We start from the raw sequence: 57671 nt of genomic DNA, 5'->3' as shown, positions 1-57671 counted from the left end.
TAGCGGTATAAGACGTGGCTCAGGTAGAAGTGGCGATGGGAGTCTTTGATGTTTCCGCTAAAGTAAGCCTTCGCCATGCCGAACGGAGCCGCAAGCAGACCTGTCGAACAGGAGTTTCGAAAGAAATTCCGATACATAGCCCGCAAGGCTGGGATATCTCGCGTAAGCAAGGCTTGAGTGACAGGCCCTAGACTTTGCCGACACACCTGCTCCCACCAGTCGGTTGCCATATAAGCCTTTGGCGCAGACCGTTGCTGTTCGACGGCTTTGCTGTAGGCGGCACAGATTCTCTCCAACAGCTCTGTATCATCGTCAGCTCTATGAATTTGATCGGCAAATCCGTCGGTGACGTTTTGAAGATCATAGCGAGGGTCGTCTTTGAAACGACGCCTGCCATGATTTGCGAACTTCCACATGCCAAGTCGTATCGAGAATAGAGCTTTGGCCGCTTTCGCTGTTTGAATCGGATGGAGCAGATATTTAGATTTCACTCATCGATCCTTTCTGCAAATGACGAACAAGAAGCCTGGCTCTATGTGCATTGGAAGCTACAACGGATTAGCATTCTATGGATTTAGAAAACGCAGAATGGCCTGCTCGTCTTCCTTGCTTAGATTGGCGCGGACGCGCATGTGCCGCGCAACCGTTCCTGCAATGCGCGGAGAGAATCCCTGAGGCGTATTGTGGCAGCGTGAACAATTCTGATCGAATACTTGCTGCCCATCTCTCTCATGAGCGGTGACAATATTGTTTTTCACCTGAGCGGTGGCTGAATTAGATTGCGTAGGGACAGTGGTTGCAGTCTGGGAGAGCATCGGCGCCGCTGCCAACAACAGAGCTGAATAAATTATCTTAAGTGGCTTCATCATTTGCCCTTCCAGGCTGGAAAGAGAAAGCGATATACGACGCTGGTCTCCCATATGTTGAAATTGCCGGTTGAGGAGAACTGCCTCGCATAGGTGGCGTTAACTCTCACCTCGTGCGGCAGGTGGTAGGCGAGCTGGAAATCAGTTCGCTGCGTGTTGGCAGAAGGCAGAAAGTCTGTTCGATCTGGCGCACTTTCACGGAAGGTCTGCTGGATCCGGAAGATCGGCTCAAGCCTTCCGAAGAAGCTCTCGGCACCGTGGATCTGTGACAGTCGGTAGTCGGTTTCGACCCAGTAGCCCTGTGAGTGTGCGCCATGTGCATATTCCGAGCGGACCTTCAAAGGAACCTTTGCCGGCTCCCACCAGACGTGCCCTCCAACGGAGTTAGTCTGTTTGCCGTCGAGCAGGCGACCGTAGGATGCACCGACTTCCAAGCGCTTCTCCGGAAAGTATGCATACATCTGGCCACCCGCCGAGCGGGTCGAGGTGAATTCCTTATTGGTGCTGCCTGCCGAGAAGTATGCTGCGTAGCTGAGGGAGATCTTATCTGACGAAAATGCGTTTCCCCTAAGCATGCCGCCTGTCCCGGCACCGCTGACCATAGTACCAATGCTGAAGATCAGTGGAGCATCCAGATTGCCGATCCAGATCGGCGTGAGACGCTCGTTGTAGGTTCCAAAGGGTGTGAGAAAGTAACCACCCACCACAGTTAGATGCGGCGTGGCAATGTAGTCGGCTTGTAGATAGGCAAGACTCAGAAAAAGAGAGTGGTTATATCCCCCTTGGCCGCCGCCGCTAGGAGAAACTGTCTCTACAAGGTTGCCGCGCGACTCGATAAGGAGGTGCTGGCCAATCGGGGCTTCAAGTACAGGAACAGCGATGGGCTGATAGGTCGTGGCGCCCGCAGTTGTAGAAGTTAAAAAACCTGCTCCTCCTGAGATTAGAGGAGTAGTTTGCGCAATTAAAGGACCTACAAAGAACGAAATCCAAAAGACCGACAGGGCGGTGCCGATTCGCCGCAGCGGCTTAACATATTTTGAGTTCGAGAAACATTGCATAATGTGCTAAATCTATCGCTACGCTCTGGCACATATGTCACTGGACAGTCTGCAGTGTGTCATTAGAATGTCATGATCAATTTTCGATAAAGTGTTTCATGGAAGACGTGAAGCGTGAAAAGGAATGCGACTTATCTATAGGAAAAATATAACGATAGTAATCGCAAGCTTCCAAAGAGCCTCTTCCTGTCTACATGATTTTGTCGCCTTCGCCGGGAGCAAGAAAAAGATTGGCTTCCACGCCATGCTGTCGCGTGTAGAAATCGTAGTAACGTCCCTCTTCTCGATAGAGAGACTCGTGAGTGCCCCGCTCGACGATTCGGCCTTTCTCTAAGACGAGAATTTGATCAGCCCTGCGAATGGTCGAGAGGCGATGCGCAATTACGAAAGTTGTCCGACCCTGCATGAGATGTTTGAGGCCGCTTTGGATCAGCGCTTCGGACTCGGAATCGAGTGAGCTGGTAGCCTCGTCGAGAATCAGGATGCGCGGATCGGCAAGGATGGCGCGGGCTATCGAGATACGTTGGCGTTGTCCGCCAGATAGTTTGACCCCTCTCTCCCCGACAATGGTTTCATACTGGTCGGGAAAGCTTTCGGCGAACTCATCGACGCGTGCAATCCTACAAGCTTCGAGAAGTTGCGCCGTAGTGGCCCCTGGCCGGCTGAAGAGAACGTTCTCCCGAATGGTGCCATCAAAAAGGAAGGTTTCCTGTAACACAACGCCCAGCTGCTCGCGGAACCGGCCGAGGCGAATCGTGCTAAGGTCGACGTTGTCAACGGACACCTGGCCGCCGTTCGCATTGTGGAAACCGCAGATCAGCGAGATGACCGTCGATTTGCCGGATCCCGAAGAACCGACGAGGGCCGTGACGGTACCGGGTGGAGAATCGAATGTGAGTCCGTGAAGTACAGTTTTGCCGGGAAGATATGAGAAGGTGACATCGCGAAAAGCAATGTGGCCGATGACGGATTCCATGAGATGCGTTCGTGTGGGCTCACTGTCCTCTTCGGCTTCTTTAAGAACTTCCAAAGTGCGATCAAGCCCGGCGAAAGCTTCAGTGAGTTGGGTACCAATATTCACCGACATCACTATGGGTGCGACCATAAAGGCTAGTAGCATCGTAAATTCCACATAGCTGCCGACGTCCAGATGATTCGATCCAACCTCCTTTGCGCCGAGATACATAATGAGGGCGGCGACAACACCGAGGACCATAGTCTTGCAAAGCGACATGAACGCCTGCGCGTTGATCGATAGGGTGATGTTCTCAAGCAACCGGTGAGCGCCTTCAGAAAAAATGCGGGCTTCACTCGCTTCAGCATGGTAGCCCTTAACCACACGTATGCCCCCAAGCGACTCGGTAAGACGACCCGTTACCTCTGCATTGATGCGTGAACGCTCACGAAAAAGAGGTCGCGTAATTCCGAAGGCGTGCTTCAAGAACCATCCGAGGGCGAGGATGATACAGACAGTCAGGGCAGTCATGAGAAGGCTGATGCGCAAGAGGATGCCAAGGGCGATGACTGCGGTAAAGATACCTCCGAGAAAATCTAGAAGGCCCGCGCCGATGAGATTGCGCATACTCTCGACGTCGGTCATGATTCGGGCTACTAGTGCGCCAGTGCGGTTTTTATCATAAAAAGAGATAGGTAGTCGGCCAACGTGCTCCTGCACCTGAGTGCGCAGTTCCGTGACAAGGCGCTGGCCGGTCACGGCAAGATATCGATCCAGAACATAGGTAATGAGGGCACCAAGAGAAGTAGCAAGAATGACCGCACCGATGATTATCGGAAGATCTTTTGCTTGGTGCTGATACATAACATCATTGATCAGGTAGCGAGAGGAGATGGGCACAGCGAAGCTGCAGAAGCGCTCCACGATTATTAGCAGAAGACTTACGACCAGCGGAAAGCGATGTGGCCTCACTAGACTGCTGATCAGGCCGGTTACTTTATTCAACCTTGGCTTTGGATGCGAGGAGTTCATGGCGGCTTCCTTCATTTTTTGAAAGCCATATATGTGCGGCCATGTTCAGTCATCCAGGAGCTCGGGGCTATGTGTGCAATTGACTGCATCGAAGCTCTCTTTCAACGAGCAATCATTTTGGGCTTTGAGAGTACGTAAAAAATGCGCTACGCATAAGAAGTCACAATTTGTTGTATGCCTACGTTTTTGGCCTTAGCGCTCTTAGTTTTGAACTTACCGCTCGACTTACACCGACTGCCGAAACCTTCATCTGATCAACGAGCTCCGAACTACCCATAGGTCTTGGTTTCATGCCCATTTTGCGGAGATAATAATTTGCCTGATAAACGTCTTTGCGTCGCTTATCCTTATATTGGTAGTTGATGCTTAGAGAAACGGAGATATCGTTTCCGTTCTTCAACCAGTGCGGATTATTAAGTGGAATGTGAACACCGGTGCCCGGACGCAGGGTGAATACCTCGGCGCGATGTTCCAGTTCCGGTGGATAAGTAGCTGCATAATCCTTCAACGTCCAATAGCGCTCGAGATCCTCTTCAGGCAGCACCTCGCGGTCGTTACGATCGAAGATGTGAATCTGTTTTTCACCGCTGACCTGCATGAGAAAGTTACAGATAGGGTCGATGTGATACATTGTGACGCGGCCCGGCGAGGTAATGTAGATGTCCGCCTCCTGCGTCTTTTTGTCATCGTCGATCTCGCGTCCGCTTAATTTCTTTATCTCCGCTAGTGAGTCTTCAAGCAGTACGTTGTACTCAGGATCTTGATCGACTCGGAGTAGTGCAATCCATGCTCCAGAATTTTCTAATGAGTCAAAAACCTCTTCCACCGGTTTGGTTCGTTCGGGGACGGCATCCCAGCGTTGATCAACACGAATATCTCCGGCATTGTAGTAAACATTATTTTTTGTAGTTGAGTTATTAAGAAGACGACGCATTCGTTCGCGCGAAAATAAAGGATGATCGGAAGTGAAGCTGTGCTTGAACTCGAACGGCCTCTCATCAAAGTCTTCGCGAAAGCGTGGATTGCTGAACTCGAAGATTGATGTTTTCGACGTTGGGCCCGCAATAGCATTTTGTGTCGACATGACCATCTCCTGAATTATTCGAGCTATGTGGCTGCAACCCTCGCCTGCGCATGCCAGATAGCGAAACTAGCAATGAGTTGATAATAATATCCGGACCATTGATGCGCTTATTTGATAAGTAAGCAACTTGTCTTTTATTTGTCACGAAATTGTCAAATCGTACGATCCCGATGCTTAATTAATGACAAGCAGCTTAGCTGAGGTAGATCATTAGGATTGAAGATAACGGTCGCCCGTCAGATCTGTGGCAGCAATTAGGGATTACCTTAAAAAGGACTTTCATATGCCAACTGCATCAAAACCTGCCCTTCAATGTGACCCGGAAATATTTTCGCGTAACTTCAATCGTCTACCGCATGAAGTTCAGCATGCGTTATCAGACAACCCTCTCTTTCAACTACCTGCTCTGGCCAAACTGGCACAGCAGGTCGCGGCACGCGAAAATCCGCACCATTCCAAAGGTGATATCCATGTAGATCAGGGGAAGGCGATAAGCGGAAAGACTGATCTTCGTGAGTGGGCAAAGGGCGACATTGCCAACCTAATCAACCAGATCGAGTCTGGCCAGACCTGGATCATCCTTAAACATATTGAACGCGAACCTGGATATCGCGAAGTCTTCGAGAATTGCATTTGCGACATTCTCAATCTTACTGGGAAGAAGATCCTCGAAGACATCAAATGGTTCGAAGCCATTCTCTTCATCACCTCACCGAATCGCGTTACGGACTACCACATTGATCGCGAGTGTTCGTGGCTGCTACAGATTCAGGGCGATAAGGACATGCACCTTTTTGACCGCTCCGACAAAGACATACTCCCTGATGAAGAGCTCGAAAACTATTGGATGGTCAATAATCTTTCAGCCGTTTATAAGCCGCAATACGAGTCGCGCGCGTTGGTTTATCATCTGCGTCCTGGGATCGGTGTACATAGTCCGGTCAACACGCCTCATTGGCTGCAAAACGGGAACAACGTCTCTGTGAGTCTGAATATTAACTTTCAGTTCCACGAACACGCTTGGGAAAATCTCTTCAAGGTGAACTACTATCTTCGTCGCACGGGACTAAAGCCCTCGCCTCCTGGTAAATACCCATTCATTGACCATATCAAGAGCAAATTCTACACGGTGTTTCAAGACGTTCGACGCTCCATCAACAGGAGTCCGAGCGTCTCTGAGCAGAACGAGGCACGACAGCATTATCACCGTATCGTAGAGACGTTGGCATCGCGCTGAATCTTGTCACGGCGCATACTATTCCGTTCATCGTGGGCTTTCATCTCCATATAAGTAATGGTATAGCCGTTTATACGACTGGCAGGATGTAGTTCAGAGCAGCATGGGGGCCTCCGCTGACATCGGTCGCTGATGTGTTTTCCAACAACTTTCCGCGACGAGGAGGCCGCACATGGCCTGACTGGATTCGACATAGTCTCATCATGCGCGAACACACCGCTCAGCGCGATACGTTGATCAAACGACTTCTCCGGCGGCGCATGCTGAATCCTGGCCCTTCAGCCAGCCGGAGACTAACTCTATGCTTGGCATAGATACAGGTCCAATCAGGCCGTTCAATCGCTGCGCACACTAATAGGACTTCCGATACAGAAAATCGGGCGGATCACCATGAAGAGTCTCAAGATCGATTCACAGCCAAGAAGCCTCAGTATAATCTGGATTCTATTATTTTCTTTTGCTTCGATAGTGTTCCTTTATTTGAGAACATTTCTTCTACCGGCTACGCCTTTTATCACCCTGGGCGACGAAGCTCATTATTTCCTCCATGCTCTTCGTATGTTGCATGGACAACTACCTTATCGCGACTTCTTCACCTTCATTTTCCCAGGAACCGATCTGCTGTATGTCGGAATTTTCCGGCTCCTCGGGGTTCACCAGTGGTTGGTGCAAGGTCTACTGTTAGTGCTGGGACTTCTTCTTAGTTGGATCGTACTCTGGATCTCCAGCAGAGTTATCCGCGGGTCTTCAGCAATATTGGCGGCACTCCTCTTTCTTGTATTCGATTTTAATAGCGCGCTTGACGCCACCCACCATTGGTGGAGCACCCTCTTTGTCATGATTGCTGTAGGTCTGTTGTTGGGCGGCAGGAGTCAGATCAGGATACTCGCTGTGGGAGTTTTGTGCGGCATCGCCACGCTGTTTACCCAGACTCACGGGGGACTCAGCTTTCTTGCGTTCGCCTTTTATCTCATGTGGACAAACCGTGAAGATAAGCGAAGCTCGTATCTGTTCCATGAGCTACTTCTGCTGTGCGTGCCTTTTGCCACAGTAGTAACCCCTGTTGTCGGGTATTATGTTCATCTGGTCGGTTTACGCACAATGACATACTGGACAATCTATTTTCCAGTTGCGTTTTTTCACCACGTTGAAGGAAACACTCTTATAACTTTTTTTCAGGTGCCACCGACGCATAGTGTTGCCGATCTCTTTTCCCTCATCCCCTATTTATTTATTCATGCAATTGTCCCACTTATTTATTTGTTATGCGTATTTCGGCTAAGCCGAGATAAAGAAAGCATAGGGCAACAACAGTGGAGAAGGATACTTCTTCTTACTTTTGTGGGCATGGCGCTATTCATTTCGATTATGAGTGCACCTACGTTTCTTCGGCTAAGTGCCGTCAGCATGCCCGCTATGGTTCTGTGCATCTGGTTTTTGGATCGATCTACTGACCTATACCGGCACATGCGAATCATTCTATGGGCTGCGGCGATAATCTCTCTCGTGTATCTCCCAATAAGTCGACAACTGCATCAGCACGACATAATAAACCTGCCAACAGGACGGGCAGCATTTATCACCAACAAGCAATGTGAAAAAATATGGTGGCTCGCTCAACATACCAACCCCGGCGAGACTTTTTTTAACGACCCAACTGCAGCTTTCGCCCTATCTTTAGAGAGCCCAGGACCTCTAGACTTTGTAACGACAAGCGAATTTACCCGCCCACAACAAGTTGATGCATTGCTTTTGTCTATGACAGCTCACCGTACGCGCTATGTATTTCTCTATCCCGCGCTAACTAAGCCCGCTCTCGCAAAAGACAACCTAGGACCGTTTCGGGAATATCTAGCAATAAACTATCATCTGGCCAAGACTGTTTCTGACGGCCAGATTTGGCAGCGAAATGGAACCGTTACAAAGAGCATGAGCAGTGACTATGCCCCAGACCGGTGTTCATGGATCTAGAAGACGATGAGGTACTCACTGAGCGCTATCCGCTCACCGACATATTGAGAACCTACACCAAGTCTAGAATCACAAACTATAGTGAAGTGGTTGAAGTCTTGAGATCGCAGAAATCTCAGCTGTTATACGGCTAGCTTCCGGAGAGAAAAATTGTCGGCGGTTCGAAGCCAGAGGCAGCTTTATTCAGTAATGAACGCCTCTTGGTCGATTAGCGAAGGAATGGTCGTGGATCTCGCGAGGTTGAGACTCTCACCCTAACTCCGGCTATAAATACCATGGGATATTGATAACGATAATACGGTGGTTCCCCATAACGAGGAGAATCAGTTTGAGCAGTTGAGCACGTTGATTATGCAAGAGATTCTGCCACCAATGTTTGACGACCAGCTCCGGGACCAGAACTGCTATCTGCCGTTCGGGGTGCTCACGCTCGACTTTCAGAATATAGTCGACGAGCGGACCGAGCACATAGCGAAACGGTGACGGAAGTAAAACAAGCTCAGGTACGGCTTTGCCTGATTTAAAGACCGGTTCGGCAACATTACGTTGCCATAACTCTTTTACTTCGTCGCAACACTCTTCCGCATCAACATGGACAGCCTGAACCTGGTCACTGAGCTTCATTGCAAAGCGAAGCCCTTTCTCCGTAATGCGCGTCCAGCGATGAAGGGGAACGATCACCAGAGGCTGAATGAGATTATCCATTCTCATTGGGCAATCCACAGCTACGTCTCGATTGACTCGATCATAATGACGCTTCGCAGCGGCCATCGAGATCATTAGAGCAGGAACGAGAATCGCGGTAATCCAGGCGCCTTCCGTAAATTTGGCGACGAGCACGACGATGAGAGTAATGCCGGTGGCAAACGCCCCCACACCGTTGACAACCATCCGCTGGCGGGCGCCCTTTCCTCCTTGACGCTTCCAATGCACAACCATGCCAACCTGCGAGAGTGTGAAGGCAAGAAACGCTCCAATGGCAAACAGTGGAATGAGCCGATCGGTGACGCCTCCAAATATGATCAGCAAGAACGCGGTGAAGCCGACAAGAGCATAAATACCGTGGGAGTAAAGCAGACGCCTACCGCGAATCTGAAAGACGTGTGGTAGATAATCTCGCTGGGCGATGGCACGGGTGAGGCGGGGGAAGTCTGCGTAAGAAGTGTTCGCGGATAGTGCTAATACCGACAGGATCGACGCGATGGTGAGATAGTAGAACCATCCGCGGCCCATGATGGCAGAGACGAGTTGCGACAGTACGCTTTGATAACCGACACCCGTCGGATCAGTAGCACCGATGCCGTAGGCCCTGCACAGAAGAGCTATCCCGGCGAGGAAGACGATCAAAAGCAGGATGATGATGGTGAGCGTCCGCTTTGCATTCTTTTGTGTCGGTTCGCGAAAAGCCATTACACCGTTCGATACCGCCTCGACACCCGTCATCGCAGTACATCCACTGGCAAAGACCTTAAGCAGCAGCCATATGCTTAGGAAAGAGACTGTGGCTGGCAATTTTGGCGGCGCTACAATCGCTATCGGATGTCCTCCCGACATTAAAGTTCGAAATGCGCCTACTAGAATCACGATAAGCAGCGTTCCTAGGAAAAGGTAAGTAGGAATCAGGAAAGCTGAGCCTGTGTCCTTTACTCCCCTCATATTGACGAGCGTTAGTAACGCGAGAATCGTTAGGCAAAGCGCCAGTGTGTGTGGCTGGAGTCTAGGGAAGGCTGAGATGACCGCTCCAACGCTCGCGGAAATTCCTACAGCGGCATTGAGGATGTAGTCGATCATCAGCGCGGCCGCTGCAAACAGACCTGCCGTCTCTCCCAGATTCTCTGACGCGACGGTATAGCTTCCACCGCCATGAGGATAGGCATCGATTGTCTGTCGATAGGAGAAGAACACTATCACCAAAAGCCCAATGATTGCAAAGCTGATCGGCACAATGTGCTGAATGCCTGCGAGACCCAGAGGGATAAGCAGAGTAAGCGCAGCCTCAGGACCATATGCCGCAGAACTCAAGGCATCGAGGCCGAATACCGGGATGCCGGCAATTGGGCCGATCTGCTCAGCGCGTTCCTCTGTCGTGGCCAGGGGCTTGCCTATGAGGACATCGAACAACGACATGGGTCTCTCCGCCGGTCGGCTTCTATATCCTCTACCGACGCGCACATCAGACTAGCGTCTTTGGCATAAGTAGGGTGTAAAGGACTCGGCCGCCGAACTTTTGGGGTTAAGTTGCGGTTTTTTTGGCGGGCAAGTTTGTGGTGATTTGTTGGGTTTTTTGGAGAAGATGGCTGTTTTTACGTGGTAATTTGCTGGTACGTTCGTGGTGTTTTGCGTGGTGGGCGTGGTGATTTGGCGGTCGTCGTTTGGGGTGAGGAACGATGTGACACGTTTTCTGGATTTATCTTTTGGCTTCCTGTTTTGGGAATGGCCTTGGAGTCGGGAGCGCGGCCGTCGCCGGTTGAGATCCTACATCCCACCCTTCGCAGCAGCGCGAAGGGTGGGGCACCCGGCAGATCAATCAACGGTCGGATACGCAGGAGGTACGAACTGTTCTCCGACGCCGGTGGTTGTTTCTACTGCTTCAGGGCGGACTCTATGGCTGCGACGACCTCGGGTGAGTCGGGGGTGGTGGCGGGTTCGAAGCGGGCGACGGGCTTGCCATTGCGGTCGAAGATGAATTTGGTGAAGTTCCACTTGATGTCGCCGCCGATGGCAGGGTTGGCGGTTTTGTCGGTGAGGTAGCGGTAGAGCGGGGTCTGGTCGGCGCCCTTGACGGAGACCTTCGACATCATGGGGAAGGTGACGTTGTATTTCTTGGAGCAGAAGGTCTTGATCTCAGCGTCGGTGCCGGACTCCTGATTGGCGAAGTTGTTGGCGGGGATGCCGACGATGACCAGGCCGCGGTCCTTATATTTTTCGTAGATCGCTTCGAGGGCCTTGTACTGCGGGGTGTAGCCGCAGCTACTGGCGACGTTGACCAGGAAGAGGACCTTGCCATGGAACTGAGAGAGGCTGGTGGGTTGGCCGTCGATTGATTTAAGGGTGTAGCTGTAGACCTTTGCGTTGGGGGCGGCGAAGGCAGAGGTTGCGAGGCTTAGGCAGAGGACGAGGGTAAAGGCTAGTTTGCGCACGTTCTTTCTCCGGGTGTTGTCTGGATGATAGCGGATGGCGAGAGGGGAAGAGGAGGGTGTGGGGAGCCAGCACGGAGGAAGACGGTTCGTGCTCTCGCGCGAGTTCTCAGTTATGCGTTGGATGTGGGTCTTCCAGCGCAATGGCCCGCTTGAGGCTTGCAGCGATACCGCGATAGGTGCGCTGGATCTCTCGCAGGCGGAGCAGTTCGCCAGTGGTGTCGGGAGGGTCGCTTGCGATCTGATACTCAATCGCGTCAATATCTTGCACGACGGCCTCCAACTCGTTTTCCAGTAACTCACGCGGTGATAGAGGCATGGTCTCCTGCGCTTTGCTCTCTATTCAGGGTACTGCGTTTTTCGTTGGTCGTGCTGGAGAACCGCGCTTCGCTCGAATGCCCACATCACAGAGTTGAGATATGAAGTATCCGCCTATCGGCGATCCTGGGTCCAGTGAGATTCGATCTCGATGGTTCCTGGTTGGCCGGTGGCGTAGTGGCTGAAGCTGCTCCAGCGGTAGTCTTCCGGCTTCGAGACCAGACCGCGGGTGACTGGATTGCGATGGATGTAGCGGACCTTTTCTACGAACTTCTCGGTGGTGAAGACGTTGAAGTCGTAGTACCGAGGTTGCCAGAGATGTTCGCGATTCCCTTTCAGGAGTTTGGAGGACTCTCCCTTGATGACGCGGAGGGTGGAAGAGAGTGGGTAGGAGTGTGGCTCGCTGAGGAGAAGATGGACGTGCTCGGGCATAAGGACGTACGCGAAGACAGAGAGTTGGTGGGAGAGGCGAGTTCGTTCGAGAACCTGCTCCAGGATGTCTTTGGGTTCGGGGTGTGCGAGGTAGGGGGATCGGTGGTGACAACTGAAGGTGATGAAGTGGAGTTGGCCGGTGTTCTGGCGGCGTTCGAGACCGGAGGGCATGATCGGATTTTATCGTTGGGGGAGGAAGGCGGTTCGCGCTCTCGCACGAATGCCCACTCATGCGATGAGACTGCATGAACGGGGCACCCGACTGTGGTTGATGTGGCCAGCCGCCAGTTAGTCGGGTCTAGACGCCCGGGCCGGTAACGACATACGACATTGAAAGTAGAAAGAGCAACGTGAGAAGGACAAAAGTCCCAGTCATAGAAAAAAAATCGCTCCAGTCCTCCGCCATCCCAAACGATGGCTTTGCCGGTACGCCAGTATTCCGAATGCTATCGTCGAGGAGACTGTCACGATCTCTGATCTGCTGCACCCTTGTTTCACGATATTCATTTTGAGTTCTAACGGAGGGCGCTTTAATAAAGTCATCAAGGCTCTTTTTCAACATGGCGTCATAGCTAGAATCAAATTCTTCTTTAGCCTTTCTGTACTGTTGTCCCCACTTATGCTGCCAAATTTGGTACCGCAAAAAATTTCAAGATTTGAAAAACCCCAATTATCAAGAAAAACATTCCCGCTATTCCATCGAAAGTTACTAGGGACCAATAAACAGCGTGCCGAAGAGTAGCGTTCTGAATAAAGGGAAGCACCGTACGGGAATCAATCTTTGATGTTGATGCGTCCACATTTGTTATCTGTTTTACGTCTACAATCCTTCCCATCAGCACTGGGGCTTGCTTGCCTAGATAAAGACTGTCTACTGATACACGAAGTTCATCACCTGGGTTCAGCAGGGGAAATGCCAGATCGAGCACATGGTCATTCGATTCGTTCTTATCTAAGTGAGCAGCGAATTGTGGTCTTGTCTCTTCAATCGATGGGGCTCCGAGAAGCGAAAACTCTTTTGGAAATACAATTTCAAGCGGCTCTTTTATGTCCTCGGCCTTTATTGCTGTTGATCCACTATTTCGAATAGTGAAGGTGAGTTTATAAAGTTCGCTTATCGGAACGTTTCCGTATTGAATGCTGAGAGCATCGGCCAGGCCTTTTCTCTCTATATGGATCAGATTATCCGCACCCAAGTACGTGAAAGTTAATTCCTTTCGACGCAAATTTACATTTAGGAAGAAGGTCGCTAGGGCAATAAAAACACCCAGGATAGAGAACCATGGAAGAATTCGCCTAATTATTGGCTCATTAACTCTGCTATTGGAATTTGAGCTTCCAGATAGAGAAGGAGCTAGTAGTTGAATATCGGTTTTGTTCGAATCTGACACTTGCAGCTCTCCGTGCATGGAAATCGAACTACCAAAGAATCATTCACGTATGTTGCTTACTCTGATAAAACGTGATGAGCCTTACTGTCGCCAGTAGCAAGCAAGGCCCCTTTCTCGAATATCTTCCTCAGCTGCAGCCGCTTGTGCTGCCGCAGGACATGCAGCGGTAGCAGGAGCCGCTTCTTGTCATGATGGCTCCGCAGGTGGCGCAGGAGGGTGAGTCGCCCATGTCGTACATGGACTTCATGGCGTCGGAGGCGTGGTAGATGCCTCGGTCTTCCATGGCGTGGGCGGATGACTCGAGGCCGCTGCGGGCTGCGAGGTCGGGTGCGATTCCCTGCTGGGGCGGGGTGGTGTAGAACTCATACTCTGCGCCTGCATTTGCAGCCGAAGGGTTCTGGGCGGTTGTGGCGGGGCTAAGAGCTTCGGGGTCCTTCGACTCACTCCGTTCGCTCAGGATGACGGCGCTTGAGGATGATGAGGCGTTGAGGTTGACGGCGTTTTGGGGGCTGGTGACGGTGCCTTCGACGGGGATGCTGGTCTGGCCGAGATTTTGCGGGCTGAGGCCGGCGAAGAGGTCGAACTGGTGTCCGGAGAGGAAGCGGATCTGGATCCAGCGGAAGATATAGTCCATGATCGACTTGGCGTAGCCGATCTGCTCGTTGCCGGTCCAGCCGGAGGGCTCGAAGCGGGTGTGGGCGAACTTTTCGCAGAGGACACGGAGGGGAACGCCGTGCTGGAGGGCGAGGGAGACGGCGGTGGCGAAGGAGTCCATGAGTCCGGAGACGGTGGAGCCTTCCTTGGCCATGCGGATGAAGATTTCGCCGGGCTGGCCGTTGGGGTAGAGCCCGACGGTGATGTAGCCTTCGTGTCCGGCGAGGCCGAACTTGTGGGTGACGGAGGCGCGCTCGGCAGGGAGACGGTGACGGACGGCGCGGGGTGGAGACTGGGCGTCGACGGAGTCGGAGTTCTGGAGGGCGGCTTCGGCGATCTGCTTGAGCTGGAGCTCGAGAGCGGAGATCTTCTGCTGGGCGACCTGGACCGACTGCGCGGCGGCGGCCTTGGCGGCGATGACGGCTTCTTCGATCTCGATGGAGCCGGCGGCTACGTTGCCGAGCGGCTTCTCCTTCTGGGCTTTGCCGTCGGAGGCGGAGACGTTGAGGGGCTGGGTGCCCTTGGAGTTGTCGCGGTAGATGGCTACGGCCTTGAGGCCCTGGCGCCAGCTCTCCATGTAGGCCTCGGCGATGTCGTCGACGGAGCAGTCCTGGGGGAGGTTGACGGTTTTGGAGATGGCACCGGAGAGGAAGGGCTGGGTGGCGCCCATCATCTTGATGTGGCCCATGTAGGAGATGCTGCGGGTTCCCTTGGAGGGCTTGAAGCTGCAGTCGAATACGGCGAGGTGCTCGGGCTTGATGGCGGGCGCGCCTTCGATGGTGCCGGTGGCGTCGATGTAGCTGACGATGGCGTTGACCTCGGACTCGGAGTAGCCGAGCTTGATGAGGGCGGAGGGGACGGTGTTGTTGACGATCTTGATCATGCCGCCGCCGACGAGCTTCTTGTACTTGACGAGGGCGAGGTCAGGCTCGATGCCGGTGGTGTCGCAGTCCATCATGAAGCCGATGGTGCCGGTGGGGGCGAGGACGGTGACCTGGGAGTTGCGGTAGCCGTGCTTTTCGCCGTGGGCGAGTGCGCCGTCCCAGGCGTGGCGGGAGGCTTCGATGAGCTGGTCGAGCTGGGGAACGAAGAAGGGCTCGGTGCTGGTCTTCGACTTTCCAATTTTGTTCACTTCCGCTCTGTGCATGCGGACGACGTCGAGGAAGGGCTCGCGGTTGACGTAGAAGCCGGGGCAAGCTCCGCCGGCGATGTGCGCCTGCTGGGTGAGCGCCGTGGCTGCGCCGAGGGCGGGGCAGGTTTCGGCGATGCGGGAGGACTGCCAGTAGGCGTCGCCGCAGAGGATGGAGGTGAGGGTGGCGGCGAAGTCGCGGCCGGCGTCGGAGTCGTAGGGGAGACCGAAGGCCATGAGGAGCGCGCCGAGGTTCGCATAGCCGAGACCGAGGGGGCGGTAGTCGTGCGAGTTCTTCGAGATCATCTCGGTGGGGTAACCGGCTGCGTCGACGATGATCTCCATCGCGGTGGTGACGACCTCGATGGCGTGACGGTAGCTGGGAATGTCGAACTGGCCGCCGGGGGTGAGGAACTTCAGGAGATTGAAGGACGCGAGGTTGCAGGCGGAGTCATCCAGGAACATGTACTCCGAGCAGGGGTTGGAGGCGTTGATGCGGCCGGAGTTCTTGCTGGTGTGCCAACGGTTGATGGTGGTGTCGAACTGCATGCCGGGATCGCCGCACTGCCAGGTGGCTTCGGCGATGTTGTGCATGATGTCGCGGGCCTTGTACTCCTTGACCGGGTTACGCTCCTTGACGGTGCGGGTGGAGAAGCTGCCGTCAGTCTCGACTGCGCGCATGAACTCGTCGTTGACGCGGACGGAGTTGTTGGCGTTCTGGAAGAAGATGGAGCTGTAGGCCTCGGAGTCGGGACCGCTGCCGTCGTAGCCGGCCTGGACGAGGTGCCACGCCTTCTTCTCTTCGTTCACCTTGCACTGGATGAACTCGTTAATGTCGGGATGGTCGACGTTTAAAATGACCATCTTGGCGGCACGACGGGTCTTGCCGCCGGACTTGATGACGCCGGCGAAGGCGTCGAAGCCACGCATGAAGGAGAGCGGGCCGGATGCGGTACCGCCGCCGGAGAGGGTCTCCATAGAGCCGCGGATGTTCGAGAGGTTCGAGCCTGCGCCTGATCCCCACTTAAAGAGCATGCCCTCGGTCTTGGCGAGGGTCAGGATGGAGTCGAGCGAGTCCTGCACGGAGTTGATGAAGCAGGCTGAGCACTGGGGCTTGGTGTAGCCGGTGACGGAGAACTCGACCTTGCCGGAGGTGGCGTTCCAGTGCCAGTTCTGGGCGTCGGAGTTGGGCTCGAGGCGGTCGCAGCCGACGTTGAACCAGACGGGCGAGTTGAAGGCGACCTTCTGGTTGAGGAGAAGGTGGGCGAGCTCGGCGTAGAAGGTGTCGGCGTCCTGCTGGGTGGCGAAGTAGCCGCCGGTCATGCCCCAGTCGCGTATGGACTCGGCGACGCGGGTGATCAGCGCACGCACTCCGGACTCACGCTCGCCGGTGCCGATGAGGCCGTGGAGGTACTTGCTGGCGACGATATTAGTCGCGGTCATGGACCAGTCGGCGGGGACCTCGACGTTCTTCTGCTCGAAGATGGTCTTGCCCTTGAAGTCCTGAATGATGGCGTCGCGAAGCTCCCAGACGATCTCGTCGTAAGGGGAGATGCCGGGTTTGGTGAAGTGGCGATCGAAGGTCAGGCCGGGCGCACGCGAGGTGAAGGGTGGGGCGGTCTGGTAGGAAGTTGCGCCTGTGGTGGTCTGAGTGCCCGTCTTGGTCTGGTTGGGAATGGTCGCCATGGAAAAACTCCTTCTAATTTGATGAAAAACTCAAGCTTTTGGCTCATTACGTGCTCATGAGCGGGTCTTGTCTGGTGGCATCCTCTTTGCTTCAAAGCGCTGGTAGATGGAACCGGGCTGGGGAGGCGTCGGCGTCAGAGGAGCGGTCTAAAAGACAAAACGAACGGAAATATTGGGTTGTTGCAGTCGTGAAAGTAACGCCCCCTATGGGGTGTGTCAAGTATAAAGCACAACATGTTGTGTTAGCTGTGCGAATACCCCTATTCAAGCGGTTCGAATGCTACAGAATGAAGAATAACGGGGCTTTTGCTGTGGATTTCGAAAAATTGCCGCATGCAGCGCGGGTTACTGTCTGGTTAATCTGCACTGTTTGAGAGTAGGCGCGATGGGGGCGAACAACAAGGGGCAGAAGTGGTGCAAATGCATGTGGACGAGGGTGGAAATGTGGATTTTCGGTCCCCATCTCCCTCTCCCCATCTCCTTATGGATGTGCATACGGCCTTCATGCTGTCTGGAGGCTATGGACGAGCTTCGGCGTCTGGAGTTTCCCTGGTCCGCGATTCTTCCTGGATAACGAAGTAGGTCGTGTAAGCGAGAAGCACCGCAAGAAGACCAACGTTGATGGCGAGGCCGACCAGATTGACGTTGAACCCGTGTATGGCGCGGTTTAGGAATGTGGCGAGGAACCAGAAGACGAATATGCCAAGAAAGACCGGCCGGCTTCTTCGAGATGAGTACCGACTGAGGGCGTAGGAGAGAGGAATCGCGAGAAAGACGTAGTCGTAGATAAGGTGCTTGAACAGGAATAGGCTTGCGAGCGAGACGAGGGTAAGCTCGGCGCCCTTGGAGAGACGAAAGCGACTTAGGAAGATGGTGTAGAGAAGGCTGCAGGCAAAGGCTACTGCATAGGAGAGATTGACCGCGCGGGCGTTCGCGCCCAGGTATGTGAAGAAGTACTCCGTGAAGGTCATTAGGTCGGCTATGCCGGGGTTCACGGCGACTCGTGAGACGAGAAACGGTTCGGCTGCCAGTCGAAGCAAAGGCGTAGGCAGCAATAGGTGTACGCCAATCAACCCCACGACAAGCACACCGGCCGCGATCAGAAGCAAACGTATCCGGCCGCGGAGGAGAAACAGAAGTCCGACTACAGGCGAAAAGCTGTACTTCACAAGACTGAATCCCAGGCAGATGCCGGAGAGCCATGTAGAGAGGGCAACATAGGCTGCACAGAAAAAAAACAACTCGAAGAGGCTTACCTGGCCAACTTCGAGAGTGACTCGAAAGGGCGCGCTCATCCACAGAAGACAGAGGACAAGAGTGGTCTGGAAGCGATCGAGTGAAAAGAGCCTTTGCAGCAGTAGCACGACGAGAATGGAGAGGCAGATGTTACCCACGCACCAGACGATCTGCGCTGTGTGAAAGCTGAGGAGACCGCAGGGTAGCAAAAGAAGATAGAAGAGATGGAGGTAGTTCGGCGGGCTGAAGTGTGAAGGATGGTGTGGAAGACGGGAAAGTTGCTCCTGCCATGGATCGATATGCTGGCTCAGCAGACGCGCGTCGGACCACTGAAGGTCGTGGCTTCCATACTCAAAGGCGTGGCGAATACCCAGGACGAGCGAAATGACAGCCGCTCCGCCGAGGACGACGAGCATGACGATCCAAAGTCGATTATGAGTCTGTTCTTCTCGCATCAAGCTCCAGTTATCAGAAGCAGGCCCGTTGTGCGCAAACAGATGACGAAGAAAATAATGGTAGCAGCCGAATGAAGAGATGAGACCAATCTTCGGAAGAACGGCCTTCAGGAGATTGATTCGATCTTCGACCTTCCTTTACCGGCGGCAACGAGTTCGCCGCTGATGGAGGGACGTTTTGCTGAGAGCCGAATGCGGAGCTGGGCGGTCGCTTCGCGGTGGCAGAGCAGGCAGAGGGTGCGGAGGTTGTCGAGGTCGCACTGGCCGCCGCCCTCGGCTACGGGGAGGATGTGGTCGGCGTCCCACAGGCTGCGGCGGGTGGTGATGGACTTCATGCCGTAGAGACGGAGGCCGGCGGCGCGGGCGGGACCTCGGGCGCGCTTGAGGGCAGCATAAGCGGCGAGGGTGTCGATGCTACAGACGGCGCAGATGCCGTGGTCGCGAGCGAAGACCTGGTCGCGGAGGTAGCCGGGATCGGTGCGGAGACGCCACTGGTGAACGCAGTAGTCGCTGCAGAAGGTGCGACGGCGTCTGGCGAGGATCTCGAGGTCGCACCAGCGGCAGAGCGGCAGGCTGTTCGGCCCGAGAGGGAGAGCTTCGCGCGTGGTGCGGCCACCGGGCAGGGTGCGGGAGACAAGCATGCTGCCTTCAAGGATAGGGCGGGCGAGGCCGCTTGGGGATGATAATGCGGGTTCCTCTCCTTCTATGACGACGTTTGACATGCAAAAAAGATGATCGGGGAGACAACTGGAACGAACAAAACGCACTGTATTCGGTGCTATGTGCAAGACTCTGCACATTAATTGCAAATGCATTTGCAATTGCGACAGAGGTACACGTTAGACTGGATGCGGTTTATCAATAGCTGCAACGAAAAAGGCGGAACGACTGATGGATGTTCGAAGGAACGTGGCTGGAGCAGGTCTAGCTCTGGCTTTGAGTGCTGGTGTGGCGATGGCGCAGACGGCGCCGATTACGCTGAGTGTGGACCTGACGGACGCTCCGCGGAAGATTCTGCATGCGACCGAGGTGATGCCGGTGACCGCGGGACCCTTGACGGTGGTGTATCCGAAGTGGATTCCAGGCGAGCATGGGCCGACCGGGCCGCTCGGCAATATGGCTGGTTTTATGATTACGGCCAATGGGCAGCCGGTGAAGTGGGAGCGGGATCAGGTAGATATGTATGCGTATCACGTGACGGTGCCGCAGGGCGTGACGCAGCTTGAGATGAAGATCGACTTTCTTGCGGTGGTTGGAGGCGAGTTTACTGCTGGAGGCTCGACCAGCGAGAACCTGGCGCTGCTGAGCTGGAATACGCTGCTGGTCTATCCTGAAGGCAAGAGCGCGAGCAAGGTGATGTTTACGCCTTCGGTGAAGGTGCCTAGCGGGTGGAAGTTTGCGACGGCGCTGGACAAGGATGGCGGCTCGGGTGAGTCGGCACAGTTCAAGACGGTGAGCCTGGAGCAATTGGTGGATTCGCCCGTGCTGGCTGGGCGGTACTTCAGGGAAGTAGCTTTGGCTCCGGAGATTTCACCGAAGCATTACCTGGATATGGCTGCGGACGGGCCGGAAGAGATTGAGCTCTCGCAGAAGCATATCGACGAGTTCAATAAACTGGTGCGGGAGACCGGTGCGCTGTACAAGAGCAGGCACTATGGCTCGTATCACTTCCTGGTGACGTTGAGCGACGAGGTGGCGCACTTCGGCCTTGAGCATCATCAGTCGAGCGACGACCGTGTGATGGCGACGACATTTTCCGACGACCGCGAGTTCGTACTCGATGGCCTGCTGCTGCCGCACGAGTTTACTCATAGCTGGAACGGCAAGTACCGCAGGCCTGCTGGTCTGGCTACCAGCGACTATCAGAAGCCGATGATCGGCGATCTGCTTTGGGTCTACGAAGGCTTGACGGAGTACCTGGGCGATGTGCTGGCGGCGCGGTCAGGCATCTGGACTGCGGAACAGTACAAGCAAAGGCTTTCGACGATTGCTGCGGAGTATGACAATCGTCCGGGCCGCACTTGGAGAGACGTGCAGGACACGGCGCGGTCGGCACAGGTTCTGAATGATGCAGGCGGTGGCTGGGATAGCTGGCGGCTCTCGCTCGATTATTACGATGAGGGCGAGCTGATCTGGCTGGATGTGGATACGACGATTCGCAAGATGACCGACGGCAAGAAGAGCCTGAACGACTTTGTGGCGAAGTTCCATGGGCTGGGCGGCGACACACCTCCCAAGGTCGTGCCATACACGTTTGAAGATGTGGTTGCGGGCCTGAACAGCGTGGTGCCGAACGACTGGGCTACCTTCCTGCGGTCGCGGCTGGACTCGAACTCCTACCATGCGCCGCTGGGTGGGTTGGAGAACGGCGGCTACAAGCTGGAGTACACCGACAAACCGAATTCCTGGAGTGAGCTGGCCGATGCCGAGAGTGGAACATTCAACTTCTGGTACTCGATCGGCATGCGCGTCGGCAAGTCGGGCGGCATCTACGACGTGCTGAAGGAAAGCGCTGCAGACAAGGGCGGCATCGGACCGGGGATGAAGATCCTCGCCGTGAACGGACGCGCCTTCACGCCCGATGTACTGAAGGCAGCTGTGCATAACAGCAAGGACTCGGGCCCGGCGGTGGAACTGATCGTCGAGAACACCGGGTACTACAAGGTGGTGAAGCTGGACTATCACGGTGGCGAACGTTATCCACGGCTGGATCGGGTGGCGGGCGTGCCGGACAGGCTGGACGACATCCTGAAGCCGGAGACGAAGTAGCTCAAGCTGCTGGCTGAGTGCTGGAAGGCTCAGTCGAAGTTGTAGAGTCCGCCGTTGTGGTGAGGTTGATCTGCTCCGTGGCGAGCAGATGCCTGGCTGCAGCGGCGGCTTCTATTTCACTGTTAATCTCAGCGCCAAGAAGAAGCATTAATCCGCTGAGATAGAACCACGTCAACAGAATAATCACCGCGCCCAATGAGCCGTACGCAACCGAGTAGCCCCCGAAGAGGTGGACGTAAGCGCGCAGGCCGAGAGAGGCCAGAATCCAACCGACGATCCCGATCGCAGCGCCCGGAGTGAGCCAGTGCCAGTGGCTCTTTTTTACGTCGGGCGCGAAGTAGTAGATGACTGCGAAGAAGAGTGACAGGAGAACAAACGCGAGGAGCCAACCCAGACTACGCGCGGTCAAGGCGAGGATGGCTGCGAGAAAACCGTGATCGACGCGCAGATAAGCCATGCGGGCGAAGAAGTCTGCGCCGAGCAGCGAGGCCAGCATCAGGGTGACCAGCACGGAGAGCAGCATGGTTGCGCCAATCGCGGACATGCGAGCGCCCATATATGAGCGAGTCTCCTTGACCTTGTAGGCGACGTTGAGCGAGTCCTGAATAGCGGAGAAGCCGACCGAGGCCGACCAGATCGCGAAGACGAAGTCGAAGGTGAGTTTGCCGCTGGTCGCCGAAGAGGTGATCTGGCTGAAGGTGCCAAGCACCATGTGCATCGCGTCGGGCGGGATGACGATGGAGAGATAACCCAGCAGCGAGTAGTAGATCTTTGAGGCTGATTTGGCAGCGAGGCCGAGCAGGGAGGTTGCGGTGAGAAGGCTGGGGAAGAGGGCAAAGATGAAGTAAAAGCCCAACTCGGCGGCACGTCCTACAAGATTGTCGTCAAGCAACGATCGCCAGGTGTGTTTTGCGATGACGCGAATGGGAATGCCCTGCAGGTTCCAGAGCGAATGGAGCGGTGAGCGCGAGACGAGATCCCAGATGCGCCGCTGAAGCTGCGGAGGGATGGGACGGTCGAGGATGGGATCGGCGGCGGAAATGGCATCTTCTCCTGTTGTTCTGGGTTTTCCCTGGGCGTTGCTGGCTCTGATTGCCGCCTGTCTATCGATTGCGTTTGATTGCCGTCTTTTACCGGTGAAGGGCTCGCCGTGCGCTCTGCCGGGAGTACTCTGGCTAGGTAGATGCTGGGTGCTTGAAGATTGGTGGCTGGAGAGACTCTGATTTACCACCCGGCATAGTTCGTATGGCTATCTATCGGCATCTACTTTATTGGTGAGATGAATGCGAAGAACGTGGAGAAGCAGGCCCTTTTCGATTCGGAAGATGGAGCAGTTGTGGAGGCTGGTCAGGGAGAGCCACGAATTGCCGATGACCGGAATCTCCCGTCCGGTAAAGCTGGTGGACGTGGATGAGCTTGGCGTGACGTTCATCGGCCACTCTTCGTTTCTGCTGCAGGTTCACGGGCGAAGGCTGCTGGTGGATCCCGTATTCTCGAAGCGGCTCATCGTGCTCCGCCGCCAACGCAAGCCGGGCGTCCTGATCGAGGAGCTTCCGGCCATCGACGTGGTGCTGCTGACCCATGCGCACATGGACCACCTGAATATGCCCTCGCTGCGGCGTGTGATCCGGGCGACGCGCAGGCTGACGGGACGCGCCCCTGAGGTGGTGGTTCCAAAGGGTGTGGAGGATCTCGTTGTCGGGCTTGGGTTTTCGCAGGTTCACGGCTTGGCTTGGTGGGACCAGATTGAGATTCAGGGGCTAAAGGTCACGATGACTCCGTGCAAACACTGGGGCGCACGGATGTTTCGCGACACCCACCGGGGCTACGGCGGCTATGTCGTCGAAGGTGGCGGCCAGTCCGTCTATCACTCCGGCGACACGGCGTACTTCGAGGGCTTTCGCGATATCGGCGAGCGCCTGCATCCGGAGGTCGCACTTCTGCCGATCGGGGCCTACTTCCCGGATAGCTATCGCTCGGTGCATACCAGCCCAGAGGAGGCGGTACGCGGCTTCCTCGAACTGGGAGCGCAGCGGATGGTTCCGATGCACTATGGCACCTTCCGGCTGGGACGCGAGCCGATGGACGAGCCGTTGCAACGGCTTGCAGCAGAGGCTGCGCGTCTGGGGATTACAGAACAGATAAAAGTTCTGGAAGAAGGCGAGACGATGCACCTTTCCGCAAAAACCCGCATCCGATAGGACATGGCTACTACGACACAACATGCGAATGCACAGGCCAGCGGCACGTTTGCGCTGGGTGGAGATTTAACCGTCAACCGACTTGGTTTCGGTGCAATGCGGATTACCGGCGACGGTATCTGGGGCGAGCCCAAGGACCCTGCAGGCGCGAAAAAAGTGCTGCAGCGCGCCGTGGAACTGGGCGTAAACTTCATCGACACAGCGGACGCGTATGGCCCGGACGTGAGTGAGCGATTGATCGGCGAAGCACTCTCCCCGTATGCCAAGGGCGTAGTAATCGCGACCAAGGGCGGACTGACGCGGCAAGGCCCCAACAAGTGGCTGCCGGTAGGTCGTCCAGAGTACCTGGAGCAGCAGGTGGAGATGAGCCTGCGCTGGCTAAAGACCGATCGCATCGACCTGTGGCAGTTGCACCGCATCGATCCGAAGGTGCCGGTCGAAGAGTCGCTTGGCATCATCAAGAAGCTGCAGGAACAGGGAAAGATCCGGCACGTAGGCCTCAGCGAAGTGAAGCCGCACGAGATCGATCAGGCGCGCAAGGTCATCGAGATCGTCAGCGTGCAGAACCAGTACAACATCGGCGACCGGCAGCATGAGGACGTCGTTGAATACTGCGACAAGCACAAGATTGCGTTTATCCCCTGGTTCCCGGTAGCTGCGGGCAAACTCGCGCAGCCCGGCGGAAAGCTGGACGCTGCGGCCAAGAAGCATGGCGCGACGGTGTCGCAGCTCTCCCTGGCATGGCTGTTGCACCGGTCGCCCGTGATGCTGCCGATTCCGGGAACGTCATCGGTCGCCCACCTGGAAGAGAACATCGCCTCTGCTGACGTGAAGCTGTCGGCCGCGGAGTGGAAAGAGATCGAAGACTCGGCAAAGTAACTGGTTCAACAAATTGCAGACGCAAGAAAGAGAGCCGCAGTCGTGGGCTCTCTTTCTTGCGTCTGCACAGAGTGAGTACGGCAATACTTTAAGGCTTCAAAATCATCGCTTCGAGCGGAGACTTGCTCGAAGCCTCCTCGGCCACCTTACTCTGACTGTCCCAGCCCGGCAGATCCTGCGAACCGGTGATGAGGCGGACGCCGTCATTGAAGGTGAGATAGGTAATAGCCCACTGACGAAAGACCGAAAAGCGGTTGCGGAAGCCGATGAGGAAGAAGATATGGACGGTCAGCCATGTCATCCATGCGGGAAAGCCGCTCCAGTGCGCCTTGAAGGGCCATTTAATGTCGGCAACCGCAGCCTTGCGGCCAATCGTTGCCATGTCGCCTTTGTCGAAGTAGCGGAAGTTTTCGTCCTTGCTTCCAGACGTGGCGCCGATCAGCCGTCCGATCCGTTTGGCGGCGTAGCGTCCCATCTGCATGGCGGGCTGTGCGACGCCGGGAACCTGTTTCCCATCCTGCTCTACGTGGGCGAGGTCACCGCAGATGAAGATCTCAGGATGGCCAGCCGGGTTGAGATGGCCATCGACCGTCACGCAGCCCCTCCTGTCCGTCTCGACACCGAGGAGCTTGCCCAGCGGCGAAGCCTGCACCCCAGCGGCCCAGAGTGTGACGACGGCGTCCACGCGCTCGTCACCGATCATGACGTAGCCCGGCTGCACATCGGTGACGTGTGCATTAGTGCGAAACGTGATCCCGAGTTCTGTCAGCTGCTCGCCAGCCTTAACCTGCAGGTCCGCAGGATAAGAGCCGAGTATCTTGGGTGAACCTTCGAGGATTAAAATCTTCGCCATGGACGGGTCGATGTGGCGGAAGTCCCTGGTCATGTAGAGACGCGCAATATCGCTGATAGCCCCCGCCAGCTCCACCCCGGTGGGTCCGCCGCCGATGATGACGAAGTTCAGAGGAGGATGGGTGCCGGTCTCCATCATCTGGCGCTCGGCGAGCTCGAACGCAAGCAGAACGCGTCGGCGAATTTCGATGCCATCTTCAACGGTCTTGAGACCTGGTGCGAGCTTCGCCCATTCGTCATGGCCAAAGTACGAGTGAGTGGACCCTGTAGCGACGATGAGGTAGTCGTACTCGAGCTGCACCCCCGTCTTCAGATGGATACGGCGTTGAGCGAGATCGAAGCTCAGAGCCTCGTCCATCAGAACCTCGATATTGCGATGATCGCGCACGATGGATCGAATCGGCTGCGCGATATCGGCCGGGGAGAGCACAGCAAGCGCGATCTGATAGAGCAGGGGCTGGAAGAGATGGTAGTTTCTGCGATCGACTATGGTGACGTCCACCGGCAGCTTCGCCAGCTCAGTCGCCGCGTTGATGCCTGCGAAGCCTCCGCCGAGTATGACTACTCGCTTGCGCATCGCCTCGCCCGGTTTTACGTCCGCTGCTGCCGTCATGCAGGCTCCTGGGTCGTGTGTCTGTTGTCTTTCAGCTGATAGCTGTCTCTAGTGTGATGCTAGGACCATGGCTCCTGCCACATGTTTGTTGAAGATTCATAGTCTTGCGAATAAAGCCGCAGTGGATCGCCGTGCCTGATTCGATGCCGCTTTCCCGATAAAGTTACATGGCCGCAGCGTTATGGCTGGGATTGCAGCGACAGCGAAAGGAATCCCTGAGTGCCTGTGGCCGCGGCCAGGTTGGTAGTGCCGGCGACACCGGCTAAATGCTCGGGGAGAATCGTCATCAGGCCGTTGATATCGCTTGTAAGCGGATACTGCGATGACGCGAGAACCGGAGGAATAGGGCAGCGGCCTCGGTCGGGACAGGCGGGCTGCCACGCATCAACCGTCTGGTAGATCTGAACCAGCGCCCCCGCCACAGGGTGTGAGGCACCGTCGATCACTTGAAGGATGACCGGCGTGAAGGAGCCGGAGGCGGGAATAGTCTGACCCGATCCGCTGAGTGCGATCAGACTCAGTGCGCCAGGATCGACCGCCTGCGCGGTAAAGGTGGCGCATACGGTCGTCCACGCGCAGGCAAAGAGCGTAGCCTGCGCCCCGGAAGCAAGCGGCCCCACCGTTGCGACCGACTGGGCGATGCCCTGCCCGCTAACCAGTGACTGCGCCGGTGCAGCCACAATCGATCCCGAGACCGTCTGCCAGCTTACAGAAATACCCGCAGTTGAAGCGGCGTTATCGGCGACATTGACCTGAAGCGGCCACGAGACCACAGCTCCGGCAGCGACATACAAGACCGGCTGCACCGGCGTGACGGTCTGGGTACGCGCGATCGCCGCGAAAGAGGCATTAGCAGTGCCGCCGACGCCGCTGGCCTGTAGCATTACGACGCCCTGCGCCAGCGCGGTGACCTGGGTGGAGGCGATGCCATGCGTATCGGTGTTCACCGTGCATGGGCTCACGCTCCCGCAGGCCGCAAACTGCACAGTTCCGCTGGTCGCTGCGAAGGTGACCGCCTCGCCCACAACAGGCGTAACGCCGTCGCCGCTAATAACCTCTACGGCGAACGGAACAGCCGAGGGCTGTCCAACGATGACCGTGCCCGAAGGTGCAGTCAGCAGATTTAGCGTGGTCACCGGCGCGCTATAGTTCAACGCACGCGTCATGGTGGTGGTGCCGCCGGTCGAAAGATCAGTGACGACAACACTCGCAGCCGTAGCCGCGTTGCGTCCAAGCACGCTGAGCGAAGGCGCTACCGCAACGATGGTGTTGGCCGTCCAGTTGGTCACGGTTGCGGCAACACCGTTGATGGTGACGGTATTGCCTGTGCGAAATCCCATTCCAGTGATCGTGATCGTCCCTCCCGCCGGGCTGATCGTCGCAGGAGAGACGCTATCGGCATAGAGAACGCGCGCCTGGTAGTTGAAGTCCGGACGACCGTCTCCCCGCTGATCGCCGACAACGAATCGCAGCTGGTCAGCCTTCCGGAACGATGCCGAGAGCGTCGTCATGCCGGTAGCTTCGCCGTTGAAGGGCTCGCCCGCAGCCGCAATTCCAGGCAGAGAGCCGATCGCATCCGTTGCGTTCCAGATACCAATGACGGGCATGGCCTTGGCAGTAGTAGCGAAGCCTTGTTCGTCCTCAGCAGTCACCTCGACGGTGAGCGAACGGCCAGCCTTTACGTCGAGCGAGTTCCACGCCGTATGCCCGTATCCGCAGATCTGATCGGTCCACCAGCCCGTGGCCGGCGCGGCGGCAGGAGAGGACTCGGTGCCATCCGCTGCGGTGTCACATCCACTGGCCGCGCCTCCAGTCATAAAGTCATAGTCGAACTGAAGGTAGCTGAAGAGGATGAAGAGAGTCTGCGGAACATCGGAGCCGGAGGGTTCTACCGTTCCGCTGGTATACGGGCCAACCGCGTACTGGCCGGTATAAAGCGGATTGATAGGCTCGGTCTCGAGAATCACGTTCTGCCAACCGCCCGGCAGCATCGGAGTCCGCTGAATATAGTAGTAGCCCTCATAAAAGGAGTTCGAAGTGCCAAGCCCGCCGTTGAACGTAGTATCCGGCCCCGTGACGGGATTTCCGTTCGAGCGCCGGAACCGGTTCCCCGTGACCGACGACGCCGTGTACCACTGCTCGATCTCAGAGGCGTCCGTATCCTGCGCCCAGCGGCGCGCGACCACATTCACCCCCTGCATACCCTGTCCGCTGGGAAACGACACCAGACCGTCGATCAGCATCGCATTCAGCAGCGAGTCCATCTTGCCCGCAGGAGCCGTCCCCTGGGCGAGGAAATAAAGCTCGGCCAGTGCGGAGAGATCGTCGGGCCGCAGCGTAAAAGGCTCAGGCATGCACTGAAAGGTGTACGGACCGCAGATGATGTCGATCGGATGCATCACCGGCCAGTTCATCGCCTGATTGATGGTGGGCTGCGGAGCGCCGGTGAATACGTTGTCGTTCGTCTGCGACCAGCCCAGGCCAAGAACACGTCCGAAGGCGCGCATCAACTGATACTGCATCTGCGTCTGTTCGTTGGGGTCCGTGCCGGTGCAGCGGCCGTTAAGAATCAGCACAGCGTGCTGGATGAAGCCTGATGGAACGATGGAGTCGACGGACTCCGTAACGCCATTCTGCAGGCATCCGCTGGGATCGCTTGCGCCATCGCCAAGCAGCAGATCCGTAACTGAGCCGTCGCTGTCGTAGATAACGGCAATCTGCACGCTCTGATAGTTGCTGCTCTGCACATCGCTGGGAAAGATCACGCCGGAAGAGCCGAGAAACGAGTTCGCCCCACTGACGTGCTCGTTCAGATTTCCACCCTGCGCGAGCACGAGGCTGGAGGTGGGTACATTCCACACACTCGCCGCAGCCGCCACCAGCGCGTCTGCCGCGGCATGATTCACGGTGGCGCTCAGATCTCCGGGATCGGTGAAGTAGAGCGGCTGATTCGTGTACCAGACGACGTCCACACCCGATGTAGTGAAGTACGGCGCGCCCGTCACCCAGCGCGGACCGCCCGCCCACAGCGTCGTCGCTGCACCAAGCCAGATCAGCAGCGAAGCAGACAGCATGAGCCTTCGCAATAGGCCTTTACGGTGCGACATGCTGTGCTCTCTGCCATGAGGTCAACATCCCGATCACCGTACCGACCGAAGCCTGCTGGGCCGGTACCGACGACCCGCCAGAGGCATCACCGCCGATAGCCGGAACCAGCACCGGCGCAGTCGAAGTCGCGCCGACCGACGCCCCCGAGACCATCACACTCGAACGACCCGCCGCTCTGGCTGCATGCGGAGAGACCGCACGATACGACACCGCACGCGGAAGTTTCGCTCCCAGCCAGCGCAGGTCGACGAAGGGTGGCGGTGGCGGACTGTTCGCATCGAGCGACACCGTGCCTCCCTGCCGAATCGGCAGCGCCCCATCAAGCCCACCCACCGGAGAGCTCATTCCGGCGGCGCTCGGCGCATGCAGCAGCATCAACAGCCGCTGCCCTACACGGTAGCGCTGACCATCCCGCGCCCACAGGCCTGCCCACTCGCGCAGAACATAAGGCACGCCCACAGTGCATCCAAGAACGGCCTCATCGACGCGGAACTGAATCTCCACCACCGTCGCGCCTCCCGAAGCCGGAAGCCGCACCGACAGCACCTGTCCGGCAAAGATGACGTCCGCCTGCGCAGACATCTGCTGCAGGACGTCCAGAACAGTCTGTGGAGGTGATGCCGTGGAGGCAGACGAAGACGGGGATGCAACCGGCACAGTCGTCTCGCCATGGGCAGACGAGGCCAGCAAAACCGCGGCTACGGAGATAACTCCAAGCCGAAGAGAGGATTGCAAACTAAGGGCCATCTCGCTCCTCCGTCCCTTACTTCTTCGTCAGAAGTAACGTGGGACAGAGGGCGTGACCCGTTTCGCGACAACCCTTTAGATCTCGGGATAAAAGTCGAAGAAGGCGTCCAGGCTCATCCGAAGCTGCGCCTCGATCTGCTCCCGGCTGCCTTCGAGCACATGCATGGTGACGCGAGCCTGATTCCCGTTTTTAAGCATCACCGGCGCCTCGCCGACCTCTGCTACCTCGTCCGCCGGTAACAGCCTCATTCCATACACTAGTGTCAGATCTGCCATAGCCTCAATTGTTGCACCGATCGCCGGTTTGCATCTTTCTCGCTCGGCGCGCATATACACTATTAGAGTCCATATGCCTGAAAATACGACACGCGAAACTGTAATCCTCGGCTCCGGATGCTCCGGACTTACCGCTGCCATCTACGCTGCACGCTCCAACCTCAAGCCCCTCGTGCTCGAAGGCCACGAGCCCGGCGGACAGCTCTCCATCACCACGCTGGTTGAAAACTTTCCCGGCTGGCCCGAGGGCATCCAGGGGCCTGAGCTCATCGAAAATATGAAGAAGCAGGCAACGCGCTTCGGCGCCGAGCTGAAGATGGCTCACCTGAACTCCATCGATCTCACCCAGCATCCCTTCATGCTCACCGTCGGCAGCGAGATCATCCACACCCGCACGCTCATCATCGCCTCGGGCGCCAGCGCGCGCTGGCTCAATCTCCCCTCCGAACAAGCCCTGATCGGCTACGGCGTCAGCTCCTGCGCCACCTGCGACGGCTTCTTCGCCTCGGGCAAGGAGATTGCCGTCATCGGCGGCGGCGACTCAGCCATGGAAGAGGCGCTCTTTCTTACGCGCTTCGCCTCCAAGGTCACCATCATCAACCGCAGCGAAAAGTTCCGCGCCTCGAAGATCATGCTCGACCGCGCCATGGCCCACCCCAGCATCCGGTTCCTCTCCAGCACCACCGTCGAAGAGGTGCTTGGCGTCGAAGAGAAGGACGTCAAGGGACTGCGCCTGCGCAACCTGGTCTCGGACGAAGTATACGTTCTGCCGGTCAGCTTCATGTTCCTCGGCATCGGTCACATACCCAACGCCATGGCGTTCAAGGGCATCCTCGACCTCGACGATGACGGCTACATCCTCACTCGAAACAACGTCTTCCCCACGCACAACGGTCAGATCATCCCCGGCGTCTTCGCCTGCGGAGACATCCAGGATCGCCGCTACCGCCAGGCCATCACCGCTGCGGGCTCCGGCTGCATGGCTGCCCTCGAAGTCGAAAAGTATCTAGAAGAGCACGGCAGATAATACAAGCGCCTACGCGGGCAGCGATCACTTCGTGACGCGTATACCCCTCCGGTCGCTGCTCCCGATGTTCGCTGGAAAAGATCTCTCCGCCGACCAACGGAAGGCCCATGCGAAGCGGTATGAAAGTCACGAAGTGACCGCCGCCGCGCAGGCGCTTTGTCTAGAACTTGTGAAACATAAAGAACGCACCCGCCACCAGGCACCCGAACGCAACCGCGTGGTTCCAGTGCAGCTTGTCCCCAAAGTAAAACGTAGAGAATACCCCGAAGACCGTCAGCGTAATGATCTCCTGAATCACCTTCAACTGATCCGGCGAGAAGGTCTTCGAGCCGATGCGGTTCGCCGGAACCTGCAGGCAGTACTCGAAGAAAGCGATGCTCCAACTGACCAGGATCACCTTCCACAGCGGCACCTCCTTGTACTTCAGGTGCCCGTACCAGGCGAAGGTCATAAAGATGTTCGAACCGATAAGCAGAAAGATAGTCCACATAAGCTGTGCTGCCTCCTTGTTGCCAGAGCCGAGAAAAAAGTGTGGTCGAAAGATAAGATGCAGAGAGCATGTCCATCGCAGACAACCTCGCCCGCATCAACCACCAGATAGCCGAAGCCTGCCACACAGCCGGCCGCTCCGAGACCGAAGTTCAGCTGATGGCCGTGAGCAAGGTCCATCCCGTCGAGGTCATCTTCGAAGCCTACGCCGCCGGCCACAGGCTCTTCGGCGAAAACCGCGTGCAGGAGTTTCAGGATAAATCCCAGCACCTCTCCAACCTCGCCGACGCCAGCTTCCACCTCATCGGCCCCCTGCAGTCGAACAAGACCGGTAAGGCAGCCGAGCTCTTCAACGCCATCGACGCCGTCGACTCGCTGAAGATCGCGCAACGGCTGGACGCAGCCGCGAAAGCCCTGAACAAGAGGCTACCCATCCTGATCGAGGTCAAACTCAGCCACGAAGAATCCAAGCACGGCGTCGCACCCGAAGATCTGACCGCCCTTCTGACCGCGATGCAGCCGCTCGAATCCATCGAAGCTGTTGGCCTGATGACCGTGCCGCCGTGGTCGGAAGACGCCGAAGTCGCCCGACCCTACTTCCGCGAACTCCGCCGCCTCCGCGACACCTCCGCAACAAGCTTCCCCCAACTCACGCAGCTATCGATGGGCATGTCCAACGACTTCGCCGTCGCAATCCAGGAGGGCAGCACCTGCGTCCGTGTAGGCACCGCTCTGTTCGGAAGCCGTAAGCCTCCGGCCGCAATATGACGGACGAGATTCAGAGCTTCGTCAACGACGTCACCGACGGCTGCACCCTCTCGGTGCGCGTCCATCCCGGAGCGAAGAAAAATAACATCAACGGACTCCACGCAGGCGCAGTAAAGATCTCGCTGACCACGCCGCCCGTGGATGGCCGCGCAAACGAAGCCCTGATCGCCCTCCTCTCCGACGTTCTGCGAACACCAAAAGCACGCATCTCCCTCGTCAGTGGCGCCACCAGCCGCACAAAGCTCCTGCGCATCACCGGAAAGACCGCCGCCGAAGTACAAACCGCACTCTTCCCTGCAGTGCAATGCTGAACACAACCACCCACAAGCATCCAAGCCCATCTCGCACCGGAGATTCGCCGCAAGATTCGTTACACTGCGAGCTGGAACGAATACATGACAACTCGTTGAAGGCGAGATCATGACCGATCGTTCGCCAAGCAGACGAGTTCCAAAGAGGAGATGCCGCTGCCGCAACCGAACGGAGCGAACGAGCTAAGACGCGGCCTGACCACACGCGCCGCGCTCGGCCTGAACATCATCGACATGGTCGGCGTCGGCCCCTTCGTCACCCTGCCGCTCATCGTCGGTGTCATGGGCGGCCCGCAGGCCATGCTCGGCTGGATCATGGGCGCGCTGCTCTCCCTCTGCGACGGCCTCATCTGGAGCGAACTCGGCACCGCCTATCCCGAAGCCGGCGGCTCGTACGCCTACCTCAAACACCTCTACGGCGAACGAACGCTGGGCCGCGCATTCTCGTTCCTCTACGCATGGCAACTGCTCATCAGCGCCCCGCTCTCGATCGCCTCCGGCTGCATCGGCTTCTCGCAATATCTTTCGTTCTTCTTCCCTCACGCGAGCAGACCGTTCGCCTCCACCTCACTCCTTGGCGTTCCCATCGTCTTCAGCGGTCAAACATTAATCGCCCTCTCCGCCTGCGCCATTGCAATGATCGTCCTCCATCGCAGCATCTTCGCCATCGACCGCATCGTGCGCTGGCTCGGACTCGTCGTCGGGCTCACGCTGGTCTTCCTCATCGTCGCCGGGCTCACACACTTCAACGCGCATCGCGCCTTCGACTTTCCCCCCGGAGCCTTCCATCTCAACGGAGCCTTCTTCGCCGGCCTCGGCGCAGGCATGCTCATCTCGGCCTACGACTACTGGGGCTACTACAACGTCTGCTTTCTCGGCGCCGAAGTTCGCGATCCGCAAAGAGCAATCCCACGCGCAGTGCTTGGCGCAATCGGTGTCGTAGGCGTTCTGTATCTGCTGATGAACATCAGCGTACTCGGCGTACTGCCGTGGCGAGAGATGGCTCAGAACACCGACAGCCACGAGCGCATGTTCACCATGGCCGTCTTCATCGAGCGCCTCTACGGCCACACCGCAGGAGGCGTCATGGTGATCCTGATATCCCTCGCCGCCCTGGCTTCGGTCTTGGCGCTCCTCCTCGGATACTCGCGCATCCCCTTCGCCGCCGCACGAGACGGAAACTTCCCGGCGTGGTTCGGCGTCCTGCACCCAAAGCACCGCATCCCGATGAACTCTCTCCTCACCCTGGGAGGCATCACGCTCGTTTGCTGCGTCTTCCGTCTGCAGGAGGTCATCACGACGCTCGTGGTCGTCCGCATCCTCTTCCAGTTCCTGCTCCAGGGAGTCGCCGCACTCCTTCCAAAACATCGCCGGCAGCGCAGGCTCAGCGGATTTCGAATGCCGCTCTATCCCCTCCCCGTATTGGCCGCTCTCGCCGGTTTCGTCTTCATTCTCTTCTCCCGTCCCCACTTCCTGCGCGAGATGCGAACCGCCGGTGTGATCCTCGTCGCCGGGTCCGCGGTATACGCCGTCCGTCTGTTCAGAACGCTGCACGCCAGGACAAAGTAGCTTTGTTTATTGGCCGCGGCATTTATGACTGGACTTACAACTAAAGCCGCCTGTACGATTCGCTGCATGAATTTCTTCTCGACTCGTCGCAACGTCTTAGCCGGAGGAGCGATGCTGGGCGCATCCGCTCTCATGCCAAAGTTCGCAGGCGCCCTCGCCGCAGGCCTCGACACCCTTCCACCCTCGCCCGTGCGGCTGGGAATCGCAAGCTACACCTTTCGCAAGTTCGATCAGGCTCATCTGATCGACTTCATGAAGCAGTTGAAGACCCCTTATCTCAATCTGAAGGACGCACACCTGCCGATGACACCAGCCGACCAGGTCGCACCCAAAGCAGCCGAGTACAGGGCGGCGGGCTTCACGCTCACAGCAGCCGGCACCATCTACTTCACGAAGGATGATGATGACGACATTCGTTCCAAGTTCGAGTACTGCAAGGCCGCCGGAATCCCCCTCATCGTCGGTGCCCCGACGCACCAGACCCTCCCCCGCGTAGAGAAGTTTGCGAAGGAGTACAACATCCGCGTCGGCATCCACAACCACGGCCCCGAAGACAAGGAGTGGCCGTCGCCGCTGGACGTGCTGAACGCGGTGAAGAACATGGACTCTCGGATGGGCTGCTGTATCGACGTCGGCCACACCATGCGCGCAGGCACTGATGTCGTCGGAGCAATCCGCAAGGCAGGCCCGCGGCTCTTCGACATCCACATGAAAGACCTCGCAGACGGCACAAAGAAAGAGAGCCAGGTCGCCGTAGGCCAGGGCGTAATGCCCGTCCCCGAGATCTTCAAGACGCTGATCGAGATGAAGTATCCCGGTTATGTCGATCTCGAGTACGAGATCTTCCCCGACGATCCAATGCCCGGAGTCATGCAGAGCTTCGCCTACATGCGCGGCGTCCTCGCTGGCATGGGATACAAAGGATAGCCACAAGCCAGTCATCACCACCTAAGTAGCAGGAAAAAAAGGCGAGATCCGCACCAAAGCATCCGGTGCAGGTCTCGCCAATTATTTTTGCGCCGGAGCCTAACCGGAGGCCAAACCCGTTGTCTAATCGGCGAATGGATAGAGCAGAGACAGAGGCGATCCGAGAGGTGCTCGGCGGCAATCGGGACGCCTACCGTGTGCTGATGGACCGTCACTTCTCCTCCGTCGCTCGCGTCGCCTTCCGCATCACCGGCAATAAAGAGGATGCGGAAGAGGCCGCGCAGGAGGCGTTTTTGCGAGCCTACAACAAGCTGCCGACCTTCCGACAGGACTCTGCTTTCTCCACCTGGATCACGCGAATCGCTATGAACACATCCATCAATCTCGTAGAACGGCGTAAGCGCGACCTCTCCTACCACGCACCGCGCATCGCCGATGAACCCTCCGCCGCGGACGGAACCGTGCGTGTCGCTGACGGCCACGCAAGCCCCGAAGGCGCACTGCTGAGCCTCGAGGCTGCCACCCTGCGCCACGAAGCCATGGCCGGACTCACCCCGATGGAGCGTGCCGCATTCACGTTGCGGCACATGGAAGAGATCCCAATGACAGAGATCGCAACTGCGTTGAACATCACGGTGAACTCCGCCAAACAAGCGGTCTTTCGAGCCGTCGGCAAACTTCGCCGATCCCTCGCGCCGGTTGCAGGAGGTCTGCGATGAAGCACTTTTCAGAAGACGATCTGATCGCCTATCAACTCCATGAAAGCTCCGACGAATCCGCCATCCACCGGCACCTCGAGGAGTGCAAAGACTGCGCCGCCCTCTCGGAGTCCATCGCGGAGACGCTGCGTGTCTTCTCCGCAGAGCCCTTCCCGCAGCCCGATCTGGAGCACAACTGGCAGCGGCTTCGCGGCAACCTGAGCGTCCTCACCCCGGAGCATCCGAGCCGTCTCTCCATCCTTCGATGGCACTGGGCCTGGCCTGCCATCGGATTGGTCGCAGCTGCACTCATCGTAATGGCCGGTGTCGGCCTGCATCTACACCACGAGCAGAGGACGAAGCTGCATCTCGCCCTCGACAACCACGCCATCAACGGACACGGGCCTCTGACGACGCAACCCACCGACCCCGCCATCGCAGACCATCTCGACGCCGCCGAACGCTTACTCACCGAGGTGAACAACTCGCAGGGATCGCTCGATCAGACGACACGCGAACAGGCGCACACCCTTCTGCTCAAGAACGCAGTCTACGTCCACACCGCACGAGACAGCGGCGACGTAGCCGAGGCCGCAGTGCTCGAAAATCTCGGACGTGTCCTCACCACGCTCGACAACGAACCGCCAACCGAACGCAGCGCCTGGCGCCTCCGGCTGGAGATGAACACAAACGGCCTTCTGCTCGACATTCGCATCCTGCGGCAGAACGACGACGACAAAAATCAAGGAGCTGCACAATGACACCCTCTATCCGCACCACTCTCTCCTCGGCTGTGCTGCTTCTTTCAGCGGCAATTCCCTCGCTTCACGCACTCACTCCGGAGCTGTCCTCTATCGATCTCATCGCGGAGGTGCAGGACGACGGCGCATACACCGCCGGCTCCAAGGCACTCGAAGACCACCGCTGGCCCGACGCCGTCGCCTCCTTCGACAAGGTGATCAACGCAAAGGGAAAGCGCATCGACTCCGCGCTCTACTGGAAGGCCTACTCACTGAACAAGCTTGGCAAGTCCCGGCTTGCATCAGCGACGTGCGATCAGCTCCGTGCGCAGGACGCGAGCAGCTCGTGGAATCGAGACTGCTCCGCGCTCACCGTGACCGTCCACGTGGACACGCAGGCGCTGGCCGAAAATCTCAAGAACATCAACGCGCAGGCGAATGAAGTCACCGACTCCTTCAACGCACTCGCAGACTCGCCAGACAGCCATCCCGCACGCGGCTCCGACGAAGACCTGAAGATGCTCGCGCTGAACTCTCTTCTCAATCAGGACCCCGCACGCGCCATTCCCCTCCTGCGCGGCGTGCTGACCGGCAATCAATCCACCGCGATGAAGAAGCACGCGCTCTTCGTTCTCGCACAGAGCAGATCGCCCGAGGCCGAAAGCATCCTGCACGACGCCGTCACCGGAAAGATGGACCCGCAGCTACAGCGCGAGGCCATTCAATCGATGGCGGTCTTCCAAGGCAAGCGCGCCAACGAAACCCTCGTCGAGGTCTACAAGACAACGAGCGATCCGCAGATCAAGAGGTCCGTCATCTCTGCCCTCTTCATCACGCAGGACGCGCCCAGGATGGTCGAACTCGCACGCACCGAAAAAGATCTCGAAACAAAACGGCGCATCGTCTCCGAGCTCGCCCTGATGAACGACAAGGCCGCGACCGACTACATGATGGAGCTGCTGAAGTAAGCCCAGCCGCACCCTCCCCACAATCCACGTTGCACACCAACTCAGATCTTCAGGAGAATATCTATGCGAACCCTCGTGCGTCTTCTCATCGCGACCGCTGCAATCTCCACTGCAACCACACTCACCGCCCAGCAGCCTGCAGTCGTTCACGCTCAGCTCAAAGTCGAGTCCGCCGATCATGGCCTGAAGTCCGCACTCGACGGCCTCAAGCGGCAGAGCACCGCCGCATGGGTCGGCTACTCCATCCCTGTGAGCGACAGCTTCTCCTCGAGCTGGAACTCACCCCGCGTCGAGTACCTCGAAGGAGGCAACAGCCTTAACGAATCGGAGAACACTCCCACCACCAAGTCATTCGATCACGCCATCATCCTGCTGCGCATCACAGACGGAGCCGTCACCAAACTGCGCATCGAAAGCCCCGAGCGTCAGCTCGACGCAGGCGGCCTCGCCTTCCTCTGGCTCAACAGCATCCAGCCCGACGACAGCGTTCACGTCTTGGCCGACCTCGCCCGAAGCAACGACGAAAGACATATCCGCGACAGCGCCGTCTTCGCCATCTCACTCCATCAGACACCCGCAGCCACACCCGCACTCGTCGCTCTCGCAGGCCCGAGCAACGATCCGGAGCTTCGCGAAAAGGCCGCATTCTGGCTCGCCAATCAGCGCGGAGAAGAAGGCTTTCGTGCGATCCAGCATCTCGCCCGCACCGACAGCGACGCGGACTTCCGCCAGAAACTCGCCTTCGATCTCACCCTGACCAAAGCCCCCGCCGCACTCGACGAGTTGATCCGCATGGCACATGAAGATGCTTCGCCCCAGGTCCGCAAACAGGCACAGTTTTGGATGGCAAACAAAGGCGGCAAACGAGTCACCGAGGATCTTCGTCAATCCGCCTCCAACGATCCCAACGAAGAGGTGCGCAAATCAGCCGTCTTCGCACTCTCTCGCCTGCCGAACGACGAAGCCGCCACCCAGCTCATCGCACTCGCCGACTCCAGCAAAGACCCTGCAGTCCGCAAGCAGGCCATCTTCTGGCTGGGGCAGTCGAGCGACCCACGCGCCCTCGACTACCTCACCAAACTTCTGAAACAGTAGCCCGCCGCAGCTACTCCTCGACCACAGCCTTCACCAGATTTCTCGGACGATCCACATCGATCCCCCGGCTGATCGCCAGCGTATACGCCAGCAACTGCAGCGGAACAACCTCAAGAATCGTCGAGAGCAGATCGTTGCTCGCAGGAATAAAAAGGCAGGTATCGCTATGCTGTGGAACCTCGCGGTCACCCTCCGTAGCTAGCGCCACGATCGTCGCTCCTTGTGCGCGCATGTCCTTCATCAACTGAACCACCTTCGAGTAGCGAAGTAGCGAGTCCGGATCTCCCGCATCGGCGGTAGCGATCATAATCAGCGGCGAATCCTTGCTGACCAGCGCATTCGGCCCATGCTTTAACTCGCCCGAAGGATAGCCCTCGGCGTTCATGTACGCCGACTCCTTCAGCTTCAACGCGCCCTCGCGTGCAATCGCATAGTGTGCGGCGCGGCCAAGATACAGCAGCGTGCGCGACTCCACCAGCCGCGGCGTCAGATCCTCAATCTGCTTCTGCCAGTCAGGCAGCGCAGCCTGCAGCAGCGAAGGAATCTCCTGCAACTGGCGGCTATACACCTCGGCAGCCTGCAAACTCATCCGCCCACGAAGCCGCGCCAGATGAAGCGACAGAGAGTAGAGCACCGCAAGCTGCGTCGTAAAACTCTTCGTCGCAGGAATCGCCTTCTCCACCCCCGCATACGTCGGCAGCGAAGCGCTCGCCTCCACCGCCATGCTGGACTGAGCATTGTTCGTAATCGCCACGCTGGCAAGTCCGCGTGCATTCGCCTCACGCAGCGCGGCAAGCGTATCCGCCGTCTCCCCGGACTGCGAGATCACCAGCACGCCGGGGTTATGCAGCGCATGCGTAGAGCGGTACGTGTACTCGCTCGCGTACTCCACATCCACCGGAATCCCCGCAAGATCCTCCAGCATAATCTCGCCCGCCAGGCCCGCATGACGGCTGGAGCCGCTGGCCGCAATCACCAACCGCTCGCGCCCGCCAATGGCATCAGCCACCGGCTGAAAGGTATCCAGCGCAGACGAGCCGCCCGGCAGGTAGTGCTGAATCGTATCGTCCAGAGCCTGCGGCTGCTCGTAGATCTCGCGCAACATGGCGTGAGGAAAGGTGGCAATCTTCGTCGTCTTCGAACTGGGCTCGGTCATGATCTGTGGCATCCTGCTGCTTTCTGCGAACTCGCTTGCTGGAAGGTTGTGGCCATTGCCTGAAAAGGAACGTAGCGACGCAATGGCAAGTTGGGGAGGCATACCGTTGGCACCAGTGGTAGCATCATTTTTTCTAATGACCCGGGCGGGGGAGTGCGCGCCGCCTTGAACCAGGCTTATCGTTGCATCGAGAAGTGTTCCAGTGATGAAATTCTCTTTGCACGTTCACCTGTATGTACGACTATACTGGAAGTAGAACTCAGGAACAAGCACCATCCACGGCGCGTAACCATCCCTGATCGTGTCGATCCTCCTACGCCGTGGAGCGGTGGCAAGCATGCTGAGCCAGAACCTGCGAATATCGTGGGAGTGTGCGAAAGGGCAGCAATGATCCGTACGATAGCAGCGCGACGACTCCTCCGTGGAGACAACGTGGTGGAGTATCCGCTCGTCAGCATCGAAGACGGTTGCATCCGCTCCATCGAGAGCCTCGACCCGGCCAGCCACCACACCGCCCCGGCGACCCATCGCTTTCCCGACGCCACCCTCGTCCCCTCCTACTTCGACATCCACATTCACGGCTGCGCCGGACACGACGTCATGGAGGCGACTCCGCAGGCGCTCCAGATCATCGGAGAGTTCCTCTCCACCCGCGGCGTCGGCGCCTACCTTCCCACCACGGTCACCTCTCCCCGCGACGAAACCCTGCGCGCCCTCTCCGGCCTCGCCACTGAGATTCAAAAAGCGCGAAACAATCCCTCCACCCGCGCAACGCCCCTCGGAGTCCACCTCGAAGGCCCGTTTCTCTCCCACAGAAAGCGCGGAGTCCACACCGACGGCCTGCTCCAGGCTCCGTCCATCGACCTCTTCGACCGCTTCTGGCAGGCAGCCGAGGGCCAGATTCGCCTGATGACGATCGCTCCCGAACTCCCCTGCGCCTCCGAACTCATCGCCCACGCCACCAGCCTCGGCGTCCGCTGCAGCATGGGCCACAGCGACGCCATGGTCTGCGAAGCCGAGGCAGGCTTCCTCGCCGGCGCCCGCTCCGCCACCCACACCTTCAACGCCATGCGCGCCCTCGACCACCGCGAACCCGGCATCGCCGCCTACGTCCTCGACAAGCAGGAGCTCTTCGCCGAGATCATCTGCGACGGCATCCACGTCGATCCCCTCATGGTCCGGCTCTTCTTCAAAGCCAAGGGCGCGTCGCGAACCATGCTGGTTACAGATGGCATGAGCGCAACCGGCATGCCCAACGGCACCTACATGCTCGGCGGCATGCAGGTCGAAGTTCTCGACGGACGCTGCACCTCCCACGGCACCCTCGCAGGCAGCGTGCTAACGCTCGACCGCGGCGTACAAAACTTCATGGAGTTCACCGGCGCAACCCTCCCCATCGCCGTCGCTGCCGCCTCCAGAAACCCCTCGCAGATGATGGGCATCGCCGACGCCTGGGGAACCCTCGAAGAGGCGCGCGTCGCCAACATCACCGTCCTCTCCCCTTCGGCCCAGGTCGTGCAAACGTTCCTTGCAGGAGAGCCGGCCATATCCTAGCCGGTTTTCCAGCGTCATCAACAATCCCGTCCGCTCCACCAACGACCCGCCTCTATTCATTAATAAAATTCACATCGGGCCAACTGCCACGCCCCCATTTGTCTCCTATATCCAGATTCACGACGTCGGCACCCAGGCCACGCGAATCCAGATCCAACAAAGGAGATTCAACGGTCATGGCACTCAAGGATGTTTTACTCGATGAACTGCGGGACATGTACAGCGCGGAAAATCAGCTCGTCAAGGCGCTGCCGAAGCTCGCCAAGGGTGCGAAAAATCCAACTCTCAAGCAGCTCTTCACCGCTCACCTCGAAGAGACCAAAGGTCAGGTCGAGCGTCTCAAGCAGGTCTTCGCGGAGCTAGAAGAGAAGCCCACCGGCCAGCACTGCAACGGCATGGAAGGCGTCATCGAAGAGGGCAAGGAAGCTCTCGAAAAAGACGAGACCGGCGCCTCCTTCGACTCCGGCCTCATCGGCGCCGCACTCCGCACCGAGCACTACGAGATCGCCGGCTACCAGGCCTGCATCGCAATGGCCAAGACCCTCGGCCTTTCCACCGCCGTCAGCCTCCTCACCGAGAACATGAACGAAGAGCTCGCCGCCGCAAACAAGATCACCGCCGCAGCGCAGCCCATCTTGAAGGAGAGCGCCCAGCAGCCCGAAGAACCAAAGAAGCCGAAGTCGGCCAAAGAGAAGTACTCCGCGCAGAAGAGCAAGGAAGACGAAAAGAAAGCCGCACCCGACCTCAAGAAACGCGCAAGCTAGTCACCACGCTGATCTAGTCCCAAAATGGCCCCGGCAACGGGGCTTTTCTTCGTCTCAACCAAAGCACCGCAAACAGTGCATTCACGCTCTCTTCACGCAGCCAACCCCTCCAAACACGCGTCCGAACCACGTTTGGTACAAGTTATCCACGGTTATCTGATGATCTGGGTACGATTAGGGCTTGATTGGCGCGGAGTGGAAAGGCATACTGCAGAAAGAGTCTGCAGGAAGATCTGCAGAACGGTGCCGACCGAGACACCAACGTGACACGATATAGTCGTCAGGACGTAATCCGGATACTGCACTTGCACACCCGCCAGCTTCAGGCGTGGGAGCGAGCAGAACTCATCTCCCCCAGCGAACACTACTCCTTCGAGACCCTCGGCCAGCTCCGCAAGCTGCGCGACATCCAGGCCAACACCCGAATCTCCGCAAAGAACATCCGCGCCTCCTTCGACGCCATGCAGCGCGTCGCCGGCATGCGCAACCCTCTGCTCGAAACCAGCTTCGTCCGCCGCGGCTCGCATCTCAGCTTCCGTCACGGCGGCGCGCTCATGGACCCCCTCACCCAGCAGCTCGCCTTCGACTTCGAGACCACCCCAGGCCGTCAGTTGCGTGTCGTCGGCGGCACCGGCGACGCCCTCGCTCGCCAGGCCAACCAGGTCCAGAACCTCTTCCTCCAGGCCGTCCAGCTCGAAGAGACCCCCACCACCATCCCCCTCGCCGTCGAGGCCTACCAGGTCATCCTCGCCATCCGGCCCGACCACGCACCCGCCCTCATCAACCTCGGCACCATCCACTACAACCAGCGCGAGTACCGCGATGCCGAGCAGTTCTACCGCCGCGCCACCGTCGCCGACCCCGAGTACGCCCTCGCCTTCTTCGATCTCGGCAACGTGCTCGACGAGATGCAGCAGCTCACCGAAGCCATCGCCTCCTACCAGAAAGCTGTCGCTCTCGTCCCGCAGTACGCCGACGCCCACTACAACCTCGCCCTAGCCTACGAGCGCCAGGGACACCGCCGCCGCGCACTCCGTCATTGGCTCGCCTACGTCCGCCTCGACCCTGTAGGCCCATGGACGAACCACGCGAAAGAGCAGGCCCGCAAGATCCTCAACACCGAGAAACTCTCCATCGTCAGCCGCCGTGGCCGCCGCGTAAAAGCCGCAGGCTAGAAAAGATTCAGTCCTGCCGGACGGGCCGCCTGCTCGGCGAGAGGTCACTTCGTGGCACGTGTACCGGTCGTGGCGCAACAAACACCATAAGTCCTCCCGATGGTCGGCACAATCATGACTCCGACCAACGGGAGGACCACTCGAAGCCTTAAAAAGGCGTGCGAACCCCCTCCCGCCGAGCAGGCGGCCCGTCCGGCAGGACAGCATCCCTCAAACAGAAGATGCTAGACTCGCCTTTTCGCAAATCCGTTGAGGTGAATCGATGTCGCAACACGCAGCACCCATGGCCCTGACCCAACTTACCGACGACGAACGCCTCTTCCGCGACACCGTACGCCGCTTCGCCACCGAACAGATCTCTCCCCTCGTCCGCACCATGGACGAGTCCCAGCAGATGGACCCCACCCTCATCCGCAAACTCTTCGAACTCGGCCTCATGGGCATCGAGATCCCCGACGAATACAGCGGCTCCGGCGGCTCCTTCTTCGAGGCCATCCTCGCCGTAGAAGAGATCTCCGCAGTAGACCCCTCCGTGGGCGTCATGGTGGACGTCCAGAACACCCTCTGCATCAACGCCCTCGTCCGCTGGGCCAACCCCGAGCAGAAGAAAAAATACCTCACCCTCCTCGCCACCGACACCATCGGCTCCTACGCCCTCAGCGAAGCCTCCTCCGGCTCCGACGCCTTCGCCCTGCAAACCCGCGCCACCAAACGCGGCGAAGACTACGTCCTCAACGGCCAGAAGCTCTGGATCACCAACGCAAAAGAAGCCAGCCTCTTCATCGTCTTCGCCACCATCGACCCCTCCGCCGGCTACAAAGGCATCACCGCCTTCCTCGTCGAACGCGACACTCCCGGCTTCACCCTCGGCAAAAAAGAGGACAAGCTCGGCATCCGCGCCTCCAGCACCTGCGAGCTCATCTTCAACGACTGCGTCATCCCCGCCGCGCAGGTCATCGGCGAACCCGGCAAAGGCTACAAGATCGCCATCGAAACCCTCAACGAAGGCCGCATCGGCATCGGCGCCCAGATGCTCGGCCTCGCCCAGGGAGCATGGGGCCACGCCGCAAAATGGGCCAGGGAACGCAAGCAGTTCGGCAAACCGCTGGTTGAGTTCCAAGCCATGCAGTTCCAACTCGCCGAGATGGCCACCGACATCGAAGCCGCACGCCTCCTCGTCTACAACGCCGCCCGTCTCAAAGACGCAAAGCTCGACTTCCTCAAAGAAGCCGCCATGTGCAAGTACTTCGCCTCGCACGTAGCCGAGCGCGTCGCCAGCCTCGCCGTCGAGGTCTTCGGCGGCTCCGGCTTCGTCAAGGACTACCCCGTCGAAAAGCTCTACCGCGACGCCAAGATCGGCAAGATCTACGAAGGAACCTCCTTCATGCAACTCGCCACCATCGCCAAACTCACCCTCGGCAAGTCCTAGGCAGTATCGACATATAGCCTGAGCGTCCGTGATGGATGGATATAGAAGTGTCATCCTGAGGGGAGCCTCTCGCAGTTTCATCGCGAGAGGCGCAGTTGAAGGACCTGCCAGACCCTCAACGTGCCAATACTCTCTCCTCATCTCGCACCACATCCGGGACAGCCCCGTATCGTTCCATAGGTCGATACCACCTAGAGCAATGCCGCAGTGGTGTAGAGCCGTCTTGCCTTTTTGGTTTGTCATTCCGAAGGGAATCTGCGTTTGCAGTCTCTCCACCATCAAGCAAATCGCCATAAAAGGCACCCGACCCAACCCCTCCCCCCAAGCCACTCCAGCTCTTTCGATTCAATCGATTGAGCCGCCGCTCACCCAAAATCGCCATCGCCAGCCCGCTTTTACCCAAAAACACCCCAAAAACTCTCCCTGACAGCTTAGGGAAGCAGGCTTAGTCTCCTGATCAACTTAGGAGAGTACGTGACCACCCAGGCTCAGCTTCTTCCCGGAACCCTCGATCTCCTCATCCTGAGAGCCGTCTCTCTCGGACGCCTGCACGGCTACGGCGTTCTCCTGCGCATCGAACAGATCTCCGACGGCGCACTCCTCATCGAGCAGGGCGCGCTCTATCCCGGCCTCTTTCGCCTCCTGCGCCAGGGCCTCCTCAAAGCCACCTGGGGAACCTCAGAGAACAATCGCCGTGCCCGCTTCTACGAGCTGACCACCGCAGATCAAAAGCGCCTGCGCGAAGAGACCGACAGCTGGAACCGCCTTGCCACCGCCATCGCAAGCGCACTCGCCGTGCAACCGGAGGAAATATGAGACTCATCGACTCTCTTCGCTCCCTCACCTCCACGCTCTTCCACCGCTCCCAGGTCAACAGCGAGATGGACGATGAACTCCGCTCGCACATCCAGCACCGCGCCGACGATCTCGAGCGCACCGCCCATCCTTCAGTTCCCCGCCAGCCAGAGCTACTTCGTCGTGCGCTCCAGCCGCGACCCCCAGCAGGTCGAAGCCGCCATCCGCAGCACCCTCCGCAACCTCGACCCCGCCCTGCCCGTCGGCATCCAGACCCGCTACGCCGCACTCGACGCCCTCCTCTTTGGCCCCCGCATGGCAACCATCTCCCTTGGCGTCCTCGGCATCATGGGCGCCATGCTGTCGATCACCGCCATCTTCGGCATCGCCGCCTACTCCGTCAGCAAACGCCGCCGCGAACTCGGCATCCGCGTAGCCCTCGGAGCCCAGCGATCCGAAGTCCTCCACGCCGCCCTCGGCCGCGCCTTCAAACTCATGGCATTCGGCTCAGCCGCAGGCCTGATCCTCAGAGTCCTCGCCAGCCGCGTACTCGCCTCCATCGTCTCTCAGGCGACCCCCCGCGACCCGCTCGTCCTCACCGCCATCATCCTCGCCATGGCACTCCTCGGGCTAGCCGCCACCTGGATCCCCGCCCAGCGCGCCCTCTCCGTAGACACCTCCATGCTCCTCCGTGAAGAGTAAACCCACCCAAAAATCGCCCACACTTGCCAGAGGCTCTACACTAGAGAGAGACCTACTGGTATGACCAATCCCCCCACATCCGCTCCCCGCGCCCCGCTCTCCTTCCTCGGACTGGCCTGCGCCGTCGGCGTCTCCACCATGTACTACAACCAGCCTCTGCTCCTCGAGATGGCTCACTCCTTCCACGTCACCGCCGGAAGCATCGGCTTCGTCGCCGTCGCCACCCAGGTAGGCTACGCCGTCGGCCTGCTCACCTTCGTCCCCCTCGGCGACGTCCTCGAGCGACGCTCCCTCATGATGAAGATGTACGCCGCGGTCGCCATCGCCCTGCTTCTGGTCTCCGTCGCCCCCAACCTCACCCTCCTCATCGCCGGCAGCGTCCTCATCGGCCTCTTCGCCTCCGTCACCCACGTCGCCCTGCCCATCGCGCCCGACCTCGTCTCCCACGAGCAACGCGGCCGCGCCATCGGCACCGTCATGACCGGCCTCCTCCTCGGAATCCTTCTCGCCCGCACCTTCGCCGGCTGGGTCAGCGCCCTCCGCGACTGGCGCCTCGTCTTCATCGTCGCCGCCGTCATGAACGCCGCCTTCGTTCCCCTCATCTGGAAGATGATGCCCGTCCTCCCGCCCAAGCAGAAGCTCCACTACAGCGACGCCATGCGCTCCCTCTGGACGCTCATCCGCACCCAGCCCCTGCTGCGCGAATCCTCTATCGTCGGCGGCCTCGTCTTCGCCTCCTTCAGCTGCTTCTGGACCACCCTGGCCTTCCTCCTCCACTCTCAATACGGCCTCGGCGCAGGCGTCGCCGGAACCTTCGGCGTCGTCGGCGCAGCCGGAGCACTCGTCGCCCCGCTCGCCGGACGCCTCTCCGACAAGCACGGCTCCCGCTGGGTCATCTCCGTCGGCATCGCCCTCCTCGCCGGCTCCTACCTCATGCTCTGGGGATCGGTCGCCGCCCACGCCTCCATGACCCTCCACATCATCGCCCTCGTCATCGGCGTCGTCATCCTCGACATGGGCGCGCAGATGACCCAGGTCGCCAACCAGACCCGCATCTTCGGCCTCGTCCCCTCCGCCCGCAGCCGCCTCAACACCGTCTACATGACCATCTACTTCAGCGGTGCCGCCATCGGATCAGCCCTCGCCACCGTCATCTGGCAGCACTGGCAGTGGAACGGCGTCTCCGGCCTAGCCCTCGGCCTCATCACCCTCGCCGCCCTCGTCCACGCCACCGGCCGCCGCGGCATCGACGACCACAACCACATTCCCGCCAAAGACGCCCTCCTCGAAGCCTAAAACAGAAGCCCTTAGCTCTTCTGCCTTGCCCTTTGCTTTGTCCCTTTGTTTTAGCCCTTTTGTTTGTCATCCCGCAGGGATCTGCTTCTGCCTTGTCTGTTCTTCCTCAAACGGGATAGCCATCTTTGAAAGAGGAGCAGCGTCACGAGCGCCCGAAATCCACCGAGGCCTTTAGAGCACTTCCAGCCACCCCAAAGCAAAGCCTTAGGCCTTAACGCTTTTGCTTTTGAGATAGCCCAAGGCTTTATCCTTGGCCTCCCAGTTCCACCAGAAATGGGGGGCTTCAGCCCCTGGGATATGCCTTCTTTGCCACAGCCCACAAAGACCGGCGCAATATCCAGGATGATGTGGTGAGCGAGGCAGGGCTCGAACCTGCAACCGTCAGCTTAGAAGGCTGATGCTCTATCCAATTGAGCTACTCGCCCGAACGCGCCTCTTCCGATTGTAGCGGGTAACCCCAACAACCGGGAGTTGCCGCAAAAGGAACGACACCCGAAAAAATCCTGTCAACCCCCAAACCATCGAAAACCCGCGCCAGCCGCGGAGATTCACGTTGCGTACTAGTTCCTGTCCAACTGCAATAATAGATACAGAGTTCAAACTTCGGCCAGCAACCCACCCACGAACCGCTGATTAAGCGTAACTCCTTATTCTGGAAATATTTAGCTATAAGTCCTTTGTTTATAAAATTTTGCAAGCACCGATTTTCGCATCTCGCTGAAAGGAAGAAATTTAGCCACACCCACCCCCAGGGGAGGGGGTTCCCACCAACGAACAAGTTAACCGAACGCCAGCTCCTTGCTCCGAAGCAGGCCGACCACAGCATCCAGCGCCGCAGCCCAGTTCTCCTCCGCGCTCTGCGGGTCATGCCCCACCGCCTTGACATACAGGCTCACGGCAAACCCCTCCTGCGGCGGCCCGGTCAGGTCCACCATCGCCGGACGAATCACGCAGTCCAGCATCGCGTACGGATACTCCCGCAGCGTCGCATGCCGAGTCAGCCGGTGCAGCATCTGCTCCTGCTGGTGGAACGAAGCAAAGATCGACCGCTCCCGCCAGATCAGGTCGATGTAGCTCGCAAACCCCGCCGGTGCCTCCTCGACCATCACGTCGAGATTCAGCCGAAGCTGCTCCAGTTCCTCTGCGTCAAGCCGCCACGCATCGCACTTCGCCGTAAACACCGGCGAACGAGCCGCGTTCAGCGCACGCAGCGCATGCATCAGCGGAGGATGCTGTTCCACCTCGGGTAGATGGTCCAGATCGTACGGATTCTCACGCAGGTCGATGAAGCGGCGCACACCCGCCTCATCCGATGGATCGGACCACGGAACCACAAGCACGGGATCGTCAGCAGCACATTCGACGGACCATTCTGAGAGCATTACGTACTATCTTAGCGTTACGCCGAACCCGCTCGCGACAGAAACTCAGGCGTTGGTGCGGTGCAGTTGAAATTCACAAGACTGGCGAACCGCGCCGGACCTGGGATGAACTTGTAGACCTTTAGGAGTGTGAGAGCATGGCTGGCATGAAGAAGAGTATCTCGATATTCGCGTCGATTGTTATGGTTTCAGCGATCTGCGCCGTCAAGTTCTCACACCATCCCGTCGGGTGGCTCATCGGTCTCACCGCGTCGATTCCGATATTTGCTGCCATCGCGGGAGCTTTCCTGAAAAGTGCTAAATAGCAGTGAGGTCGAAATAGCTAGATGACCAGATCTTCAAACTGCACCACCACTCAGGCCTTGGCCAGCAGAAACCGCATCAGCGTATGTTCCGCCCAGTAGCCGTCGTAGCCCGCAGGCGCATCCGGCTCCGCAAGAAAGGCGCAGTGGCCGCCATGCGCGCTCTCGATCAGGGTGATGTAGGGATTCGCGCCGATCTTCGCGCGCGTCGCCTCCGTCAGCCGGATAAACGGATCGTCCAGCGCATGCAGCACCAGCGCCGGTATCGCAATACGATCAAGCACCTTCGCCGCAGCTGCCCGGTCGTAGTAATCGCTCGCGTCGCTGAAGCCCGAATACAAAGCCGTGATCTTGTCATCGAACTCCCGCAGCGAACGGATGCTGGTGGTAAGGCTCGCATCGTAGACGCCCGGAAACAGCGTGGCCTTATAGCGAAAGCGCCGCAACAGCGCACGCAGGAACTTGCGCTCATAGAGCCGATTCTGCGGGTGATGCAGCGCATCGGCGGACGAAGCCAGGTCCACCGCAGGCGACACGCCGATCACCGAACGAAGCTCCGGCGGAGCGTTCGTACCAAGCTCGCCTGCCAGCTTCAACACCAGGTTGCCGCCCATCGAATACCCGATCAGCGACACCGATCGCAGACCATGCTGCGCGACGAAGTGGTTCATCACCGCCAGCACATCGTCCGACAACCCGGAGTGATAAAGAGTAGGCGTCAGCGCCTCGGTCGCTCCACAGTTCCGCATATTCATCCGGACGATGTTGCAGCCCGCGCGCCACAGCTTGTTGGAATTGCCGACAACATACTGCGAGTTCGACGAGCCCTCCAGCCCATGCACAAGGATGGCCGTAGGCCGAGCAGCTCGAACCTCCGCAGCCTGCCAGTGACAGTGGCACAGAACCTGGCTCGCGATCCTGCCCTCCATCGCAGGCGAGACCTCCACCAGCTCCGCAACCGGGGCCGGCAGCGCATCGACGCGCGGCAGGTAGTTGCCCATGATCGTCTGGAGATGTCCGTTGCGCAGGAAGCGCCGAGGCCGAAAGTCCTCAGCATGGCTCGCAATGCGCTCAAGCTCCGCCGTCGGCATCACCGCTTCCCTGCCCTGACGTTGTTGTTGCTGCTCTGGCCGCGCACACGCGCCAGAAAGGCAGTAGCGTTCAACGCGCCCGTCGGTTCGTCTTCGTGCTTGAAGTACACATAGACGTCCCGCGTCTCCGCCAGCTTGACGAACCGAGCCGCAAACGAGTCCAGCTCTGCCGGGGTGTACCCACCGTTCCTGCGCAGCCGGAAGCAAGTATGATCGACCGCCGTATGGACCTCAGGCGAGATCAAGTCGTCACTCTCAGCCACGCAAAGTGCCGCATTGTGTCCACGTAACACCGCATAAATCGCCTCATCGAACCACGACTCATGCCGAAACTCGAACGCAATCTTCGGCGCCTGCGGACCCTGCAACGAAGGTAAAGCAAGAAACTCGCCGAGCCGCTCCGCATCCGCCTTGAAGTTCGGAGGAAGCTGAAACAGCAGCAATCCCAGCTTTCCCACCTCGCACACAGGTTCCAGCGCCGAGACGAACTGGGCCACATCGTCGCCACAGTCCTTCAAACGCCTGAAGTGAGTGATGCGCTGCGGAGCCTTGAAGCTGAAGCGGAACTCCGCCGGAGTCGCGCCCAGCCAGCCCTCCAGCATCTTTGCCGTAGGCAGCGTGCGGAAGGTATAGTTCACCTCGACCGAGGTAAGCTGAGTCGCATAGAACTCGAGGAAGCGCTTCGCAGGCGTCTTAGCCGGATAGAACTCCGGCTTCCAGGTCGGATATGCCCACCCCGACGTCCCCGCAAAGACGCGAGGAACGCGCGCAGAGGAGGATGCAGTATTGATTTTAGGGACCGAGACTTGGGGTTCGCGGGACAAGGTGATCCGCAGCTCTGTAGAAGAACAAGAAGATGTTTGGGGCGGCTAGTGGGTTTCGAACCCACGACATCCGCTGCCACAGAGCGGCGTTCTGCCACTGAACTATAGCCGCCGTATACTGGGATTATAGCACCCGGAGTCTGCGGAGCAATCCGCAGGGAGAGGATTCGGAGATCCGATGGCCTTCACCGCAAAGCCCGAGGTACTCTCCCCCCGCCTCAAACGCGGAGGCAAAGCCTTCGACGACGAAAATCTCGACCTCCTATCCCACGTCCTCGACGACTTCATCAAAATTCCCGGAACCTCCATTCGCTTCGGTCTCGACGGCATCGTCGGATTCATTCCCGGCATCGGCGACCTGATCGGCGGCATCGCCTCCTGCATCATCATCATCGCCGCCTGGGTTCGCGGCGCCTCTTACCCAATCCTCACGCGCATGGTCGCAAACGTCGCTATCGAGGTTCTCGTCGGCTCAGTTCCAGTCCTCGGAGACATCTTCGACATCGCCTGGCGCGCCAATCGCCGCAACTACGCCCTTCTCACCGGAAGCATCTACGAACCGCGCAAACACACCGCGCAAAGCTGGCTCTTCCTCGGCGTCCTCTGCCTGGTCCTGGCCACGCTCGTGCTTCTTCCCCTCCTGCTCCTCACCTGGGTCTTCGACGGCCTCTTTCACGCCCTCTTCGGCACGAGCAGCCACGGTCTCTTCCGCAGCCTTTGAACAGCGCATCCCCCACCCAATGCGATAGACTAAGAAGAGTCGGGGCGTAGCGCAGTCTGGTAGCGCATCTGGTTTGGGACCAGAGGGTCGGGGGTTCGAATCCCTCCGCCCCGACCATTTTTGATCACACATATCTGCTTAGCCCAAATATCGAACGGGCAAGAGGCCTTGTCTTCACACAGACGCCGCAGCAGGAGCAACGAATGACTGAGCAGCGCATGAATCCCTATTCCACTGTCATCGATATACCCCGCGAAGAGACTGCATCGCTGCTTGCCAAAGTGCTCGGCATCACGTCCTTCGGATTCCTCGTCACAGCTCTTGGCGTTGCAACCGCGCCTGCGTGGAGCATGTTTCCAGGTCTCATCGCCGTGTTCGCGCTCATCTTCGCTATCCGATTCGCCCGCAAGTCCAATCCCGCACTTGCACTGGGCCTCTTCCTCAGCCTTACGTACTTCATGGGCTGGGAGATTGCCCCCATCATTCATCGCTACGTTCAGAGTGTAGGACCGTCGATCGTCTTCCAGGCTGCCGCGACGACCGGTCTCGGAATGGCATGCATGGGTTGCATCGCCTATCTCTTCCAGATCAACTATCGCCGCATCGCCGGCATCGGCTTTGCTGCCTTGCTTGTGCTTATTCTCCTCGGCATTGCGAGCATGTTTCTGCACTTCCTGACGCCCGACACCTACTCCTGGCTGACTCTCGGCATCTTCACTCTGCTCACAGTCGGCGACTTCGCACGCATCCGTGCCGGTGGCGATGGACAGTCTGCCGTCTCGCTCTCGCTCTCCATCTACCTCGACGCCATCAATATCTTCCTTGCCATCCTCCAACTCCTCAGCGGACGTCGCAGGAACTAGCCAGACAAGCTCCATACTTGCTGGCCACTCCGCGATGGCCAGAAGCAACCAGTCGACGCGGCCCCGATTCGCCGAACAAAGCTGCCAGAACGGATCCTTGCTGGATGCACATCCACATGGAATCCGGTCAGCCGTCTTCAGGTATTGGCTATAGATATTTCTCAGACGTCGAGTACATAAAGGGACGTAACCATTTGAACCTGAGACAAAAAAGAAAGGATACGGCTTTCACCGTACCCTTTCTTTAAGTCGTTGGCGAAAACGATACCAGGACTGTGAGGAAGATCACTCCATAACCGATCACCAACAGCGGCCACCACCGATCCAACCAGGACACCGATTCACTCGACGAACTCATCTCAGGACTCTCCTTTTACGCTCTTCAATCCTAACCGAAAATCGAAGTCGCGCTCAATCTGTCCTCGCCACTGCAATCGCTCATTCAAACAGAGCGCCACAGTTCTCAAGATGTGACGCGGAACTATCAGTTCCAATTGATCTGGAATTCATTGGCCCCTTTTTCTAGTGCGTTTTAAAATCTCAGCGTAACAAGTATCGATATACCGTGTTCGTATGCAGAGTACACGAGGGCCCCAATGAGACCTCCGCTTTCCCGCGCACTTTCCGTCCTCTTTCTCGCCACCGCCCTCTTTAACTTCGCATCCACACAGCAGCCATCACCAGCACCCTTTACTCCGGCGCAACCGTCCAACCCGCCCACGGTACAGAATCCACCAGCGCAAACCCAGTCGCAGGTCCCCGGCTCGGAGCCAGTCAAAGACGCAAATGGCGTTTACACCATCCGGCGCAACGCCCGGCTCGTCGTCCTCGATCTCGTCGTAACCGATGCAAAAGGAAACATCGTACCCGATCTCAAGCGCAACGAATTCCACGTCACCGAGGCCAACGAACCTCAAAACATTCTCAACTTCGAAGCCTCCGGCGCTCATACCCTCGACCCCCAGCTCACCATCAACTCCACCGAAGAGCTCGACCGGCTCGCACCAACGCCCCCGTCAACATCCTCCTCCTCGACGAGTTCAACACCCGCTTCGAGGACATGGCCTTCGCCCGCTACTCCCTCAAAAAGTTCCTCGAGCGACAGCCCGGCAAGCTCGACACCCCCACCATGCTGATCGCCGTCGACCTCCAGAAGTTCAGCGTGCTCCACGACTACACCCAGAACAAGGACGAGATCCTCACCGCCCTCGATCATCACTTCGCCGTCCTTCCCTGGCAGGCCCAGCAGGGCCAATGGCGATCCGAGCGCCTCGCCACCGCCTTTCTCACCCTCCGGCGTGTCGCTGAAGCCGTCGTCGGCCACCCCGGCCACAAAAATATGATCTGGGTCGGCCGCGGCTTTCCCGCCATCAGGTGGGCCGATGTCCCCGTCGATACCGAAAACCGCGTCAACAACGCCGTTCAGGACTGCGTCAACGTCCTCCGCGACGCCCGAGTCACCCTCTACACCATCGACCCCGCTGGCCTCCAGATCGACCCCGGCGTCTACGGAGCAGCAGCCGCCTTCAACGACCCCTTCGGCGGAGAGTACCAGTTCAATCGCCTCGCCAAGGCCACCGGCGGCCGCACCCTCTATGGACGTAACGACGTCGATGCCGAGATCGGAACCGCCATCCGCGACGGAGCCAGCTTCTACACCCTCACCTACCGGCCGCAGAACACCTCGCTCGATCCCTCAAAGTTCCGCAAGATCAACGTCACGCTCGACCGTCCAGGCCTCACCGTCTACACCCGCGAAGGCTATTATCTCCAGCGCGGACCCGGCCACGTCGACCCCACCAATCCATCCCGTCGCCTTGTCTCCGACCTCATCTCCGCGGACTCCAGCACCATGGTCTACGACGGCGTCGCTCTTACCCTCGAACCCTCTCTCACCGACACCGACAGCTTCACCGTCCACGTCAACGGACGCAGCCTCTACTGGACTCCCGCTACCGACACAGAACCGCGCCACACGGACGTCATCCTCGTGGTCTCTACCTTCGACAAAAAGGGGAAAGAGTTGAAACGTGTCGCAAAGAACATCCACGCCAGCGCATCTCCCGACGTAGCTCCAACTGGGAGAATCGATCACGGTCTCAGCCTCGTGTATAAAATCGACCACGATCCAAAGGCCATCCGAGCACGCTTTGTGGTTCGCATCACCTCTTCAGGCCGCATCGGCACCGCAGACGCAACGTTAGACCAGGCACACGCCACAAATCTCACGCCGCCAGCCCCAACCACTCCCTAGCAAGCGCAAACAAAACACCCAAACAGCAAACGCTATGAGGAGATACGGAGAGATCAAGTATAAAAGGAATGGAGCCGATGAGCGGAGTTGAACCGCTGACCTACTGATTACGAATCAGTTGCTCTACCAACTGAGCTACATCGGCCTGCCGTTCTATTCTATCGGCTCCGCGCCTATCCGCCAAATCCCAACTGGATACGATCTCATACGCGCAGGCTCGGCACCCTCGGCTTCATCCCCCGAGCCGCAGTACTTCTCACGCAACTGCTGATTCTTGACCAGTAACTCCCCCACCAACTGCTGCAGCCGCGCATTCTCCCGCTTCAACTCCAGAAGCTGGGGTATATCGCTGCCCGCCGCTGCATGAGACTGCAAAGACGGAACGGGAAGCTCGCCGGAGTGGAAAGAGCATGTTCTTGCCGGGTCTTCACTCTTCATCATCGATCCCTTTCTCTTCCTGGTTGAATCCTTGTTGAGCCACCGCTGAATCCTTGTTGAGTCGCGGCTCAATCGCGGTTGAACTGCGGATTGATTGAACCGAGGAAACCGGAGGCGAAGCCAAACAACCTCCGATGACCTCGCCTCAGTGCCCATCAATCCTGCTCATCAGCCGATGGCCCATACAGCGCCGGAACACTCGCCTCGCACAACCGCAGATACACCGTCAGCTGCCCACGATGATGCGCCAGATGAGCGAAAACTGTGTCCGCCAAGATCACATGTCGAGGCTCATCGTTGCGTATCTTGCCGCCTGCGATAAAGCGCCACGACTTCATCAGATGCTCGTCCGTTGTCGTCTCCAGCGCCCTGCGCGAGCGCTTCACGCCCTCTTCCAGTGCCATCAACAACTCCGCCTTCGACGCCGCTGGCTTGGTCCTGAACTGCTCACTCGATGGCTCATCCATATTCAGCTCATCCCGCTCGATGATGAGGGTTACCCATCCCGGCATCTTCGCCACAAGAGCCGCTAACAATCCCAAGGCCATCGACTTGTCGTGCGGCTTCCAGTCATTGCGCCCCTCAGGAACCCGGTTAACTACCTTACGCGACGCCTCCGCCTCTCGTTCCAACTGCGCCAGTAAAAGATCCTTCAGCTCCATCTCCGCTCTCCCTCGGCCGGACATCCTGCCGATAAAGAAGAGCCTAAGGCTGCATATATGACATAGAGTGTCATATATGATCCAACAAAATAAAAAAGTTCAGAAAGGATCACCTCCGTGAAATCCGACCGGCTCCTCTCCGCGCTGCTTCTCCTTCAGGCCAAGGGCCGCGTGACCAGCCGCGAGCTCTCCGAACGCCTCGAGGTCTCCCAACGCACCGTCCATCGCGACATGGAGGCTCTCAGCGCCGCCAAAGTCCCCATCTCGGCCCTGCGCGGCTCCCAGGGAGGCTGGCAGCTCGAACGCGACTGGCGCACCCACGTCCCCGGCCTGGACGAAGCTGAGCTCCGCGCCCTCCTCATGACCCAGCCCCGAGCCCTCAGCGACCCAGCCATGGCAGCGGCAGCCGAGCGCGCCTTCGGAAAACTCATGGCCGCCCTCCCCGGCCCCATGCGCGAACAAGCCGCCGCCATGAGCGAACGCCTCCACGTCGACCCCACAGGATGGCACGCCACCACCGAAGACCTCTCCATGCTCCCCATCGTCCAGGACGCCGTAGCCCGCGACTGCAAACTCACCTTCGACTACACCCGCGCCGACGGACAGACCGCCCCTCGCACCGTAGACCCCCTCGGCATCGTCGCCAAGGGCGTCAGCTGGTACCTCGTCGCCCGCGCCCCGCACGGCATCCGTACCTATCGCATCTCACGCATGCACGCCGTCACCGCGCTCGCCACCACCTTTGAGCGGCCCCCAAACTTCAAGCTCTCCACCCACTGGAAGCTCTCCACCACCCAGCTACAGGAGCAGCGCAAACACTTCGACGCCGTCGTCGCCCTCACATCTCAGGCCGCCCACATGATGCGCGGCTGGTGCGCAACCTCCCCGCTCAGAGACGAACAAACCTATCCGCTACAGAAAGAGTGGATCGCCCTCAACATCCGCTTCGAAGACGAAGACCAGGCCCGCTTCCTCATCCTCGGCTTCGGCTCCCGCGCGCAGGTGCTGGCGCCACCCCTCCTCCGCGAACGAATCGCCGCCGAAGCCAACGCAATCCTCACTGCATCGGAACAAACTTCTCATTACACTGGAACGCCGGCTCCGCCGCCACCACGCTCGGCTGAGTAAGCACGGGCGTCCCCTTATTCGGAATCACTTTGATCTCAGTCCCGATAAAACTAATGTTGGTGCTGTGCTGCCCCAGCGTCACGGTAGCAAACCGCCCATGCACCTGCGCCGGAGTAATCCCGTCGATGCGCACCCCATCCAGAGTCACCTCCGTCCGATGCCCATCGTCCAGCCCGGCGATCAGCACATCTCCCGGCGTCGTAGCGATCACGTTCCGAATCGTAATCGCCTTATAGTCAGGAATCCGTTCCCCCGTGTAGTGCGGATCTTCAAACCCCTCCGTCGTCTGATTCGCATAGTAAGGACTGATCGCGATCGGACTCTTCACCCCGCGCATGCAGATGTTCTCATAGACCAGATCGTGCGCCGCCCCTCCCAGCATCACATTGCTCTTGATGCGAATGCCACTCGTCGTACGATCCTCCGTCAGACCATCCACCAGCAGAAAACTTTGCCC

At 58.4% G+C, this 57671-nt stretch carries 53 protein-coding genes and 4 tRNA genes (1 of these 57 cut by a window edge); 27 read left to right on the top strand and 30 right to left on the bottom strand.

Features of this window, described 5'->3' with window-relative positions; all coding sequences use genetic code 11:
• The 5 genes from GSQ82_RS16185 to GSQ82_RS16165 form a co-directional block, all read right to left on the bottom strand.
• A protein-coding gene (locus tag GSQ82_RS16185) for a putative sugar O-methyltransferase (RefSeq protein WP_158793224.1) crosses the window boundary here: on the bottom strand, positions 1-491 show its 5' end (the start). It extends 766 nt beyond the left edge of the window; the window shows 491 of its 1257 coding nt (coding positions 1-491); its start codon is at positions 489-491; its stop codon lies beyond the left edge, outside the window.
• A gap of 75 nt (positions 492-566) precedes the next feature.
• The gene (locus tag GSQ82_RS16180; protein ID WP_158793223.1) at positions 567-869 is read right to left on the bottom strand and encodes a cytochrome c; all 303 of its coding nucleotides are present in this window, start codon (positions 867-869) and stop codon (positions 567-569) included.
• Positions 866-1924, bottom strand: coding sequence for a hypothetical protein (locus tag GSQ82_RS16175; RefSeq protein WP_254061684.1), 1059 nt, complete (start codon positions 1922-1924; stop codon positions 866-868). The genes GSQ82_RS16180 and GSQ82_RS16175 overlap by 4 nt, the downstream gene beginning before the upstream one ends.
• Positions 1925-2114: 190 nt before the next feature.
• Positions 2115-3911, bottom strand: a complete 1797-nt coding sequence (locus GSQ82_RS16170; RefSeq protein ID WP_254061683.1) for an ABC transporter ATP-binding protein — start codon at positions 3909-3911, stop codon at positions 2115-2117.
• Between the two features lie 178 nt (positions 3912-4089).
• Positions 4090-4995: a cupin-like domain-containing protein gene (locus GSQ82_RS16165; RefSeq protein WP_158793221.1), complete on the bottom strand. Its 906-nt coding sequence runs from the start codon at positions 4993-4995 to the stop codon at positions 4090-4092.
• A gap of 283 nt (positions 4996-5278) precedes the next feature.
• Here GSQ82_RS16165 and GSQ82_RS16160 point away from each other — a divergent pair, with 283 nt between their 5' ends.
• Positions 5279-6232, top strand: a complete 954-nt coding sequence (locus tag GSQ82_RS16160; RefSeq protein ID WP_158793220.1) for a transcriptional regulator — start codon at positions 5279-5281, stop codon at positions 6230-6232.
• A gap of 390 nt (positions 6233-6622) precedes the next feature.
• Positions 6623-8203, top strand: a complete 1581-nt coding sequence (locus GSQ82_RS16155; RefSeq protein WP_158793219.1) for a hypothetical protein — start codon at positions 6623-6625, stop codon at positions 8201-8203.
• A gap of 264 nt (positions 8204-8467) precedes the next feature.
• Here the strand turns inward: GSQ82_RS16155 and GSQ82_RS16150 are convergent, their stop codons facing one another.
• The 8 genes from GSQ82_RS16150 to GSQ82_RS16115 form a co-directional block, all read right to left on the bottom strand.
• Positions 8468-10330, bottom strand: a complete 1863-nt coding sequence (locus tag GSQ82_RS16150) for an APC family permease (protein WP_158793218.1) — start codon at positions 10328-10330, stop codon at positions 8468-8470.
• Between the two features lie 455 nt (positions 10331-10785).
• Positions 10786-11343, bottom strand: coding sequence for a glutathione peroxidase (locus GSQ82_RS16145; protein WP_158793217.1), 558 nt, complete (start codon positions 11341-11343; stop codon positions 10786-10788).
• 106 nt (positions 11344-11449) lie between these two features.
• Positions 11450-11659 carry a hypothetical protein gene (locus GSQ82_RS16140; protein WP_216847100.1) on the bottom strand — a complete coding sequence of 70 codons (210 nt, stop codon included), beginning with the start codon at positions 11657-11659 and terminating at the stop codon, positions 11450-11452.
• Between the two features lie 113 nt (positions 11660-11772).
• Positions 11773-12261, bottom strand: a complete 489-nt coding sequence (locus GSQ82_RS16135; RefSeq protein WP_158793215.1) for a transposase — start codon at positions 12259-12261, stop codon at positions 11773-11775.
• A gap of 446 nt (positions 12262-12707) precedes the next feature.
• Positions 12708-13481, bottom strand: coding sequence for a hypothetical protein (locus GSQ82_RS16130; protein ID WP_158793214.1), 774 nt, complete (start codon positions 13479-13481; stop codon positions 12708-12710).
• Between the two features lie 127 nt (positions 13482-13608).
• Positions 13609-16950, bottom strand: coding sequence for a vitamin B12-dependent ribonucleotide reductase (locus GSQ82_RS16125; RefSeq protein WP_158793213.1), 3342 nt, complete (start codon positions 16948-16950; stop codon positions 13609-13611).
• A gap of 518 nt (positions 16951-17468) precedes the next feature.
• Positions 17469-18641, bottom strand: a complete 1173-nt coding sequence (locus tag GSQ82_RS16120) for a glycosyltransferase 87 family protein (protein ID WP_158793212.1) — start codon at positions 18639-18641, stop codon at positions 17469-17471.
• 107 nt (positions 18642-18748) lie between these two features.
• Positions 18749-19282 carry an HNH endonuclease gene (locus GSQ82_RS16115; RefSeq protein WP_158793211.1) on the bottom strand — a complete coding sequence of 178 codons (534 nt, stop codon included), beginning with the start codon at positions 19280-19282 and terminating at the stop codon, positions 18749-18751.
• A 250-nt stretch (positions 19283-19532) separates the two neighbouring features.
• Here GSQ82_RS16115 and GSQ82_RS16110 point away from each other — a divergent pair, with 250 nt between their 5' ends.
• The gene (locus GSQ82_RS16110; RefSeq protein WP_158793210.1) at positions 19533-21410 is read left to right on the top strand and encodes a M61 family metallopeptidase; all 1878 of its coding nucleotides are present in this window, start codon (positions 19533-19535) and stop codon (positions 21408-21410) included.
• Between the two features lies 1 nt (position 21411).
• On the opposite strand, the gene GSQ82_RS16105 is transcribed toward GSQ82_RS16110, so the two are convergent.
• Positions 21412-22641, bottom strand: coding sequence for a YihY/virulence factor BrkB family protein (locus tag GSQ82_RS16105; RefSeq protein ID WP_254061682.1), 1230 nt, complete (start codon positions 22639-22641; stop codon positions 21412-21414).
• A gap of 139 nt (positions 22642-22780) precedes the next feature.
• On the opposite strand from GSQ82_RS16105, the gene GSQ82_RS16100 reads away from it, so the two are divergent.
• Complete coding sequence (locus GSQ82_RS16100; RefSeq protein WP_371417218.1) at positions 22781-23611, top strand: MBL fold metallo-hydrolase; 831 nt, start codon at positions 22781-22783, stop codon at positions 23609-23611.
• Between the two features lie 3 nt (positions 23612-23614).
• Positions 23615-24490 carry an aldo/keto reductase gene (locus GSQ82_RS16095; protein WP_158793209.1) on the top strand — a complete coding sequence of 292 codons (876 nt, stop codon included), beginning with the start codon at positions 23615-23617 and terminating at the stop codon, positions 24488-24490.
• Positions 24491-24578: 88 nt separating this feature from the next.
• Here the strand turns inward: GSQ82_RS16095 and GSQ82_RS16090 are convergent, their stop codons facing one another.
• The 4 genes from GSQ82_RS16090 to GSQ82_RS16075 form a co-directional block, all read right to left on the bottom strand.
• Positions 24579-25955 (bottom strand): NAD(P)/FAD-dependent oxidoreductase, encoded by a 1377-nt coding sequence (locus GSQ82_RS16090; RefSeq protein WP_158793208.1) that lies wholly within the window; start codon positions 25953-25955, stop codon positions 24579-24581.
• Between the two features lie 179 nt (positions 25956-26134).
• Complete coding sequence (locus GSQ82_RS16085; protein WP_158793207.1) at positions 26135-29062, bottom strand: IPT/TIG domain-containing protein; 2928 nt, start codon at positions 29060-29062, stop codon at positions 26135-26137.
• Positions 29049-29810 (bottom strand): hypothetical protein, encoded by a 762-nt coding sequence (locus tag GSQ82_RS16080; RefSeq protein WP_158793206.1) that lies wholly within the window; start codon positions 29808-29810, stop codon positions 29049-29051. Before GSQ82_RS16080 ends, GSQ82_RS16085 begins: the two co-directional genes overlap by 14 nt.
• 75 nt (positions 29811-29885) lie before the next feature.
• Positions 29886-30086, bottom strand: a complete 201-nt coding sequence (locus tag GSQ82_RS16075) for an allantoinase (protein ID WP_158793205.1) — start codon at positions 30084-30086, stop codon at positions 29886-29888.
• A gap of 73 nt (positions 30087-30159) precedes the next feature.
• Here GSQ82_RS16075 and trxB point away from each other — a divergent pair, with 73 nt between their 5' ends.
• A complete protein-coding gene (gene trxB / locus GSQ82_RS16070; protein ID WP_158793204.1) occupies positions 30160-31113 on the top strand; it encodes a thioredoxin-disulfide reductase in 954 nt (317 codons plus the stop codon).
• 160 nt (positions 31114-31273) lie between these two features.
• Here trxB and GSQ82_RS16065 read toward each other — a convergent pair whose 3' ends face one another.
• A complete protein-coding gene (locus GSQ82_RS16065) occupies positions 31274-31603 on the bottom strand; it encodes a DMT family protein (protein WP_158793203.1) in 330 nt (109 codons plus the stop codon).
• A gap of 68 nt (positions 31604-31671) precedes the next feature.
• Here GSQ82_RS16065 and GSQ82_RS16060 point away from each other — a divergent pair, with 68 nt between their 5' ends.
• The 8 genes from GSQ82_RS16060 to GSQ82_RS16025 all read left to right on the top strand — a co-directional run bounded on the left by GSQ82_RS16060 (position 31672) and on the right by GSQ82_RS16025 (position 38678).
• Positions 31672-32370: a YggS family pyridoxal phosphate-dependent enzyme gene (locus GSQ82_RS16060; protein WP_158793202.1), complete on the top strand. Its 699-nt coding sequence runs from the start codon at positions 31672-31674 to the stop codon at positions 32368-32370.
• The gene (locus GSQ82_RS16055; protein WP_158793201.1) at positions 32367-32681 is read left to right on the top strand and encodes a DUF167 domain-containing protein; all 315 of its coding nucleotides are present in this window, start codon (positions 32367-32369) and stop codon (positions 32679-32681) included. Before GSQ82_RS16060 ends, GSQ82_RS16055 begins: the two co-directional genes overlap by 4 nt.
• A 150-nt stretch (positions 32682-32831) precedes the next feature.
• Positions 32832-34250, top strand: coding sequence for an APC family permease (locus GSQ82_RS16050; RefSeq protein WP_158793200.1), 1419 nt, complete (start codon positions 32832-32834; stop codon positions 34248-34250).
• 66 nt (positions 34251-34316) lie between these two features.
• The gene (locus GSQ82_RS16045) at positions 34317-35177 is read left to right on the top strand and encodes a sugar phosphate isomerase/epimerase (protein WP_158793199.1); all 861 of its coding nucleotides are present in this window, start codon (positions 34317-34319) and stop codon (positions 35175-35177) included.
• A gap of 119 nt (positions 35178-35296) precedes the next feature.
• Complete coding sequence (locus tag GSQ82_RS16040) at positions 35297-35896, top strand: RNA polymerase sigma factor (protein WP_254061681.1); 600 nt, start codon at positions 35297-35299, stop codon at positions 35894-35896.
• On the top strand, positions 35893-36636 hold the full coding sequence (locus tag GSQ82_RS16035) for a hypothetical protein (RefSeq protein WP_158793198.1): 744 nt from the start codon (positions 35893-35895) through the stop codon (positions 36634-36636). The genes GSQ82_RS16040 and GSQ82_RS16035 overlap by 4 nt, the downstream gene beginning before the upstream one ends.
• Positions 36633-37583 carry a HEAT repeat domain-containing protein gene (locus tag GSQ82_RS16030; RefSeq protein ID WP_158793197.1) on the top strand — a complete coding sequence of 317 codons (951 nt, stop codon included), beginning with the start codon at positions 36633-36635 and terminating at the stop codon, positions 37581-37583. The genes GSQ82_RS16035 and GSQ82_RS16030 overlap by 4 nt, the downstream gene beginning before the upstream one ends.
• Before the next feature lie 63 nt (positions 37584-37646).
• Positions 37647-38678: a HEAT repeat domain-containing protein gene (locus GSQ82_RS16025; RefSeq protein WP_158793196.1), complete on the top strand. Its 1032-nt coding sequence runs from the start codon at positions 37647-37649 to the stop codon at positions 38676-38678.
• Between the two features lie 10 nt (positions 38679-38688).
• On the opposite strand, the gene GSQ82_RS16020 is transcribed toward GSQ82_RS16025, so the two are convergent.
• Entirely contained in the window at positions 38689-39834 is a 1146-nt protein-coding gene (locus GSQ82_RS16020) for an SIS domain-containing protein (RefSeq protein ID WP_254061680.1), read from the bottom strand.
• Positions 39835-40221: 387 nt separating this feature from the next.
• Between GSQ82_RS16020 and nagA the strand changes: the two genes are divergently transcribed.
• The 7 genes from nagA to GSQ82_RS15985 all read left to right on the top strand — a co-directional run bounded on the left by nagA (position 40222) and on the right by GSQ82_RS15985 (position 47549).
• Positions 40222-41388: an N-acetylglucosamine-6-phosphate deacetylase gene (gene nagA, locus GSQ82_RS16015; RefSeq protein WP_158793194.1), complete on the top strand. Its 1167-nt coding sequence runs from the start codon at positions 40222-40224 to the stop codon at positions 41386-41388.
• A gap of 176 nt (positions 41389-41564) precedes the next feature.
• Positions 41565-42152, top strand: coding sequence for a ferritin-like domain-containing protein (locus GSQ82_RS16010; RefSeq protein ID WP_158793193.1), 588 nt, complete (start codon positions 41565-41567; stop codon positions 42150-42152).
• Positions 42153-42457: 305 nt separating this feature from the next.
• Positions 42458-43327: a tetratricopeptide repeat protein gene (locus GSQ82_RS16005; RefSeq protein ID WP_158793192.1), complete on the top strand. Its 870-nt coding sequence runs from the start codon at positions 42458-42460 to the stop codon at positions 43325-43327.
• A gap of 262 nt (positions 43328-43589) precedes the next feature.
• The gene (locus GSQ82_RS16000) at positions 43590-44756 is read left to right on the top strand and encodes an acyl-CoA dehydrogenase (protein ID WP_158793191.1); all 1167 of its coding nucleotides are present in this window, start codon (positions 43590-43592) and stop codon (positions 44754-44756) included.
• A gap of 474 nt (positions 44757-45230) precedes the next feature.
• Positions 45231-45572 (top strand): PadR family transcriptional regulator, encoded by a 342-nt coding sequence (locus tag GSQ82_RS15995; RefSeq protein ID WP_158793190.1) that lies wholly within the window; start codon positions 45231-45233, stop codon positions 45570-45572.
• Positions 45573-45644: 72 nt separating this feature from the next.
• Positions 45645-46253 carry an FtsX-like permease family protein gene (locus GSQ82_RS15990; RefSeq protein ID WP_158793189.1) on the top strand — a complete coding sequence of 203 codons (609 nt, stop codon included), beginning with the start codon at positions 45645-45647 and terminating at the stop codon, positions 46251-46253.
• 60 nt (positions 46254-46313) lie between these two features.
• Positions 46314-47549, top strand: coding sequence for an MFS transporter (locus GSQ82_RS15985; RefSeq protein ID WP_158793188.1), 1236 nt, complete (start codon positions 46314-46316; stop codon positions 47547-47549).
• A gap of 348 nt (positions 47550-47897) precedes the next feature.
• Here the strand turns inward: GSQ82_RS15985 and GSQ82_RS15980 are convergent.
• From GSQ82_RS15980 to GSQ82_RS15955, 6 genes are all read right to left on the bottom strand, one after another.
• Positions 47898-47974, bottom strand: a tRNA-Arg gene (locus GSQ82_RS15980).
• 354 nt (positions 47975-48328) lie between these two features.
• Positions 48329-48931: a hypothetical protein gene (locus GSQ82_RS15975; RefSeq protein ID WP_158793187.1), complete on the bottom strand. Its 603-nt coding sequence runs from the start codon at positions 48929-48931 to the stop codon at positions 48329-48331.
• Between the two features lie 121 nt (positions 48932-49052).
• Positions 49053-49205: a hypothetical protein gene (locus GSQ82_RS15970; RefSeq protein WP_158793186.1), complete on the bottom strand. Its 153-nt coding sequence runs from the start codon at positions 49203-49205 to the stop codon at positions 49053-49055.
• Between the two features lie 81 nt (positions 49206-49286).
• Complete coding sequence (locus GSQ82_RS15965; protein WP_158793185.1) at positions 49287-50324, bottom strand: YheT family hydrolase; 1038 nt, start codon at positions 50322-50324, stop codon at positions 49287-49289.
• Positions 50324-51148, bottom strand: a complete 825-nt coding sequence (locus tag GSQ82_RS15960) for a DUF72 domain-containing protein (protein WP_371417217.1) — start codon at positions 51146-51148, stop codon at positions 50324-50326. The genes GSQ82_RS15965 and GSQ82_RS15960 overlap by 1 nt, the downstream gene beginning before the upstream one ends.
• A 37-nt stretch (positions 51149-51185) precedes the next feature.
• Positions 51186-51260 (bottom strand) — tRNA-His (locus GSQ82_RS15955).
• A 66-nt stretch (positions 51261-51326) separates the two neighbouring features.
• Here GSQ82_RS15955 and GSQ82_RS15950 point away from each other — a divergent pair.
• The 5 genes from GSQ82_RS15950 to GSQ82_RS15935 all read left to right on the top strand — a co-directional run bounded on the left by GSQ82_RS15950 (position 51327) and on the right by GSQ82_RS15935 (position 54986).
• The gene (locus GSQ82_RS15950; protein ID WP_158793184.1) at positions 51327-51869 is read left to right on the top strand and encodes a DUF4112 domain-containing protein; all 543 of its coding nucleotides are present in this window, start codon (positions 51327-51329) and stop codon (positions 51867-51869) included.
• A 40-nt stretch (positions 51870-51909) separates the two neighbouring features.
• Positions 51910-51986: transfer RNA gene (locus tag GSQ82_RS15945), tRNA-Pro, on the top strand.
• Between the two features lie 86 nt (positions 51987-52072).
• Entirely contained in the window at positions 52073-52732 is a 660-nt protein-coding gene (locus GSQ82_RS15940; protein ID WP_158793183.1) for a Bax inhibitor-1 family protein, read from the top strand.
• A gap of 596 nt (positions 52733-53328) precedes the next feature.
• Positions 53329-53868, top strand: a complete 540-nt coding sequence (locus GSQ82_RS25155) for a hypothetical protein (RefSeq protein WP_254061679.1) — start codon at positions 53329-53331, stop codon at positions 53866-53868.
• Complete coding sequence (locus GSQ82_RS15935; protein WP_254061758.1) at positions 53754-54986, top strand: VWA domain-containing protein; 1233 nt, start codon at positions 53754-53756, stop codon at positions 54984-54986. Before GSQ82_RS25155 ends, GSQ82_RS15935 begins: the two co-directional genes overlap by 115 nt.
• 69 nt (positions 54987-55055) lie before the next feature.
• Here the strand turns inward: GSQ82_RS15935 and GSQ82_RS15930 are convergent.
• From GSQ82_RS15930 to GSQ82_RS15920, 3 genes are all read right to left on the bottom strand, one after another.
• Positions 55056-55131 (bottom strand) — tRNA-Thr (locus GSQ82_RS15930).
• An 8-nt stretch (positions 55132-55139) separates the two neighbouring features.
• Positions 55140-55427 (bottom strand): hypothetical protein, encoded by a 288-nt coding sequence (locus tag GSQ82_RS15925; protein WP_158793182.1) that lies wholly within the window; start codon positions 55425-55427, stop codon positions 55140-55142.
• A gap of 152 nt (positions 55428-55579) precedes the next feature.
• Positions 55580-56086: a DinB family protein gene (locus GSQ82_RS15920; protein WP_158793181.1), complete on the bottom strand. Its 507-nt coding sequence runs from the start codon at positions 56084-56086 to the stop codon at positions 55580-55582.
• Positions 56087-56203: 117 nt separating this feature from the next.
• On the opposite strand from GSQ82_RS15920, the gene GSQ82_RS15915 reads away from it, so the two are divergent.
• Positions 56204-57214, top strand: coding sequence for a YafY family protein (locus tag GSQ82_RS15915; RefSeq protein WP_158793180.1), 1011 nt, complete (start codon positions 56204-56206; stop codon positions 57212-57214).
• Here GSQ82_RS15915 and GSQ82_RS15910 read toward each other — a convergent pair.
• A partial coding sequence (locus tag GSQ82_RS15910) for a glycosyl hydrolase family 28 protein (protein WP_216847099.1) occupies positions 57144-57671 on the bottom strand: 528 nt, incomplete at its 5' end. The two genes, GSQ82_RS15915 and GSQ82_RS15910, sit on opposite strands and share 71 nt — an antisense overlap.

Source organism: Granulicella sp. L60, assembly GCF_009765825.1.
Lineage (GTDB): Bacteria > Acidobacteriota > Terriglobia > Terriglobales > Acidobacteriaceae > Edaphobacter.
Note: the sequence above shows the minus strand (reverse complement) of the source record. Positions and strands in the feature narration are given on the sequence as shown.

Excerpts from the sequence above, each read along its gene's own strand:
- GSQ82_RS16180 (WP_158793223.1), bottom strand. The coding sequence starts at position 869 with ATGATGAAGCCACTTAAGATAATTTATTCAGCTCTGTTGTTGGCAGCG.
- GSQ82_RS16175 (WP_254061684.1), bottom strand. The coding sequence starts at position 1,924 with ATGCAATGTTTCTCGAACTCAAAATATGTTAAGCCGCTGCGGCGAATC.
- GSQ82_RS16170 (WP_254061683.1), bottom strand. The coding sequence starts at position 3,911 with ATGAACTCCTCGCATCCAAAGCCAAGGTTGAATAAAGTAACCGGCCTG.
- GSQ82_RS16165 (WP_158793221.1), bottom strand. The coding sequence starts at position 4,995 with ATGTCGACACAAAATGCTATTGCGGGCCCAACGTCGAAAACATCAATC.
- GSQ82_RS16160 (WP_158793220.1), top strand. The coding sequence starts at position 5,279 with ATGCCAACTGCATCAAAACCTGCCCTTCAATGTGACCCGGAAATATTT.
- GSQ82_RS16155 (WP_158793219.1), top strand. The coding sequence starts at position 6,623 with ATGAAGAGTCTCAAGATCGATTCACAGCCAAGAAGCCTCAGTATAATC.
- GSQ82_RS16150 (WP_158793218.1), bottom strand. The coding sequence starts at position 10,330 with ATGTCGTTGTTCGATGTCCTCATAGGCAAGCCCCTGGCCACGACAGAG.
- GSQ82_RS16140 (WP_216847100.1), bottom strand. The coding sequence starts at position 11,659 with ATGCCTCTATCACCGCGTGAGTTACTGGAAAACGAGTTGGAGGCCGTC.
- GSQ82_RS16135 (WP_158793215.1), bottom strand. The coding sequence starts at position 12,261 with ATGCCCTCCGGTCTCGAACGCCGCCAGAACACCGGCCAACTCCACTTC.
- GSQ82_RS16125 (WP_158793213.1), bottom strand. The coding sequence starts at position 16,950 with ATGGCGACCATTCCCAACCAGACCAAGACGGGCACTCAGACCACCACA.
- GSQ82_RS16120 (WP_158793212.1), bottom strand. The coding sequence starts at position 18,641 with ATGCGAGAAGAACAGACTCATAATCGACTTTGGATCGTCATGCTCGTC.
- GSQ82_RS16115 (WP_158793211.1), bottom strand. The coding sequence starts at position 19,282 with ATGCTTGTCTCCCGCACCCTGCCCGGTGGCCGCACCACGCGCGAAGCT.
- GSQ82_RS16110 (WP_158793210.1), top strand. The coding sequence starts at position 19,533 with ATGGATGTTCGAAGGAACGTGGCTGGAGCAGGTCTAGCTCTGGCTTTG.
- GSQ82_RS16100 (WP_371417218.1), top strand. The coding sequence starts at position 22,781 with ATGACCGGAATCTCCCGTCCGGTAAAGCTGGTGGACGTGGATGAGCTT.
- GSQ82_RS16095 (WP_158793209.1), top strand. The coding sequence starts at position 23,615 with ATGGCTACTACGACACAACATGCGAATGCACAGGCCAGCGGCACGTTT.
- GSQ82_RS16090 (WP_158793208.1), bottom strand. The coding sequence starts at position 25,955 with ATGACGGCAGCAGCGGACGTAAAACCGGGCGAGGCGATGCGCAAGCGA.
- GSQ82_RS16085 (WP_158793207.1), bottom strand. The coding sequence starts at position 29,062 with ATGTCGCACCGTAAAGGCCTATTGCGAAGGCTCATGCTGTCTGCTTCG.
- GSQ82_RS16080 (WP_158793206.1), bottom strand. The coding sequence starts at position 29,810 with ATGGCCCTTAGTTTGCAATCCTCTCTTCGGCTTGGAGTTATCTCCGTA.
- GSQ82_RS16075 (WP_158793205.1), bottom strand. The coding sequence starts at position 30,086 with ATGGCAGATCTGACACTAGTGTATGGAATGAGGCTGTTACCGGCGGAC.
- trxB (WP_158793204.1), top strand. The coding sequence starts at position 30,160 with ATGCCTGAAAATACGACACGCGAAACTGTAATCCTCGGCTCCGGATGC.
- GSQ82_RS16065 (WP_158793203.1), bottom strand. The coding sequence starts at position 31,603 with ATGTGGACTATCTTTCTGCTTATCGGTTCGAACATCTTTATGACCTTC.
- GSQ82_RS16060 (WP_158793202.1), top strand. The coding sequence starts at position 31,672 with ATGTCCATCGCAGACAACCTCGCCCGCATCAACCACCAGATAGCCGAA.
- GSQ82_RS16055 (WP_158793201.1), top strand. The coding sequence starts at position 32,367 with ATGACGGACGAGATTCAGAGCTTCGTCAACGACGTCACCGACGGCTGC.
- GSQ82_RS16050 (WP_158793200.1), top strand. The coding sequence starts at position 32,832 with ATGCCGCTGCCGCAACCGAACGGAGCGAACGAGCTAAGACGCGGCCTG.
- GSQ82_RS16045 (WP_158793199.1), top strand. The coding sequence starts at position 34,317 with ATGAATTTCTTCTCGACTCGTCGCAACGTCTTAGCCGGAGGAGCGATG.
- GSQ82_RS16035 (WP_158793198.1), top strand. The coding sequence starts at position 35,893 with ATGAAGCACTTTTCAGAAGACGATCTGATCGCCTATCAACTCCATGAA.
- GSQ82_RS16030 (WP_158793197.1), top strand. The coding sequence starts at position 36,633 with ATGACACCCTCTATCCGCACCACTCTCTCCTCGGCTGTGCTGCTTCTT.
- GSQ82_RS16025 (WP_158793196.1), top strand. The coding sequence starts at position 37,647 with ATGCGAACCCTCGTGCGTCTTCTCATCGCGACCGCTGCAATCTCCACT.
- GSQ82_RS16020 (WP_254061680.1), bottom strand. The coding sequence starts at position 39,834 with ATGACCGAGCCCAGTTCGAAGACGACGAAGATTGCCACCTTTCCTCAC.
- nagA (WP_158793194.1), top strand. The coding sequence starts at position 40,222 with ATGATCCGTACGATAGCAGCGCGACGACTCCTCCGTGGAGACAACGTG.
- GSQ82_RS16010 (WP_158793193.1), top strand. The coding sequence starts at position 41,565 with ATGGCACTCAAGGATGTTTTACTCGATGAACTGCGGGACATGTACAGC.
- GSQ82_RS16000 (WP_158793191.1), top strand. The coding sequence starts at position 43,590 with ATGTCGCAACACGCAGCACCCATGGCCCTGACCCAACTTACCGACGAC.
- GSQ82_RS15990 (WP_158793189.1), top strand. The coding sequence starts at position 45,645 with ATGAACTCCGCTCGCACATCCAGCACCGCGCCGACGATCTCGAGCGCA.
- GSQ82_RS15985 (WP_158793188.1), top strand. The coding sequence starts at position 46,314 with ATGACCAATCCCCCCACATCCGCTCCCCGCGCCCCGCTCTCCTTCCTC.
- GSQ82_RS15975 (WP_158793187.1), bottom strand. The coding sequence starts at position 48,931 with ATGCTCTCAGAATGGTCCGTCGAATGTGCTGCTGACGATCCCGTGCTT.
- GSQ82_RS15970 (WP_158793186.1), bottom strand. The coding sequence starts at position 49,205 with ATGGCAGCAAATATCGGAATCGACGCGGTGAGACCGATGAGCCACCCG.
- GSQ82_RS15965 (WP_158793185.1), bottom strand. The coding sequence starts at position 50,324 with ATGCCGACGGCGGAGCTTGAGCGCATTGCGAGCCATGCTGAGGACTTT.
- GSQ82_RS15950 (WP_158793184.1), top strand. The coding sequence starts at position 51,327 with ATGGCCTTCACCGCAAAGCCCGAGGTACTCTCCCCCCGCCTCAAACGC.
- GSQ82_RS15940 (WP_158793183.1), top strand. The coding sequence starts at position 52,073 with ATGACTGAGCAGCGCATGAATCCCTATTCCACTGTCATCGATATACCC.
- GSQ82_RS25155 (WP_254061679.1), top strand. The coding sequence starts at position 53,329 with ATGAGACCTCCGCTTTCCCGCGCACTTTCCGTCCTCTTTCTCGCCACC.
- GSQ82_RS15925 (WP_158793182.1), bottom strand. The coding sequence starts at position 55,427 with ATGATGAAGAGTGAAGACCCGGCAAGAACATGCTCTTTCCACTCCGGC.
- GSQ82_RS15920 (WP_158793181.1), bottom strand. The coding sequence starts at position 56,086 with ATGGAGCTGAAGGATCTTTTACTGGCGCAGTTGGAACGAGAGGCGGAG.